The organism is Gaetbulibacter sp. M240 (assembly GCF_043876815.1).
Lineage (GTDB): Bacteria > Bacteroidota > Bacteroidia > Flavobacteriales > Flavobacteriaceae > Gaetbulibacter_A.
The window spans coordinates 57,672-115,342 of the sequence record NZ_JBAWKA010000003.1; the positions used below are offsets into that span (position 1 = coordinate 57,672).

Annotated in this window: 47 protein-coding genes and 1 tRNA gene (1 of these 48 only partly in view); 28 read left to right on the top strand and 20 right to left on the bottom strand. The window is 37.4% G+C overall.

What is annotated here, in order from left to right:
• Window positions 1–42: 42 nt before the first annotated feature.
• From V8G61_RS09465 to V8G61_RS09490, 6 genes are all read left to right on the top strand, one after another.
• Window positions 43–177 (top strand): hypothetical protein, encoded by a 135-nt coding sequence (locus tag V8G61_RS09465; protein WP_394875344.1) that lies wholly within the window; start codon window positions 43–45, stop codon window positions 175–177.
• A gap of 354 nt (window positions 178–531) precedes the next feature.
• The gene (locus V8G61_RS09470) at window positions 532–867 is read left to right on the top strand and encodes a TM2 domain-containing protein (RefSeq protein WP_394875345.1); all 336 of its coding nucleotides are present in this window, start codon (window positions 532–534) and stop codon (window positions 865–867) included.
• A gap of 86 nt (window positions 868–953) precedes the next feature.
• The gene (locus V8G61_RS09475; protein ID WP_394875346.1) at window positions 954–1,277 is read left to right on the top strand and encodes an ArsR/SmtB family transcription factor; all 324 of its coding nucleotides are present in this window, start codon (window positions 954–956) and stop codon (window positions 1,275–1,277) included.
• A 44-nt stretch (window positions 1,278–1,321) separates the two neighbouring features.
• Window positions 1,322–1,819 (top strand): DUF6428 family protein, encoded by a 498-nt coding sequence (locus V8G61_RS09480; protein ID WP_394875347.1) that lies wholly within the window; start codon window positions 1,322–1,324, stop codon window positions 1,817–1,819.
• Between the two features lie 15 nt (window positions 1,820–1,834).
• The gene (locus V8G61_RS09485; protein WP_394875348.1) at window positions 1,835–2,257 is read left to right on the top strand and encodes an arsenate reductase ArsC; all 423 of its coding nucleotides are present in this window, start codon (window positions 1,835–1,837) and stop codon (window positions 2,255–2,257) included.
• Window positions 2,258–2,512: 255 nt separating this feature from the next.
• Window positions 2,513–3,385 carry a hypothetical protein gene (locus V8G61_RS09490; RefSeq protein WP_394875350.1) on the top strand — a complete coding sequence of 291 codons (873 nt, stop codon included), beginning with the start codon at window positions 2,513–2,515 and terminating at the stop codon, window positions 3,383–3,385.
• A 76-nt stretch (window positions 3,386–3,461) separates the two neighbouring features.
• Here V8G61_RS09490 and V8G61_RS09495 read toward each other — a convergent pair whose 3' ends face one another.
• The 3 genes from V8G61_RS09495 to V8G61_RS09505 are packed head-to-tail and all read right to left on the bottom strand — an operon-like array spanning window position 3,462 to window position 7,056.
• Window positions 3,462–5,288: a GNAT family N-acyltransferase gene (locus V8G61_RS09495; protein WP_394875351.1), complete on the bottom strand. Its 1,827-nt coding sequence runs from the start codon at window positions 5,286–5,288 to the stop codon at window positions 3,462–3,464.
• Between the two features lie 23 nt (window positions 5,289–5,311).
• Complete coding sequence (locus V8G61_RS09500; protein ID WP_394875352.1) at window positions 5,312–6,577, bottom strand: aspartate kinase; 1,266 nt, start codon at window positions 6,575–6,577, stop codon at window positions 5,312–5,314.
• Entirely contained in the window at window positions 6,577–7,056 is a 480-nt protein-coding gene (locus V8G61_RS09505; RefSeq protein ID WP_394875353.1) for a GNAT family N-acetyltransferase, read from the bottom strand. Before V8G61_RS09505 ends, V8G61_RS09500 begins: the two co-directional genes overlap by 1 nt.
• Before the next feature lie 120 nt (window positions 7,057–7,176).
• On the opposite strand from V8G61_RS09505, the gene fbp reads away from it, so the two are divergent.
• Window positions 7,177–8,184: a class 1 fructose-bisphosphatase gene (gene fbp / locus V8G61_RS09510; RefSeq protein WP_394875354.1), complete on the top strand. Its 1,008-nt coding sequence runs from the start codon at window positions 7,177–7,179 to the stop codon at window positions 8,182–8,184.
• Window positions 8,185–8,234: 50 nt separating this feature from the next.
• Here fbp and V8G61_RS09515 read toward each other — a convergent pair whose 3' ends face one another.
• Together V8G61_RS09515 and gltB are read right to left on the bottom strand one after the other, a co-directional pair.
• Window positions 8,235–9,698, bottom strand: a complete 1,464-nt coding sequence (locus tag V8G61_RS09515) for a glutamate synthase subunit beta (protein ID WP_394875355.1) — start codon at window positions 9,696–9,698, stop codon at window positions 8,235–8,237.
• 4 nt (window positions 9,699–9,702) lie between these two features.
• Complete coding sequence (gene gltB / locus V8G61_RS09520; protein WP_394875356.1) at window positions 9,703–14,217, bottom strand: glutamate synthase large subunit; 4,515 nt, start codon at window positions 14,215–14,217, stop codon at window positions 9,703–9,705.
• Between the two features lie 462 nt (window positions 14,218–14,679).
• Here gltB and V8G61_RS09525 point away from each other — a divergent pair, with 462 nt between their 5' ends.
• The 4 genes from V8G61_RS09525 to V8G61_RS09540 all read left to right on the top strand — a co-directional run bounded on the left by V8G61_RS09525 (window position 14,680) and on the right by V8G61_RS09540 (window position 18,808).
• A complete protein-coding gene (locus V8G61_RS09525) occupies window positions 14,680–15,696 on the top strand; it encodes a porin (protein WP_394875357.1) in 1,017 nt (338 codons plus the stop codon).
• A gap of 84 nt (window positions 15,697–15,780) precedes the next feature.
• Window positions 15,781–17,079 (top strand): ammonium transporter, encoded by a 1,299-nt coding sequence (locus V8G61_RS09530; protein ID WP_394875358.1) that lies wholly within the window; start codon window positions 15,781–15,783, stop codon window positions 17,077–17,079.
• A gap of 147 nt (window positions 17,080–17,226) precedes the next feature.
• Window positions 17,227–17,565: a P-II family nitrogen regulator gene (locus tag V8G61_RS09535; protein ID WP_394875359.1), complete on the top strand. Its 339-nt coding sequence runs from the start codon at window positions 17,227–17,229 to the stop codon at window positions 17,563–17,565.
• Window positions 17,566–17,596: 31 nt separating this feature from the next.
• Window positions 17,597–18,808, top strand: a complete 1,212-nt coding sequence (locus tag V8G61_RS09540) for an ammonium transporter (protein ID WP_394875360.1) — start codon at window positions 17,597–17,599, stop codon at window positions 18,806–18,808.
• A gap of 70 nt (window positions 18,809–18,878) precedes the next feature.
• On the opposite strand, the gene V8G61_RS09545 is transcribed toward V8G61_RS09540, so the two are convergent.
• The 5 genes from V8G61_RS09545 to V8G61_RS09565 all read right to left on the bottom strand — a co-directional run bounded on the left by V8G61_RS09545 (window position 18,879) and on the right by V8G61_RS09565 (window position 28,125).
• Window positions 18,879–20,300, bottom strand: a complete 1,422-nt coding sequence (locus tag V8G61_RS09545) for an amidohydrolase family protein (protein WP_394875361.1) — start codon at window positions 20,298–20,300, stop codon at window positions 18,879–18,881.
• A 64-nt stretch (window positions 20,301–20,364) separates the two neighbouring features.
• Entirely contained in the window at window positions 20,365–22,950 is a 2,586-nt protein-coding gene (locus V8G61_RS09550) for a phosphoenolpyruvate carboxylase (protein WP_394875362.1), read from the bottom strand.
• A gap of 141 nt (window positions 22,951–23,091) precedes the next feature.
• Complete coding sequence (locus V8G61_RS09555; protein ID WP_394875363.1) at window positions 23,092–25,455, bottom strand: 7TM diverse intracellular signaling domain-containing protein; 2,364 nt, start codon at window positions 25,453–25,455, stop codon at window positions 23,092–23,094.
• A gap of 147 nt (window positions 25,456–25,602) precedes the next feature.
• Window positions 25,603–25,935 (bottom strand): single-stranded DNA-binding protein, encoded by a 333-nt coding sequence (locus V8G61_RS09560; RefSeq protein WP_394875364.1) that lies wholly within the window; start codon window positions 25,933–25,935, stop codon window positions 25,603–25,605.
• A gap of 1,254 nt (window positions 25,936–27,189) precedes the next feature.
• A complete protein-coding gene (locus V8G61_RS09565) occupies window positions 27,190–28,125 on the bottom strand; it encodes an IS1595 family transposase (RefSeq protein ID WP_394875365.1) in 936 nt (311 codons plus the stop codon).
• Window positions 28,126–28,229: 104 nt separating this feature from the next.
• On the opposite strand from V8G61_RS09565, the gene V8G61_RS09570 reads away from it, so the two are divergent.
• Window positions 28,230–28,436: a hypothetical protein gene (locus V8G61_RS09570; RefSeq protein ID WP_394875366.1), complete on the top strand. Its 207-nt coding sequence runs from the start codon at window positions 28,230–28,232 to the stop codon at window positions 28,434–28,436.
• 214 nt (window positions 28,437–28,650) lie between these two features.
• On the opposite strand, the gene V8G61_RS09575 is transcribed toward V8G61_RS09570, so the two are convergent.
• Window positions 28,651–29,160, bottom strand: coding sequence for a hypothetical protein (locus tag V8G61_RS09575; RefSeq protein ID WP_394875367.1), 510 nt, complete (start codon window positions 29,158–29,160; stop codon window positions 28,651–28,653).
• Window positions 29,161–29,194: 34 nt separating this feature from the next.
• A tRNA-Ser gene (locus V8G61_RS09580) sits at window positions 29,195–29,267 on the bottom strand.
• 479 nt (window positions 29,268–29,746) lie between these two features.
• Between V8G61_RS09580 and V8G61_RS09585 the strand changes: the two genes are divergently transcribed.
• The 8 genes from V8G61_RS09585 (at window position 29,747) to V8G61_RS09620 (ending at window position 41,397) form a co-directional block, all read left to right on the top strand.
• Window positions 29,747–29,881: a hypothetical protein gene (locus tag V8G61_RS09585; RefSeq protein WP_394875368.1), complete on the top strand. Its 135-nt coding sequence runs from the start codon at window positions 29,747–29,749 to the stop codon at window positions 29,879–29,881.
• 187 nt (window positions 29,882–30,068) lie between these two features.
• Complete coding sequence (locus V8G61_RS09590; RefSeq protein ID WP_394875369.1) at window positions 30,069–30,782, top strand: hypothetical protein; 714 nt, start codon at window positions 30,069–30,071, stop codon at window positions 30,780–30,782.
• Window positions 30,783–30,949: 167 nt separating this feature from the next.
• A complete protein-coding gene (locus V8G61_RS09595; RefSeq protein ID WP_394875370.1) occupies window positions 30,950–31,474 on the top strand; it encodes a DUF4269 domain-containing protein in 525 nt (174 codons plus the stop codon).
• Between the two features lie 323 nt (window positions 31,475–31,797).
• Window positions 31,798–34,275, top strand: coding sequence for a TonB-dependent receptor domain-containing protein (locus tag V8G61_RS09600; protein WP_394875371.1), 2,478 nt, complete (start codon window positions 31,798–31,800; stop codon window positions 34,273–34,275).
• Between the two features lie 301 nt (window positions 34,276–34,576).
• A complete protein-coding gene (locus V8G61_RS09605; RefSeq protein WP_394875372.1) occupies window positions 34,577–34,927 on the top strand; it encodes a DUF2116 family Zn-ribbon domain-containing protein in 351 nt (116 codons plus the stop codon).
• A gap of 306 nt (window positions 34,928–35,233) precedes the next feature.
• The gene (locus tag V8G61_RS09610) at window positions 35,234–37,300 is read left to right on the top strand and encodes a sialate O-acetylesterase (RefSeq protein WP_394875373.1); all 2,067 of its coding nucleotides are present in this window, start codon (window positions 35,234–35,236) and stop codon (window positions 37,298–37,300) included.
• Between the two features lie 73 nt (window positions 37,301–37,373).
• Window positions 37,374–40,736, top strand: coding sequence for a sialate O-acetylesterase (locus V8G61_RS09615; RefSeq protein ID WP_394875374.1), 3,363 nt, complete (start codon window positions 37,374–37,376; stop codon window positions 40,734–40,736).
• A gap of 40 nt (window positions 40,737–40,776) precedes the next feature.
• The gene (locus V8G61_RS09620; protein WP_394875375.1) at window positions 40,777–41,397 is read left to right on the top strand and encodes a hypothetical protein; all 621 of its coding nucleotides are present in this window, start codon (window positions 40,777–40,779) and stop codon (window positions 41,395–41,397) included.
• Window positions 41,398–41,429: 32 nt separating this feature from the next.
• Here V8G61_RS09620 and V8G61_RS09625 read toward each other — a convergent pair whose 3' ends face one another.
• The gene (locus tag V8G61_RS09625) at window positions 41,430–41,897 is read right to left on the bottom strand and encodes a CBS domain-containing protein (RefSeq protein ID WP_394875376.1); all 468 of its coding nucleotides are present in this window, start codon (window positions 41,895–41,897) and stop codon (window positions 41,430–41,432) included.
• A gap of 276 nt (window positions 41,898–42,173) precedes the next feature.
• On the opposite strand from V8G61_RS09625, the gene V8G61_RS09630 reads away from it, so the two are divergent.
• Window positions 42,174–42,896 carry a hypothetical protein gene (locus V8G61_RS09630; protein ID WP_394875378.1) on the top strand — a complete coding sequence of 241 codons (723 nt, stop codon included), beginning with the start codon at window positions 42,174–42,176 and terminating at the stop codon, window positions 42,894–42,896.
• Window positions 42,897–42,968: 72 nt separating this feature from the next.
• Here the strand turns inward: V8G61_RS09630 and V8G61_RS09635 are convergent, their stop codons facing one another.
• Window positions 42,969–43,499, bottom strand: coding sequence for a hypothetical protein (locus V8G61_RS09635; RefSeq protein ID WP_394875379.1), 531 nt, complete (start codon window positions 43,497–43,499; stop codon window positions 42,969–42,971).
• A gap of 168 nt (window positions 43,500–43,667) precedes the next feature.
• Between V8G61_RS09635 and V8G61_RS09640 the strand changes: the two genes are divergently transcribed.
• From V8G61_RS09640 to V8G61_RS09655, 4 genes are all read left to right on the top strand, one after another.
• On the top strand, window positions 43,668–44,630 hold the full coding sequence (locus V8G61_RS09640) for an NAD-dependent epimerase/dehydratase family protein (RefSeq protein ID WP_394875381.1): 963 nt from the start codon (window positions 43,668–43,670) through the stop codon (window positions 44,628–44,630).
• Between the two features lie 66 nt (window positions 44,631–44,696).
• Window positions 44,697–45,287, top strand: a complete 591-nt coding sequence (locus tag V8G61_RS09645) for a HupE/UreJ family protein (protein ID WP_394875382.1) — start codon at window positions 44,697–44,699, stop codon at window positions 45,285–45,287.
• Window positions 45,288–45,469: 182 nt separating this feature from the next.
• Window positions 45,470–45,901: a deoxycytidylate deaminase gene (locus V8G61_RS09650; RefSeq protein WP_394875384.1), complete on the top strand. Its 432-nt coding sequence runs from the start codon at window positions 45,470–45,472 to the stop codon at window positions 45,899–45,901.
• The gene (locus V8G61_RS09655) at window positions 45,901–47,517 is read left to right on the top strand and encodes a S41 family peptidase (protein ID WP_394875385.1); all 1,617 of its coding nucleotides are present in this window, start codon (window positions 45,901–45,903) and stop codon (window positions 47,515–47,517) included. The genes V8G61_RS09650 and V8G61_RS09655 overlap by 1 nt, the downstream gene beginning before the upstream one ends.
• On the opposite strand, the gene V8G61_RS09660 is transcribed toward V8G61_RS09655, so the two are convergent.
• The 3 genes from V8G61_RS09660 to V8G61_RS09670 are packed head-to-tail and all read right to left on the bottom strand — an operon-like array spanning window position 47,509 to window position 48,920.
• Entirely contained in the window at window positions 47,509–48,114 is a 606-nt protein-coding gene (locus tag V8G61_RS09660) for an FAD-dependent oxidoreductase (RefSeq protein ID WP_394875386.1), read from the bottom strand. The two genes, V8G61_RS09655 and V8G61_RS09660, sit on opposite strands and share 9 nt — an antisense overlap.
• A 2-nt stretch (window positions 48,115–48,116) precedes the next feature.
• On the bottom strand, window positions 48,117–48,320 hold the full coding sequence (locus V8G61_RS09665) for a hypothetical protein (protein ID WP_394875387.1): 204 nt from the start codon (window positions 48,318–48,320) through the stop codon (window positions 48,117–48,119).
• Window positions 48,321–48,332: 12 nt separating this feature from the next.
• The gene (locus tag V8G61_RS09670; RefSeq protein WP_394875388.1) at window positions 48,333–48,920 is read right to left on the bottom strand and encodes a MarC family protein; all 588 of its coding nucleotides are present in this window, start codon (window positions 48,918–48,920) and stop codon (window positions 48,333–48,335) included.
• A 133-nt stretch (window positions 48,921–49,053) separates the two neighbouring features.
• Between V8G61_RS09670 and V8G61_RS09675 the strand changes: the two genes are divergently transcribed.
• From V8G61_RS09675 to V8G61_RS09685, 3 genes are all read left to right on the top strand, one after another.
• Entirely contained in the window at window positions 49,054–49,629 is a 576-nt protein-coding gene (locus tag V8G61_RS09675; protein WP_394875389.1) for a DUF3109 family protein, read from the top strand.
• 271 nt (window positions 49,630–49,900) lie between these two features.
• Window positions 49,901–50,881 (top strand): ribonucleotide-diphosphate reductase subunit beta, encoded by a 981-nt coding sequence (locus tag V8G61_RS09680; protein ID WP_394875390.1) that lies wholly within the window; start codon window positions 49,901–49,903, stop codon window positions 50,879–50,881.
• A 224-nt stretch (window positions 50,882–51,105) separates the two neighbouring features.
• Complete coding sequence (locus V8G61_RS09685) at window positions 51,106–53,610, top strand: ribonucleoside-diphosphate reductase subunit alpha (protein WP_394875391.1); 2,505 nt, start codon at window positions 51,106–51,108, stop codon at window positions 53,608–53,610.
• Window positions 53,611–53,812: 202 nt separating this feature from the next.
• Here V8G61_RS09685 and V8G61_RS09690 read toward each other — a convergent pair whose 3' ends face one another.
• The 3 genes from V8G61_RS09690 to V8G61_RS09700 all read right to left on the bottom strand — a co-directional run.
• Complete coding sequence (locus tag V8G61_RS09690) at window positions 53,813–54,673, bottom strand: flagellar motor protein MotB (RefSeq protein WP_394875392.1); 861 nt, start codon at window positions 54,671–54,673, stop codon at window positions 53,813–53,815.
• A gap of 147 nt (window positions 54,674–54,820) precedes the next feature.
• Window positions 54,821–57,124 (bottom strand): inorganic phosphate transporter, encoded by a 2,304-nt coding sequence (locus V8G61_RS09695; RefSeq protein WP_394875393.1) that lies wholly within the window; start codon window positions 57,122–57,124, stop codon window positions 54,821–54,823.
• 71 nt (window positions 57,125–57,195) lie between these two features.
• Window positions 57,196–57,671, bottom strand: the 3' portion of a protein-coding gene (locus V8G61_RS09700; RefSeq protein ID WP_394875394.1) for a porin. The gene runs 715 nt beyond the window's last position; 476 of the gene's 1,191 nt are visible here — the last part of the coding sequence; its start codon lies off the right edge, out of view — the gene reads right to left on this strand; its stop codon occupies window positions 57,196–57,198.

Sequence of the window (57,671 nt, forward strand, 5' to 3'; positions counted from 1 at the left end):
TCTGTATTTCGTGTTTTGTGCTGTCATTCAGAGCGGCATGGAATGAAGCGAAGAATCCCTGAATATAATAAACTAGATTCTTCAGTCACTGCGTTCCTTCTAAAAGACAAAGGAATTCGTTATTTAGAGTATAGCAACCTGTTTCATGAGATTACCACGTCGCTGCCCTTCTCGTAATGACGTTCCATTCCGTCATTGCGAACAAAGCGAAGCAATCTGTATTTCGTTTTTTGGGTTGTCATTCAGAGCGGCATGAAATGAAGCGAAGAATCTCTAATTGTAGTTAATCAGATTCTTCAGTCACTGTGTTCCTTCTGAATGACAATGCAATTCGTTATTTAGAGTATAACAACCTGTTTCATGAGATTACCAAGTCACTGCGCTCCTCGTAATGACGTTCCAATTCGTCATTGCGAACAATTTGTCATTCCTGTGAAGGCAGGAATCTACTTTATATCTTAATACGATTTCAACTAGTTACAGATTAATTTTTTTTATTACTTTTAAACCTCAAATCACAAAACAATTAAAATGGCAGATAAGAGTAATTTAGAAGACGACCTAAATAAAATAGCTGAAGAGGCAAAAACTTCAGCCTCAGAATTTGCCCAAAATGCGAAACAAACTATGGGATCAAACGACAACAAAAAAGTATTAGCCGGTGTATTAGGAATCCTTTTTGGAGGCCTCGGAATTCATAAATTTGTATTAGGGTATAATAAGGAAGGGATTATCCTTTTGATCGCCACCGTATTAACCTGTGGATTCGCCTATATTATCGGATTTATTGAAGGAATTATTTACCTCACCAAATCTGATGAAGAGTTTTATAACACATATCAGGTAGGCAGGAAACCCTGGTTTTAATAATCTAAAAAAGTAAAAATTCAGGTTTTTACTTTTTTTATTTATTTTAATATCGTAATATTGCGATATATAAATAATAAAAAACTATGGGACTCACAAAATCTCAGATATTCACCGACGAACAAAATGATCTGGCCCAGTTTTTCAAAGTATTAGGGCATCCGGCTCGCATTGCTATTTTACAGCATATTAGTGCTCAGGACGCCTGTATTTGTAACGATCTGGTTGAAGAAATCGGGCTGGCGCAGGCTACCATCTCTCAACATTTGAAAGAACTTAAAAGCATCGGATTGCTTCAAGGTGATATTGAGGGGAAACGCATGTGCTATTGTATCAACGTGGAACGTTGGAATACCATTCAGGAGCAACTCAACAGTTTTTTTAATACGACAAAATCCAATTGTTGTTAGCCTTTATTATCTTCCGCGAAAGCATAAAAAAATTATTTTAAATCATGAAAACACACGAATTCTTAACCTTACTGGAGCAGCATAAAAACAAAACACTCCTTTTTGAGTACGCCCCCAATGCCTTTGTTGGGAATAATTATCACATTACCGAAGTAAAACATATTCAAGTCGATTCTGTCGATTGTGGAGCACAAACCGATGCTTGGAATGAAACCATAGTACAGCTTTGGGAAAGTCCGAATGATATTGGTAAAGATCAAGCTATGAGTGTCCTAAAAGCGCTTGGGATCCTTAATAAAGTGGGTCGTATAAAACCCTACAACCCGGTAGCTGAACTCAAGATCGAATATAGCAATGATGCGTTCCACACAGCTCAATTATTTATAAACGATTATGCTTTACAGAATAACAGTCTTATTCTTAAATTAGCCGTTCAAAAAACCGATTGCAAAGCAAAAGAGGCCTGCGGTATTAAAGAGGAGGCACAGCCGTTAGGTGAAGTTGCTGAACCTTGTTGTGAACCCGGAGGTAATTGTTGTTAATTTAAAATGCTGTAAATGAAGAATATTTTAGTTTTATGCACAGGGAATTCCTGTAGAAGTCAGATGGCACATGGCTATTTAATCCATTTTTTAAATGAAGATCAGGCCACTGTTTATAGTGCAGGAATTGAAACTCATGGTCTTAATCCGGGAGCTGTTTCGATCATGAAGGAAGATGGTATAGATATTTCAAAACACACCTCAAATCATGTCGATGAATATGCTTCAGTCGATTTCGATTATATTATTACGGTTTGTGATCATGCAAATGAAAATTGCCCTTATATTCCTAGTAAAAATGCGCAGCGATTGCATCATAATTTTTTTGACCCTTCTAAGGTTATTGGTACAGAAGAAGTAAAGCATGAGGCCTTTCTTAAAGCTCGGGAAGAAATTAAGGGATATTTCAAAAAATTCGTTGAAATGCACTTTAATTAGAAGGACATAGATTAAAAACTATATTACGCATGATATTTCAACTAATTTTTATGTTTTAAAAGACTAAATTTCTATATTTGAGTTTATTATTCCACCAATAAGGTAATCCGTAAGGATTATTCTAAAAATTCCACCAAATTGTTTTAGAACCCGTTTTATGGTTCATAAGCAGCGCCATAGTGATATGGTGTATTGGTCGGAATATGCCGAAAAAAGACCCTAAACAGGAGTAGGTATTACTAAAACTTTATTTCTATGAAAAGAATAGTTTTTTTACTAACGCTCCTTTTATGCGTTATTTTATTTCAGGCTTGTGACAAGGGTAACACCTTTTCCACATTAAATCTAAATATCACCGGATTGAGCGATGTCGGGGAAAATTATACCTATGAGGGCTGGATCATGGTGGATGGTAGCCCCAAGACAACAGGTGTTTTTAATGTAAATGCCTCAGGAGAATTATCGTCAACCTTTTTTAGTTTAGATGCTGATGACCTTAATTCAGCGACAGCCTTTATTTTAACCATTGAACCTTTTCCGGATCCTGACCCTAGCCCCAGTGATGTTCATGTTTTGGCTGGTGATTTTTCGACGAACTCAGCAACTTTGACGGTAAGTCATCCAGCGGCCTTAGGAACTGATTTTACGGATGCTACAGGAACATATATTTTGGCAACACCAACCGACGGTGCTGACACTAATGAGAATGCCGGTGTTTGGTGGATCGATCCTGTTGATGGCCCAAGTGCCGGACTGGATCTGCCTACCTTACCTGCTGGATGGAAGTATGAAGGTTGGGTAGTTATGGGAGGCGTACCTTTGTCTACCGGAACGTTTACAAGTGTTTCTGGTTCTGATGATGCAGCACCTTATAGTGGTGCTATGGCGGGTCCACCGTTTCCAGGTGAAGATTTTCTCATGAATGCACCAGATGGTATGACATTTCCGGCAAGTCTTATGGGAACAACCACTGTTATTTCCGTGGAACCGGATCCAGATAACAGCCCGATGCCTTATGCCTTAAAACCTTTAGTAGGAGCCGTGGCTAGTGATGCAGCGGTTCATACACCTTACATGATGATGAATAATGCAGCTGCATCCAATCCTACAGGGACGGCTGGTAGATAATTTTATATTGATTAGTAGTTAGTGAAGCAGTATGTTTTAACTTTTAAAGTTAAGATGTACTGCTTTTTTTAATGCATTAGTTTCCGTTCTTATCGGCAAATTTGCGTTCCAACTCAGCCTGAAATTCTTCCATAACAGGACGCACAGTACTTTCCGGTAAGTCAGCAATTTTTATATACATCAAACCGTCTACAGAGTTATTAAACAAAGGATCCACATTAAAAGCAACCAGTCGTGCATTCTGTTTAATGTATTTTTTCAGCAGTACGGGTAGGCGTAAAGCGCCCGGTTCGATCTCATCAATAAATTTATCAAATTTGTTCAGATCAGCTTCTGCTTCATCAAAAACAAAATCTTTATCAGCATCCTTGAGCTTTACTTTAAATTCTTTCTTGGGGCGCACGTATTGGGCAATATAAGGGTCGTAGTAATGCGATTTCATAAACTCGACCATCAATGATTTTGAAAAGTTGGTAAACTGATTACTGATGCTTACACCACCAATTAAATATTTATGTTCCGGAAACCTTAGCGTCGTATGCACGATACCCTTCCATAGTAAAAACAAAGGCATGGGCTTTTGTTGGTATTCTTTAATAATAAAGGCACGGCCCATTTCTATCGACTGGCTCATCATTTTATACAATTCCGGTTCAAATCTAAAGAGATCCTGAAGATAAAAACCATCGATACCGTAGCGTTCAAAAATCTTAGATCCCAAGCCCATACGATACGCTCCCGCAATCAGTTTACGTTCACTATCCCATAAGAACATATGATGGTAATAGGTATCAAAGGTATCCAGGTCGATCGCTTCATTGGTGCCTTCGCCAACTTCACGAAACGTGATTTCTCTAAGGCGTCCAATTTCCTGAAGTATGTTTGGTATACGATCAGCAGGAGCAAGGAATACTTCATAATTTTTACTTTGAAGCAATCTAAAATCCCCCTCATAAAGTGCTTCAACCTCCTTTTCCATAGCCTTCGAAGGAACAGGCGTAACGATTCGTTTCGGGCTTTTAGGGGCTTTTAAATTCGAGGTAATATTTTCAAATAATTTTTTATTATCAAAAGAATTTGAAAGCATGTACGTTTTTCGGCGTAAAAATTCCGAGAAACCATCTATATCCGAAAACTCTTTTTGGTCATCAATTGAAATTGGACGACCGATACGCACCTTGATCACGCGGTGTTTTTGGGTGAGGAGTTCTGAAGGTAATTTAGCCGTTCGGAAGATATCACTGATCTTGGAAAGCTTATAAAATAACCGACTGTTTTTAGCATGGAAATAAATGGGGACCACAGGAACTTCGGCCTTCTTAATAAGTTTAATGGCGGCCTCCTCCCAGGGACGATCTACAACCAGTTTGCCATCGCGGTAGGTTGAAACTTCACCTGCAGGGAAAATACCTAGCGGTCGCCCTTCACGTAAGTGCATAATTGCGCTTTTGAATCCAGAGATGCTGGACTTCACATCTTTCCGATCTTCAAAAGGATTTACCGGCATGATATACGGTACCAATGGCTCGATACGATGAAGTAAAAAATTGGCAATGATCTTAAAATCATTACGTTTTTCCAACATTAATTTCAACAATAAAATACCATCAATTCCTCCCAAAGGATGGTTTGAAATGGTTATGTAAGCACCGTCTTTCGGCAAACGTTTCAAATCCTCCTCCGGAATCTCAAAGCGAATTTCAAAATCGTCTAAAAGAGCATTTAAAAATTCTAGATCTTTCAGATGCTTGTTGCGATTATAAATTTTATTTAAAGTAGAAATCTTTAAAAGCTTCATGAGGAGCCACCCGATAAAAGTCCCTACAAAACCATACTTATCTAATTGTATGGCTTTAGCAACTTCTTTTGCACTAACCAGTCCGGTATCTTGTTGTTTGGTCATGGGTGTAAATGTACTAAAATGTTTTATTTTGTAACCAATTGCATGGTCTCTGGAGTTAATTGTTTTAACAATAAGGTTTTACCTTTTTCAATATCACGAATGGTTTTATCTGTGTAATGCCTAATGGTATACAAGGAAACGTCTTCATAACTGGTTACCTTGAATTTGGCTTTTAACTCTTGAAGAAGATTCTCGAGGTTGTTGTAAAGGTCCTCGATACATACGGAAAAGCTGATAGCCGAGTTCTGTATGGCATCGACCTTCATTTTATGTTTATGTAATAAATTGAAAATATGGCTTATATTTTCTTCTACGATATAGGAAAAATCTAAAGAGGACAACGATAGCAACACCTGGTTCCTTTTTACAATAAAACAGGGAGTTTGCGGACTTAATTTAGGGTCTTTGCTGATTTTGGTTCCCGGTAATTCGGGGTTTAAAAATGATTTTACAAACAAAGGGATTTCCTTGCGCTGCAAAGGTTGCAACGTTTTTGGATGAATTACTGTAGCACCGTAAAAAGCTAATTCGATGGCTTCCCGGTAGGAGATATGATTCAGTAACTGGGCATTTTCGAAATAGCGTGGATCGGCATTCAAAACCCCTTCAACATCTTTCCAGATCGTGACACTTTCCGCATTTAAAACATAGGCAAAAATAGCCGCTGTATAATCACTGCCCTCCCGGCCCAATGTTGTCGTAAAATTATTAGCATCACTACCTAAAAATCCTTGAGTAATGTTTAATATGTTTGGGTCTATTTCCTTTTTTATAGCCTTTTGAGTTTGATCCCAATCTACATGGGCACGCCTGTAATAACTGTCTGTTTTAATTAAAGGGCGCACATCCACCCAGGTATTTTTCAATCCCGTTTCGTTAAGATAAGCACTCACTATGGTGGTTGAAACCAATTCACCAAAGCCTACGACCTGATCGTAAACAAAATTATAATCGGGCGATTTATTACTTTTTAGGAAAGCGGCTAATTCATTGAATAAATCATTTGTTTTTTTAAAGATCGGGTGTGGTTCAAGGGTGGCAGTATCGGGGTCGAATAACTCCAACATAATAGTGTTGTGAAATTTCTTGACTTCCTGTAAACTACTTTGGAGTGCGGGTTTGTTTTGAAAGTAGTTGTTTACTACTTCTTCCATAGCATTGGTTGTTTTACCCATAGCAGAAACCACGATCAGGGTATTTTTAGAGTCGACCGTTTTTAAAACCCGAACTAAATTTATTACACCCTGGGCATCCTTAACAGAAGCACCACCAAATTTAAAGATCTGCATTATTTTTTCGACATATAGTTTTTAATTCCTTGTTCATCCAGATGCACCACGTTCCAATCTCTTTTAACATCGGCACCTTTATTTTCATAGAAATCGATGGCCGGAGTATTCCAATCGAGGACTTCCCAATTAATACGTTTAACCCCCAACTGATGGCCGTACTGAATAACGGTGTCCAGGAGCGCCGTGCCTAACCCATGACCACGAGCCTTTTCACTCACGATCAGATCCTCCAAGTGTAGTGTTTTACCCTTCCAGGTAGAATACCTAAAATATACGAGTGCAATGGCCTTTATAGATTGGTTTACTTCTGCAACAAAACATTTAAATTGTGGATTTGGGCCAAATCCATCCTTTTCAAGATCTTTAACGGTAACTTCAACAGCATCGGGTTCTTTTTCAAAAACGGCCAGTTCTTGAATTAGTGCCAATACAGCCGGCATATCTGATTTTTCCGCTTTTCTGATATGATAGGTCATGAAACTATTTTATGATTTCAAATATAGGTCAATCTAAAATCTTTTTAGCATCATTTATTAACGAAAACGTTGTCGTTAATTAAAAAATAATAGATATTTGCAGCACCAAACTACAATCTCATGACGCGTAAAAAGCAAACCCTGGGTGAATTTATTATAGAACATCAGGCCTCCTTCAAATATTCTTCGGGAGAATTATCAAGTTTAATAAATTCTATTCGATTAGCAGCCAAAGTGGTGAACCACGAGGTAAATAAGGCCGGTTTGGTAGATATTATAGGGCAATCCGGAGACACCAATATTCAAGGCGAGGACCAGCAGAAACTGGACGTTTACGCCAATACAAAGTTTATTCAAACGATGACCAATAGGAATATTGTTTGTGGTATTGCTAGTGAAGAAGAGGACGATTTCATTTCAATCAATAGTCAGGATGAAAATCATCAAAATAAATATGTGGTTCTAATTGATCCTTTAGATGGATCAACCAATATCGATGTAAATGTATCGGTAGGAACTATTTTTTCAATTTATCGACGGGTAACACCACAAGGAACTCCGGTAACCATTGAAGATTTTTTACAAAAAGGAAATCAGCAGGTCGCCGCAGGTTATATTGTTTACGGCACGTCGACCATGTTGGTATATACCACCGGTGATGGTGTGAACGGCTTTACTTTGAACCCGGCAATAGGGTCATTTTATCTCTCGCATCCTGATATGGAATTTCCAGAAGATGGCAATATTTATTCTGTTAATGAAGGAAATTATCTTGATTTCCCGCAGGGGATAAAAAAGTATATCAAATACTGCCAAATGGAAGAAGGAGACAGACCATATACCTCAAGATACATTGGTTCACTAGTGTCAGATTTTCATCGTAACATGATCAAAGGGGGCATTTATTTGTACCCAAAAAGCACGAAAAACCCAAACGGGAAATTACGTTTATTATATGAATGTAATCCTATCGCATTTTTAGCTGAACAAGCTAAAGGTAAAGCGAGTGATGGGTTTACGCGAATCATGGATATTCAACCAATGGAATTACACCAGCGTGTACCTTTTATTTGCGGTAGTAGAAATATGGTGGAAAAGGCCGAAGAATTTATGCGTGAAAATCAATAAAAAAAGCGGTCCTGAAAGAACCGCTTCGATATTGAAATTACATGTTATATTTACAGAGATACAAGATCACCTGTAATATCTTTGGACGGTAGATCTGATTTACCCATCAAAAAGATATCGACTTGTCTAGCAGCTTCGCGACCTTCAGAAATAGCCCAAACAATTAAAGATTGCCCGCGGCGCATATCTCCGGCTGTAAAAATATTCGGGATATTGGTTTGATATTTTCCATAGGCAGCTTTGTAGTTTGAACGGTCGTCAGTTGCGATACCAAGTTTGTCGGCTAAAGTATGCTCAGGACCTGTAAACCCTAAGGCTAATAAAGCCAATTCACAAGGCCAGATTTTTTCAGTACCCGAAATCTCAAGGAGCTGTGGACGGCCACCCGGAACTGTTTTCCATTCCACATTTACCGTTTTTAAGGCTGTTAATTTCCCTTTGTCGTCGGTAATAAATTCTTTGGTATTGATCAGCCAGTTACGTTCAACGCCTTCCTCATGCGAGGACGATGTTTTTAATTGTAATGGCCAGTACGGCCAAGGCGTTGCAGGAGAACGATGTCCGGGAGGCTTAGGCATGATTTCGAAATTCACTACTGATTTAGCACCTTGACGATTTGATGTTCCTATGCAATCCGAACCAGTATCACCACCACCAATAACGATAACATTTTTACCGGTAGCCTTAATCTGATTCTCAACCTTTTTACCAAATAGAACTTTGGTTTGCTGGGTAAGGAAATCCATAGCCTGAACCACACCATCGGCGTCAATACCGGGTGTTGGCAAACTACGACGTTCCGTAGCTCCACCACAAAGCACTATGGCATCAAAGCCCTTTAGTTTTTCAACATCATAATTAACACCAACATTCACGTTGGTCTTGAATTTGATGCCTTCAGCTTGAAGAATTTCAAGTCGGCGATCGATAATCTCTTTTTCCATTTTAAAATTAGGAATTCCGTATCGCAAAAGGCCACCGATCTCATCATCACGCTCGAAAACGGTTACATTATGTCCCGCTCGGTTAAGTTGTTGAGCAGCGGCTAATCCAGCTGGCCCGGATCCTACCACCGCAACAGTTTTATCGGTGCGCTCTTTTGGAGGTTGCGGTTTGATCCACCCTTCTTTAAAAGCACGTTCTACAATATTTTTTTCGATATTTTCTATAGAAACAGGATCTTCAATAATACCTAATACGCAAGATTGTTCACAAGGTGCCGGGCATAAACGTCCCGTAAATTCAGGGAAATTATTGGTTGAATGTAATATCCACGAGGCCTTTTGCCATTCACCTTGATGCACCATATGATTAAAATCTGGTATCAAATTTCCAAGCGGACAACCGCTATGGCAAAATGGAATACCGCAATCCATGCAGCGTGACCCCTGTTTTTTGATCTCTTCTTCCTTTAGCGGAACCGTAAACTCTTTATAATGCTTTACCCGATCTTCGACCGGAGTATAGTGCTCATCTTCTCTTTCAAATTCTTTAAAACCAGTTACTTTTCCCATTTTCTTATGCAGTTGTTAATTCTTCTACCATTGGTTCTTCATTCTCAATACGCTCTAATGCACGCTTGTATTCTGTAGGCATTACTTTCACAAAGTTTTTTAAACTCGTATCCCATTCCGATAATAAGCGGGTAGCTAAAGAACTGTTGGTAAATAATTTATGATTTTCAATAAGTGCTTTTAATTCGTTAGCATCTTCTGTAGTAATAGTTTCAAATTCGATGCTTTCCATATTGCACAATCCATTTACAAATTTATTATTAGGATCGTAAACATAGGCAATGCCACCACTCATACCGGCTGCAAAATTACGTCCGGTTTTACCCAGTACCACAATACGTCCTCCGGTCATATACTCGCAGCAGTGATCACCCACGCCTTCTACAACGGCGCGTGCTCCGGAATTTCGGACAGCGAAACGCTCTCCTGCAATACCATTAATATAAGCTTCGCCTTGTACAGCTCCGAACAAGCATACATTGCCAACAATAATATTTTCTTCGGCAATAAACGTAGCAGCTTCAGGTTTCTTCACGATAATCTTAGCACCGGATAAGCCTTTACCTAAATAATCATTGGTATTTCCTGAAAGTGTAAAACTTAAACCGTGTGCTCCAAAAGCTCCGAAACTCTGCCCTGCAGATCCTTTGAAATTCAAATTCAAGGTATCTTCAGGTAATCCTAAGTGTCCATAGATCTTGGAAATTTCGTTACTAACAATAGCTCCGACGGTACGATTCACATTCCGGATTGGATATTCCAATGTCATTTTTTCTTTTCGATAAAGTGCGCGGTGCGAATCTTTCAAAATGGTAAAATCTAAAACATTTTCAAGATTGTGCTCCTGTGCTTCAGTATTTCGAACCGTCATTTGATTGTAAGCTGCCGGGCGATGCAAAATTGCTGATAGGTCCAGACCTTTGGCCTTATAGTGTTTGATCGCTTTGTTAGCATTAATTTTATGAGTTTGCCCCACCATTTCAGCCAATGTTCTAAATCCAAGCTGAGCCATGATAGCACGCAATTCTTCTGCGATATAGTAGAAGAAATTAATGACGTGTTCCGGTGTTCCTTTGAAATTTTTACGTAACTCCTTATCCTGAGTTGCGATACCTACAGGACAGGTATTTAAATGGCATTTTCGCATCATGATACAGCCTGAGGCCACGAGCGGTGCGGTAGCAAAACCAAATTCTTCAGCTCCTAACAAGGCAGCAATTGCAACATCGCGTCCTGTTTTTAACTGACCATCACACTCTACTACAATACGGCTTCTCAAATTATTTAATACCAGCGTTTGCTGAGCTTCTGATAAACCGAGTTCCCAAGGGAGACCAGCGTGTTTCAATGAAGTTAATGGGGAGGCTCCCGTTCCACCGTCGTAACCAGAGATCAAAACCACATCGGCTTTGGCTTTGGCCACACCGGCAGCAATGGTTCCTACGCCAACTTCTGATACCAGTTTAACATTGATACGGGCATCCCTATTAGCATTCTTTAGGTCGAAAATAAGCTGCGCTAAATCTTCAATAGAATAAATGTCGTGATGCGGTGGTGGTGAAATCAGGCCAACGAAAGGCGTGGAATTTCTTGCCGCAGCGATCCAAGGCAGTACTTTTTCACCAGGTAACTGACCACCTTCACCGGGCTTGGCTCCTTGTGCCATTTTTATTTGTATCTCTCGCGCATTCGTTAGATAATGTGAGGTTACGCCAAAACGACCTGAAGCTACCTGCTTTATGGCAGAGTTTCGGCTGTCTCCATTCATATCAGGATGGAAGCGTTTACGATCCTCACCACCTTCTCCGGAATTCGATTTCCCTCCAATACGGTTCATGGCGATAGCCAGATTTTCATGGGCTTCGCGTGAAATGGAACCATAAGACATCGCACCCGTTTTAAAACGTTTAACAATGTCAGTCCAGGGTTCTACCTGTTCGATCGGAATTGGATCCAAATTATCAAATTCGAAAAGACCACGAATGGTCATTAAGTTTTCAGACTGTTCATTGATAGCTTTCGAATACACATCATAGCTTGCCTGATCGCTAAGACGAACAGCTTGCTGTAATTTAGCTATCGTTGTAGGGTTGAACATATGGCGTTCGCCATTACGTCTCCAACGGTAATCACCGCCAATATTCAAGCCTAAACGCTTGTCAATATTATGATCAGGATACGCGTATTTGTAGCGTTCGGTGATCTCTTTTTCAATTTCATATAATCCAATACCTTCAATACGTGAGGCCGTATAAGGGAAGTACTTTTCAACAAATTGCGAGTTAAAACCAACGATCTCAAAGATCTGAGAACCACGATACGAGTGTAATGTAGAGATCCCGATCTTATTCATGATTTTAAGGAGTCCTTTTCCAATAGCTTTATTGAAGTTATCGACAGCCTGTTGCTCGTCCATATCTTTAATAAACCCTTCCTTCACTTGCATTCTTATAATTTCGTTTACCATATAAGGGTTGATGGCGCTGGCACCATAACCAAATAGAGTGGCAAAATGATGTGGTTCACGAGGTTCTGCCGATTCGATAATAATATCAAAATAGGAACGCTTGCGCAATCGGTTCATTTGATGGTTAACGTACGAACAAGCCAATAGCGCCGGAATAGGAGCAAACTCCTTATTAACGCCACGGTCTGATAAAATAATGATGTTCGTTTTTCGAGCTAAGGCATTTTCAACTTGCCTTATAATATCTTCAAGAGCATCTTCCAGACCATTTAATCCATTAGCTTTTTTGTACAGAATTTCTATGGTTTCAGCTTTAAAAGCATCTATATCAATGGTTCTGATTTTTTCCAGATCGGCATTGGATATTACGGGATTCTGGATCCGTAATTTTCGACATTGCCTGTCGGTAATACTGAATATATTGCGGTCCTTACCTAGATTTAAGCTAATATCAGTTACAATTTCTTCTCGTATTCCGTCCAATGGTGGATTAGTAACCTGAGCGAAAAGTTGTTTAAAATAATTGGATATGATCTGTGGTTTATCCGATAATACAGCTAAAGGTGTATCGGTACCCATCGACCCTAATGCCTCTTTGCCTTTTACAGCCATAGGCGTAATCACTTCTTGAATATCTTCAAAAGTATAATTGAATAGCCGCTGACGTGTTTTAATGTCAATGGTTTCAATAGGGCAGGTGGTATTGGTATAAGGTACTTCTTTTAAATGCAAACGCGTATTATCCAACCATTTTTTATAAGGTCGTTCAGAAACGATCTTTTCCTTAATCTCTTCGTCTTCAATGATGCGTCCTTCATTCATGTCTACAAGGAACATTTTACCAGGTTCCAATCGGCCATGTTTTTCAATATCCTCGGGCTTTAGATCAACGACACCAATCTCGGAAGACATAATAATCTTTCCACTTTTCGTTACAGTGTATCGTGATGGTCTTAACCCGTTTCTATCCAGTAGTGCACCTATGTAATCGCCATCAGTAAACGGTATGGACGCCGGGCCATCCCAAGGCTCCATAATACAGGCGTTATATTCGTAAAAAGCCTTTCGCTCTTCCGACATTGTTTGATGTTTTTCCCAGGCTTCCGGAATCATCATCATCATGATCTCAGGCAATGAACGTCCGGTGTGTAATAATAATTCAACCACCATATCCATAGAAGCAGAATCTGATTTCCCAGGTAAAATAATAGGGAATAATTTTTCGATCTGTGGACCGAAAACATCACTTTTCATGATCTCTTCTCGCACGCGCATTCGACTCACGTTCCCACGTAGTGTATTGATCTCACCATTTTGGCACATGTAGCGAAATGGTTGTGCCAGTTCCCAGGTTGGCATCGTATTGGTAGAAAAACGTTGATGCACTAAGGCCAAACGTGTTACCAGGTCTATTTCTTGTAAATCGGTATAATATGGACCAATATCTTCCGGCATAATAATACCCTTATATATTAAGGTCGTAGTTGATAAGGATGGTACATAAAAATAACCACTCTCTGAAATTTTAGAATTTCGAATGGTATGTTCAGTTATTTTTCGAGCTGCGTAGAGTTTTGCTTTAAACGTGGCTTCATCCAGATCATCAGATTTCCCTATAAAAAGTTGCTCAATAGTTGGCTCACTGGCTAAAGCGATCTCTCCCAACTGAGATGAATCCACAGGGACTTTTCGCCACCCTAAAACGGTGAGGCCTTGCACAACCACTTCTTTTTCAAAAACGGTTTTACAAAAGCTATATTGATTGGGGGTTTTAGGTAAAAAAACCATACCCACAGCATACTCTCTAGGAGCGGGTAAATTAAAGTCACATACACGTACAAAATAGTCGTGTGGAATATCAATCAATAAACCTGCGCCATCACCTGTTTTTCCATCGGCACTTACGCCTCCGCGGTGTTCTAGTTTTACCAGTATTTCTAGGGCATCATGAATGATTTGATTCGATTTTTCTCCCTTGAGGTTACAAATAAAACCTGCGCCACAATTTTCATGTTCAAATTCAGGTAAATACAGTCCTTGTTTCTTCAGCATAATCCGCAAATTATTGGGTTAAAATTTGAGTTGAAGGATAAAGATAGAACCTTGTTTTTTAATTACAATGGGGGTAAATTCATTATTTCGATTTTTTAAACGAAGTGAAGATTAAAATGGTTTTATAATAATATATAGGCAATTTATTATTAAATATTCAATAGGATATTTTCAACAGGAAATTAAGAAATCTGAATTTAAAGTGTGAATTCATCAAATTCTTAATAAGAATAGCAGTAAAAAATCTCAAAAATTGACAATAATTCAATTTTTGAGTTTATCGAAATAACAAAAAATCAAAATATTTTATTAATACCTCTAAAAAAATAGGGATAAAATTGAAATATCAATAAAAGTAAACCATTAACCCCCAAAAATTATGGGGGTTAAATGATTTTGATATAGATTTACGGCGTTCGAATTGAAAAACTAACAAATAATTAATAACTTAAATTGAACATTATGAAAAAAATTTTAACACTCTCAATGTTATTTATGGTAACGGCCTTGTTTGCACAGGAAGATACCCCTTCATTTACAGTAAGCGGTAGTATAGATGCTTACTACAGAGCAAATATTGATGGCCCGAATGACTTGGATAACTGGACTGCTCCTGGTTCTTCTTTTGCTAATTTACCTGGTTTTTCCCTTGGTATGGCAAATGTAATTCTAGGGTATGAAGGTGAAAAAGTTGGTTTTGTAGCCGACTTAGTATTTGGTCCAAGAGGAACAGATGCTGTTTTTGCTTCTCCAATGTATTCTGCAACCGGTAATATAATTAATCAATTATATGCCTATTGGAACGTAAGTGAGTCTGTAACGTTAACAATGGGTAATTTCAACACCTTTTTAGGATATGAAGTTATTTCTCCAACTGCTAACTTTAACTACAGTACCTCATATTTATTCTCTTATGGTCCATTTAGCCACACAGGGTTAAAAGCTGATATTGCATTAAGTGATGACTTTAGCCTTATGTTAGCCGTTATGAATGATACTGATCTTACAGAATTCAATCCAACTGGTGATTATGCCTTTGGTGCCCAATTAGGATACGCAGGTCAATATTTGAACCTTTTAGTTGATCCTTCCTTCACAGAGATCGATTTCACAGGTGGTTTTGATCTTACTGAGTCACTTTACTTAGGGATCAACGCTGCTCATTTAATTCTTGAGGATGATGCAGGTGGATTTACTGGTGTAGCTTTATACCCTCAATTAGCAACTTCTGACAGCTTTACAATTGGTTTAAGAGGTGAGTATTTTGTTGAAGATGGTGCTTTTGGAGCTATTGGAACAGGTGTAGCTGATTCAGATGTATTAGCTGTAACCTTAACAGGAAGCTTCGCGATTGACAACTTAACTATCAAGCCTGAATTAAGATTGGATTCTGCTTCTGATGATGCATTTTTGGATAACGATTTAGTACCTTCAAAAAGCTTAAGCTCATTCGTATTAGCTGCGATCTACTCTTTCTAAGTTTTAGAATCGTTTAAAAAAACTAAGGAGAATAAAGCTCTATGAGCTTTATTCTCTTAATACTAACCCTAAAAATTATATAATATGTCATTATTAAATATGTCACTTTTTATTCAGGACACTGCCGCCATTGAAGGCGATATGGGGATGATGTGGATGCTGATTTCCGGTATCTTAGTTTTCTTCATGCAAGCAGGTTTCTTCTTAGTGGAGTCTGGTATGACAGACTCGAAAAACGCGGTGAATATCGCGATGAAGAATTTCTTAGACATCGCCGTAGGTTCTATTGCCTTCTGGTTCATAGGATATTCTTTAATGTATGGAACAGATGTTGCTTCAGGAGTTTTTCACTGGGGTGGCCTTATATTTTCTCAAGGTGCTGCTGATCTATTTTTCCAAACAGTTTTCGCTGCAACTGCTGCGACTATCGTTTCTGGAGCGATCGCCGGAAGAACAAAATATACAACCTATGCGATCTTTAGTATCGTACTTACCGCTTTCATCTACCCAATAGCTGGTGGCTGGGAATGGAATGGTGGTTGGTTAAATAATACAACTACTGGAATTATGCCTGCAGAATTTATCGATTTTGCCGGATCTTCAATTGTACACTCTGTTGGAGGTTGGGCTGCACTTGTTGCTGCCTGGATGGTAGGACCACGTCTTGGAAAATTCCTTGATGGTAAGCCTGTAGAAATGCACGGACACAACCAAATGTATGCCACGCTTGGTGTATTTATTCTTTGGTTAGGATGGTTCGGATTCAATGGTGGTTCTCAATTAGCATGGGGTGGTGATGATGCCACTGCAGCTTCTCAAGTTGTTCTAGTAACCAATTTAGCTGCCGCTGCCGGAGCTTTAGGTGGATTACTATTTACCTGGATTAAAAATGGCAAACCAAATTTAGGAATGACCTTAAACGGCGCTTTAGCTGGTTTAGTAAGTATCACTGCTGGTTGTGGTAACATGACTGAAGTTGGTGCTGTTATAGCTGGATTATTAGGTGGTATTCTTGTAGTTCTATCTATTGGTTTTGTTGAAAAAACATTAAAAGTTGATGATGCTATCGGTGCTGTTTCTGTACACGGTGTAGCTGGTGCCTGGGGAACTTTGGTTATCGGTCTATGGGGTGTTGATGGTGATACCGGTATTGGTTTATTCAACGGTGGTGGTGCTGCTCAATTAGGAGCTCAGGCTATCGGTGTTCTTGCCTATGCCGTATGGGCCTTATTACTTTCTTTCATTTTCTTATACATCATTAAAGTTGTATTTGGTGGCCTAAGAGTTACTGAAGAAGAAGAAATTGCAGGATTAGATATTTCTGAGCACGGAACTATCGCCTATCCTGGTGTTCGTCAAAGAGAATTAGATAACGACGATTAGATCTTAATTATATTGACATAAAAGATGCCTTGTTTTTTTATAAGGCATCTTTTTTTTTACTTTTAAGAGAATCTGTAAAGAATCGCTCTTAAGAGTTTAAATTATTTAGTATTATTGAATCAACTAAACCAATAAGTATATTTTATTATGAAGAAAATTGAAGCAATTATTCGAAAATCAAAGTATCGTGAGGTTAAAGAGGCCTTACATGAGGTGGGTGTAAACTTTTTTTCCTACTGGGATGTTACTGGAGTCGGTAATGAAAAGGAAGGGCATGTTTACCGCGGTATTTCTTATAGCACCACAGATATCCAACGCCGTTATCTTTCTATTGTAGTGAATGATGATTTTGAAGAGACTACAATCAAAGCTATCATAAAGGCAGCAGCCACTGGTGAGGTGGGCGACGGTAAGATCTTTGTGTCAGATGTGAATGAGTGTTATCGTATAAGAACCGGAGAAAAAGGTGGTAACACCCTCAAATAACAACTAAACCAATAAATCAATAATAATTATTATGGAATTATTTACAGTAAATAATGTATGGATGATGATCTGTACAGCACTCGTATTTTTTATGCACGCCGGTTTTGCGTTTTTAGAAATCGGACTTACACGTCAAAAAAATACCATAAACATTTTATTCAAAAACATTTTTATAATCACGATGGGCCTTTTATTGTACTATTTAATAGGCTTCAACTTGATGTATCCGGGAGAAGAGTTTAATGGTTATCTTGGTTCTATTGTGCCAGGAATTACTCCTCCTGAAAACGGTATGACGCCGGAGTATGCCGATGGTTATACCTGGTGGACCGACTTTTTATTTCAGGGTATGTTTGCGGCTACTGCTGCAACTATAGTGTCCGGTGCCGTTGCAGAACGAATTAAAATAGGGCCTTTTATGCTCTTTACTGTTTTATATGTTGGACTTATTTATCCGATTGCCGGTTCCTGGAAATGGGGCGGAGGCTTTTTAGATGACATGGGCTTTTATGATTTTGCAGGGTCTACATTGGTTCATTCTGTTGGGGGCTGGGCAGCTTTGGTAGCTGTTTGGTTATTAGGTCCACGTATCGGGAAATTTAAGGATGGGAAACCTCAAGCGATTCCCGGCCATAATATACCATTGGCTACAGCCGGAGTTTTAATTCTGTGGTTGGGCTGGTTTGGTTTTAACGGAGGATCTGTATTGTCAGCCAATCCGGAATTAACGTCCTTAACACTTGTTACTACATGTCTGGCCGCCGCCGCAGGTGGTGTTGTTGCCATGATTACTTCCACTATACTATACAAGAACCTGGATTTAACCATGTTTTTAAATGGTATTTTAGGTGGTCTTGTGGGGATCACTGCAGGAGCTGATATAATGACGCCGGAAAGTGCTATTATTATTGGAAGTGTCGCGGGGATTCTTATTGTCTTTGCAGTGAGCTTTATTGATAAAATCCGATTGGATGATCCTGTAGGAGCCATTGCAGTACATCTGGTATGTGGAATCTGGGGAACTTTAGCTGTAGGAATTTTTTCTGCTGAACATTCTTTTGTGACACAACTTATAGGTGTTCTTTGCTATGCTGTGATATGTGTGGCGTCTGCTTTACTTATCTTTTTTGTTATGAAGAAGACCATTGGTATTCGTGTTTCAGAAAAAGAAGAACTGGAAGGTCTGGATGTTCACGAACATGGTATGGATGCGTATCCTGACTTTAGATTGAACGAGCGTTAATCGCTGTAATGCAATAATAAAAAAGGGTGTTTCCAACGGAAACACCCTTTTTTATTTAATTTTTTTAAGACTATCGAACACCTACTTTTCCATCGGCTGCTCTGAATAATTTTTCGGAGCTGTATCCGATGCCATTTCTAAAGGTTGTTTCAATATTTCGGATCGCTTTTATGTCCTTACTGATATCGCCATTAAGGATGAGTAGGTCTGCAATTTTAGTCGGTGCAATACTACCAATACTGTCGGCTTGTTCTAAATAAGTCGCGCCGTTCATGGTGCATATTTTAATAGCTTCGGGAATGCTAAAACCCATTTCAACAAAGATCTCCAGAAGGCGCATGTTAGCGTATCCTGCCACAATACGTCCATCGTAGGTAGGATCGGTACCGGCAACTAGTAAACCCCCGGCGTCGTGAAATGCTTTTTCCCAAACCTTGGATTTATTGAAAAGTACATAATCCAAAGAATCCCGATTTTGTTTGCTGGCCCAACGACGGTATACTTTATCCCGGGCATCCTGATAGAGTGCCTTTAATCCGCCACCAGGAACAACTTCGCGCCCTGTATAGGGTTCAAACACATTAATGGTTGAGGTAACTGCAACGTTCTTCTTTACTAAATGTTCAATAAGGGCTTCCATCTTCGGGGAATCAACCGGTAAATCCAATAGAGATTTATGTTGCTTGAATGGTTCACATTCATCAGGCGTTTTATTATCAATAAAATCACTACTGGCCATAAAGCCATGTTCCAGATTATCAATGCCCAGATCAGCAGCCTCTCTATGGGTTATGGAACATAAGTGTCCGGTTACCTTAAAGCCGCGGCTATGGGCCGTTTCTGTGATCGCTTTTAAGTCGGCTCTGGTAATATAGTTATATACTTTAAATGAGGTTGACCCCATATCGGCATAAAACTTTACAGCTTCAATGGCTTGCTTGGTTGATTTTAGCGAATAGGTTTCTAAAATTCCTAAACCATCACGGTCTAAAAACGGGCTAGTGGCATCAATTTTAGGTCCTGGCACCTTTCCTTCTAAAATAAAATTTTTCAAATTGATATCCGCTTGCGGCATAATACTACCTGCTGTTCGCATGGTGGTTACCCCACCGGCCAAATATAATTTTGGGAAAGAATAGCTCATCTGACTGACACCAAAAGTACCTCCGGGGGTAGCCTTTGGGTAAAAAAGATGCTCGTGTAGCATCACCATACCGGGCATAATACTTTTTCCCGTCATGTCGAGAATCGTAGCGCCTTCAGGAACTTTTAGGTTTTCACCAATGGCCTCGATAATTTCACCATTAATAATGATGTCCTGATCGGTTTGTGCTGCTACACCCGTACCATCAACAATAGTGGCGTTTTGTAAAACATAAAGGCCACGTGGATGTGTGACATAGGATTGAGTTTCTTTGGATAATTGGGTTTGAGCACATACTGCAACGGACAAAAAAGATCCCAGCAGCAAAGTAAATAGCTGTTTTATCATAATTGGTTGGCTTGATTCATGCAATCAAGGTAAACAATTATTACGAAAAAATGCACTAAAACTTTTAAGCCGAGTTTCTACTGGCGTTAATATTACCAAATAAGGATCGGGTTACGATCTTTTCGAAAATTGCCAATTCCTCTTTATCAAAATCATCACTTCGTGTGAGATCCTGTACCCGTTTTAGGGCGTATTGCTGAATGGTTAACAGCGGTAATACAATGGATTCTCGAACGTCGATCGATGCTTTTCCGGCGGGCTCATTTTCCATTAAGGTTTTATATCCCGTAACCTTGAGAAGCAAACGTTTTGTGATTTGATATTCTTCAAAAATAATTTTCCAAAAATCACCAAATTCCGCATCTTCAGCCATATATTTTGTAAGGTCGAAGAAGGATTTGGTAAGTGACATCATACTATTTTCTAAAAGAGTTTTAAAGAATTTTGAATTTTTATACAGTTGCTCAACCTTATGAAGTTCGTTGTTGTCCTCATATTTTTTGAGCGCTGTTCCAACGCCGAAGAATCCGGGAACATTTTGTTTTAACTGGCTCCAGGAACCCACAAAAGGAATTGCTCTAAGATCAGAGAATACGAGCTTATCGGATTTCGAACGTTTTGATGGGCGACTACCGATATTGGTTTTTGCATAATATTTTAAAGTACTCATGCGCTCCAAATACGGGATAAACATGGGGTGACTTTTAAAATCCTTATAGGTTTGATAACTTGTTTCCGCCAGATCGTTCATGACCTCTCGGTCTTCGTCGGACATTGGAATTCTGTTTTTTCCAAAGCGGTTATAGAGTCCGGAACTTATTAATTGTTCCAGATTATAGCGCGACGAGTCCAGTGTACCAAAATTCGAACTAATGGTTTGTCCCTGAATGGTGATCTGTACCTCTTTATCCTCAATGGTTGGTCCTAAAGAAGAGTAGAACTGGTGTGTTTTTCCACCGCCACGTGCTGGTGGGCCACCACGGCCATCGAAGAAAATAGCGGTAATATCATATTTTCGCGACATGGCTGTAAGCAATTGTTTGGCCTTATAAATCCCCCAATTTGCCATAAGGTAACCACCATCTTTGGTGCCATCAGAGAAACCTAGCATAATGGTTTGCTTGTTACCCCTTTTTGCCAAATGCGCTTTATATTCCGGGTTGGTATACAACTGCTCCATGACGGCAGGTGCATTTTCAAGATCGGTAATGGTTTCAAATAATGGTACGACATCCATAGTAAGATCGTCTTTAAATCCAACAATTTTCAGCATCGCAAACAACTGCATCATATTTAATGCTGTTTGATTGTTGCTGATTATATAACGGTTGGCACCACGTTCACCATTTGATTTTTGGATCCCCTTGATACATTTAATGGTTTTAAGGGTGTTGACCACCATTTCATCTTCAAATACACTAAGATCCTGAATGTCGTCATCAGCTTTTGATAGAATCTCGATCTGTTCAGCCTCTGATAAATCGTGATAATTATCTGGAAATGAAGAGTTCCCTGTGCTTATTAAGTGATCGATCACCGTAGTGAATACCGAATGGTGTATTCGGCTATCCTGACGGATATCGAGCGTTGCAAAGTGATAACCAAAGAGATGAATTCTGTTAATAACCATATTGATCTCTGATACGTAAAGGGACTGATGTTCTTTGATAATATGATCACGAATACTCAACAGTTCTTTAAGGAGGTCGCGCACACTAATCAAGTCGGCATCCGGATCCAAACTGTAATTGTACATCACTGTTTCCAACTCGATAATACGATCTTCAACGCCTCTAAAGGTAAGTTTACGACGCAAATCCTTAAGATCTTGGTAGTATTTTTTAAGGATGGATTGTTTTAGCTTTCGTGCTACTTTAATAGTGGTATCCGGCTTTACAAAGGGATTACCATCACGGTCGCCACCAGGCCAGAAACCAATATTAATAATTTCATTATGACGTTTGCGATCATCATAAATATTCTGCTGAATGTAATTGTAGATCTCGCTGAAAGATTTATAAAATACGTTCTCCAAATACCATATCAGACTGATCGCTTCATCATAAGGCGTTGGTTTTTCACGCTTGAAAAAAGGTGTTTTCCCAAGTTGTCCAAACAGATTATTTATGTCGATAAGATTATTTTCTTTGATAGCTGCCGATAGATCGGTAATGATCCCAAGAACAGATCCCGGGTAGAATTGTGTAGGGTGAGCGGTAAGAACAATACGCACTTTGAACTCATCCAAATAGTCTTTTAACTCTGAAAGGCGATTGTCTGAATTGGCAGTTTCTTTTAGGTTCCTCAAGGTACCAATACCTTCCATGTTGTTAACGATCGGGAAAGCAGCATCTTCAATGGCATCAAAAAGTACCACCTGTCGCTCGATATATTGAATAAAGCGGAATAATAGATTAATTTGACTTTCTTTACTGCGACGTGCCTGGTATTTTTTGAAAAATGTATCGACAATGGTCGTGGGGTCATCACCATTTTTAAAGCCTTTTTCGCAAGTTTCATGAAATAAAGGGAGTAATACCCCAGTTTTTGTAATAGTATCAAAAGGTAAGGTCATAAATATACTGTTGTATATTTGATATTTTGACAATACGTTTTGTTTAAATCTGGTCAATTTTGGTTCTACGGACATAGTATATTTCAATGAAATGAAGCATAAAAATACTAAAGCAAAATTGAAGCAAAGAAGAACCTCCCAAGTTTTATTGATTTTAAGCGATAACTCTTGGTTTATTATGAATAATTAAAAAAAAGTCGAGTAAAAATATATATTTTAAGCAGTCTCCGAGAGTTTGTCGCGGGTGGAATAGCCAATTATTTTTTGCAGCAGCAATTCTTTTTCCACAGGTTTGGTCATATAATCGATCATACCCATATTAAGAACGCGTTCTTTGGTTTCCTGAGTTGCATCGGCTGTAACGGCAACAATCGGTAGTGCTTTTACAGCTGGGCCTAATGCACCGCTTTTTATTATTTCGGTAGCTTCATAACCATCCATGACAGGCATTTGTAGATCCATCAGAATAATATTAAAAGCCTCAACTTTTAACAGATCCACAGCCTCCTGACCATTATTGGCAATACTAAATGAAATTTCAGGTTTGGTTTTTAAAATCCGGGATAAAACCATTTGATTCATTTTATTGTCTTCGACCATTAATACCTTTAAAGGGTTATTTGAAATCGGTTCCTGATTTTTTTCAACGCTTAATTTTGAAAGCTTTTGTTCTTTCAAACTAAAATCGACAAATACGTTGGTGCCTTTGCCTAATGTGCTATCAATTTTTATTTTACCATCACATAAGGATAAAATGTGATTCACTATGGTTAAGCCTAAACCAATACCACCAAACTTGCGTTTATTGTCCAGACGCATTTGGTTAAAACTATCAAAGGCCATGTCTTTATATTTTACGTCCATGCCAACTCCGGTATCGGAAACCTGTATCGAAAAGCGATGCATATTATTGGGCTGTGGAGTACAAACCAATTTAAAATGCACACGTCCTTTTTCAGTAAATTTCACGGCATTCGACAGTAAGTTATTAATGACCTGAATCAAACGTTTGTCGTCGCCAATAACCCGTTTTGGGATGTTCTCATCAATTTCAGAAACAAAGTTCAGTCCTTTTTTATCGGCTTCCATTTTCCAGTTGGCACAGATCTGACGCATCGTTTCCACAGGATCAAACGGTTGATTGTTCAGTTTTAATTCATTCTTTTCGATCTTTTCAAAATCCAGAATATCGTTCACGTTACTCAATAAACTTACTGAAGCATTTTTAATAATATCCAGAGCATTTTTAACTTCTGGATTTGGATTTTTTGCCAATTCATCATCTGCAACACCCATGATGGCGTTAATAGGCGTACGTAATTCATGACTCATATTCGACATGAAATAGGTTTTTAAACCACTGATCTCTTCAGATTTTTTGAGAGCTTCTTCCTGAGACATTTCTTTTTCAATACGCAACTTTCTTATCAAATTAGTCATCGATAAGGAGAGGAAGATCACCTCAAACCCTGATCCGAACTTTGCACTATTCAAAGTGTAAAAATTATTTGGAAGTACACTCAGGTTATTCATAACGAAACCTAAAAGTCCGATGACTAAAAAGAAGATACCAAAGGAGAAATACGGGTCGATTTTTATGCGTCTAAAGCGCATGGTAAAGGTGGTTGCCAAAATAAGGACGAGACTAAACAGTCCGTTTAAATTACTTAAAGGATAAGCAAGCTCTAGTGTTTTATCACTAAGAAAAACCAGTGCAAATAAAACACCAATGATACCGTAAATGATGTGATAAACTTTTTTAAACCCTTTCAATTTCGTGTTAACCCTTAAGAAGTGCTCGCAGTATTTTAGTAAATACAGGTTGGATAACAAGGCTGTAATCAAAACGAGTCGGCTGTTCCAATACCCTCCTAATGTGAACAAGTATTCGTGTAAAAAACCGTCTAATGCCAATTGCATAAGGGCTATGGAAAGCACATAAATGCCATAATATAAGAAGGCTTTTTCAGTAAGACTAGAATAGAAAAACAAATAAATGATACTTGCTAAAAATAAAATACCGTAAAAGATTCCTAAAAATAATTGCTGGTGGTAATTGCTTAACCAAAACTCTGAGGCCGTGTATAATTTTAGAGGCAGATTTATGGTTTCCCCATCACTTTTGTAATGAATAAAGATCTGCTGTGCTTTTTGTGGCGGTAATTCCAGTTTGAAAACTGTAGAGCGATGTTGCACCTGTTTTTCTTTGAACGGTATATCATCGCCATTTTTAAAATGTTCAATTTTTGTCCCGTCAATTTGAAAAAGGTTCACCACATCGGTTATTGGTCTGGCCGTTTCCAAATAATAGGTTTTTGAGGTCTCACTGTCGTTTTTAATTTTGAATTTTAACCAATAATTATCAGATGTAAAACCTACACTGTGATTTTCAGATTCTAAAGGAAGATACTTTAAAAAGGAATTATTTTGGACGTCGGAGATCTCTAGGTCAAGATTTCCAGCATTGGTGTATTGAGCGTATTCGTAAAGTTGACCTTTACTGTTTTGAATATTATAGACCGGCTGCTGCGCGAACAGACTTATGCAGCCTAAGTAGGTAATGAGCAATAAATGTTTCATGTTTGGGGCATTTAACAGCCTCAAACTTATAGTATAGCTCATAATTTTTCCTATTTTATCTGATAAAACCAAAAATATTTTCGTTAAAACGTTTATCAGACATACGAAAAAAAGTAGAGGGCGGTTTTATACGCCCTCTTTTGTGAGTTATTTCCCAAGCAAAAGCAGCTCGTTACAGACTACTTCCGTAACGTAACGTTTCTGCCCGTCTTTATCCTCATAATTTCTGGTCGTAAGTTTGCCTTCTACAGCAACTTCTTTTCCTTTTTTAACATATTTTTCAATGATTTCAGCCGTTTTTCCCCAGGCCACCACATTATGCCATTGGGTGTCAGTTATTTTTTCACCTTTGTTATTGGTGTAGCTGTCGTTGGTTGCGATGTTGAATTTCGCCACCACTTTTCCGGAATCCAAATGGATTACTTCCGGGTCGTTTCCTAAGTTTCCAATCAACTGTACTCTGTTTCTAAGCGTGTTCATAATAAATAATTTAAAGGTTAAACAGTTCATTCTATCGCTATTCGATTTAGCGACAGGACAAAGATGCGACGACACGTTTTTGTTAGTCGGTAGTTAACTATTTAAAATCGTTTGTAAACGTTTGTAGTCGTTTGTAAACGAATATATTGCCCCTTATAAGGCATCTATATACAAAAGGGGACAAGAAAATATGATATTTTAATCAAGCGAGGAGAACGCTGTTTTTTAGGAGAAGTCAGACTTTTAGTCCATGTTTAAAGTTCCACCAATTCGGAACCCAGAGCATGAGCATCTTGCCGAATAGAATCAAACTAAAAGTAATTTATTCAAATAACGTGTCGCAATACCCGATAAATAATATTCCCAGATCACGGCCAAAACCGATGCTATTCCTTTTTTTTAGGCTTAGGAACAGAAGCCTTGAGCACATCGTCTAAGGATGTGTTTATTTTTAGTCGGCCTTTATGGACTTTGACACCTTTAGGGTTTTTGTTTTTATTGTTCATTATTCTACAACCTTTATTGACTTAATATAGGATTTGTTTAATTTAATCCTAAACTCAATGTAATGAGAGCCTTCAAATGGAGTTATTTCTAAATCAGTAACTATTCTTGGCTCAAGCTTAATCCACCTAATAAATTTTTTTAAAAGTGAAAACTTCCGACTGTCGTCTAATTTAAAGTCAAAAAATAAAGTACATTTCTTCTCCGTTAGATAATCAAAGATGATACTACAAACCGCACTCCTTAACTCTTTACAATATCTTGAATCAGATTTACCAAGTAAATTTACAAGGGATACTTCTGTATGTTTTAAACTCACAGAATCATCAAATACTAATTGATAAGGCGTCCGGACGGAGTTAATGAATCGGAACACATCCAACCCATAGATGTTTTCTCGGGTAACTACAATCATTTAATCCCTCTTACCTGTTTATAGGCGTTAACAGCTAAATCCATTAACTCTCGCTTTCTGGCAAGTGCATTTTGGATCCTATTAACCTTAGCAGGAGAAGGATTATTGTCTACTTTGTAAGCGATATCATTGCTCTCAAGATAGTCCGTAAGAAATTTAGTAGTCATAGTAGGAATTATAAAATTAACCGTAATTAGCTGTTAATTAAGTTGCTTTTACACTGCAAAGGTACAAAACTTGTGCCAATTTATTTACAATAATACACTTATTTTTGACAATTATAAAAAATATTCACATTTAATCGAAAATAATTTTTTAATTAAATATGAATATATCTAATTGTTAATCAGCGTTTTGTAGCTTAAAATGCTTTCACTATCCACCAAAAACTTTTCAAATCGCTCTTGACTAGATAATCTACGAGTATTGAATCGGGCGCTATATTCGTCCAGATAACGCTCTAAATGTTTTTCGCTTACTTGGTGGTAAATACCATACAAACCACGCTTTAGAACACTCCAAAAGTTTTCAATGGTATTGGTATGTACCGATCCTTCAACATATATAATTAAGGCGTGTTTCACACTATCATGTGTATAATTTCGCTTTAAATGAGTGTAAACCGGGGCTTCATCCGAATATATTGTGGAACCGTGTGCAACGTGTTTAGAGATAAATGCTCCCATATTAGTCAATTCAGCATTAGGGACGTGTTTTAAAACAACTTTTCCGTTTCGCTCAATGATACCAACTACTGTTTTCTTTGGTGTAAATGGTTTACCCTCGTTGGTGAGGTTACGATCTTGCAATGAACGTCTTTTATTGATATGCTTGTTTTTCTCCTTACCACCGATATACGCTTCGTCAACTTCTACCATTTTATTTTCGCCTAACATTTGTGGTGCTTTATCCTTTAGCATTTCTCTAATTCTATGCAGCACAAACCATGCTGTTTTTTGAGTTATACCTAAGTCTAGGGCTAATTGCACGGAACTAATCCCTTTTTTGTGGCTTGTCGCCAAATAAATAGCTGCAAACCAAATTCTTAAAGAGATTTTAGAGTTGTGGAAAATAGTGCCAACGGTTACAGTAAACTTTTTGTAACATTCGTTATTCGCGCATTTAAAACCTCTGTTGGTTCTGTAAACACGCTCACTACCACAATGAGGGCACACAGGGTTACCATTCCAACGGATCTGCTCGTAATACTCAATACAAGTCTTTTCCTCTTTGAAATAGTCTAAAAGCTGCGGTAGTGATTTAAAATTCATGGTTTCTATTATTTATATATACAAATATAACCGAATATATTGATATAAAAAAGAATTTATACAAAAATATTCGGGAATATTGATAATTTAACTATCTTTGATGCATGACTACATACAAAGAGCGCATAAAAAATCTGCATTATTTCGTCTTGTTAAAGGACTGTGAAGTTTTAGCTACGTTTGGTAGCTTAAAAAAGATTACTGACTTCGTAAATGATGATAATTTCCCGAGTTACTGGACTTTAGTAAGAAAGAATAGTTACCCTATTGAATTTGAAAATTATAAGATATTCAAAGTAAAACATCATTAGAGATACAATTAATATCGGTTATTATTGTATATTTGTAAATGAAAAAAGGGAGCGACGGTCAAATCAACTCCCCTTTCAGACGGTAATTCAGTGTAGAGTACTCGAATGAAAAGCCTTTCTATCTGAAAGTATATATACTGGTACTGTCCCGTCTGATACTTCCTAATGAGGAAGCCTTATACAATATTTGAGCGCCTTTCTGGGCGCTTTTGTCTTAGAAGCTGTCAAACAAATCTTTGCCTGATGCGTTTTTTTTGTAAACATATTTCTCGTCGTATTCATGGCCCTTTATAATTTCACCTTGATCATCCAACCAATTTGGCCGACCCCAAAATGAATTTTTGTTGTTCTTATCGAATTGATATTTAACAATTACTCCTTCTGATTTTAAATTTTGGGTTCCAGAAGAAAGTTTTGAAGCCAATTCAGTATCTTCAAGGCCTGTATTTTCTATTTGGTTTATCATTTCTGCCGCTTCTCTAAAATGTAAAAATCTATTGTGTACTTTCAAAAGAAAAACAAATTTTTTAGATAGCGACCAAGACTTGTCATAGCCCCTGTAATTATCTTTTGAAGGAATTTCAACAGCATCAACTTTTATATTGCTGTCTATATTATAACCTTCAGACTGTAAAGCGTCATTAACTTGTTCGAGTTCTTCGATTAATCTCTCTTTTTTTTCCAAAAGAGCCTGAATTACAATATTTTGAACTTGTTTTGTCATGATAAATTAATTTTATATATTTGCTCTATAATTAAGTCGGCGATGGGATTCGAACCCACAACACGCTCCGTTCAAAAGAGTAGCCTAACCAATACGGCTTCACCGACCTAATTATACATTTCAAAAATTAAAAATAGGATGTTTTTAAGTTGACAGCTTGACATCCTTTTTTTATGTCTTTTTATTTTTCAAATATACTAAAATTTTTTGAACATTATAAAAAAAATAAACACCATAGAGACTTGTTAGAGATAACAAATAACTATGAAAAACCTCGATTATCCTGTGTTATTAAAGGGTAAGAGAGTTTTATAAAAGAAACTATAAGAAAGACTATTAGATGAAATGCAAATATATTCGTTTAAATGAAATAAACTTTTTAAATCGCTTTATTTTAATTCAAAATATTCGTCATGACATCTATTATCAATAATTATTATCTTTTATATAGGTTTTTATAGATACAGATTGTACAATACCTTTCAAAAGAACCATTAGTCTTCTATTAATTACTATTACATCATCTTTAATACAATTTGGTATTTGTATGTTTTAAATAGATTTGTAAAACTGAAAAGTCTTCAAAATGAAAAACCAAAAAAAAGAAACACCACCACTTACCCCGGCAATGAGATCGTTTTTAGCCCTTAAAATTTTGCGCCACATGAAAGTAAACCCGGAGTTTGCAAAGAAAGTCCGGGCAATGAAAAAAGAAGATTGAATTTATTTTTTTTGGGTTTGTCCCTTATTGTATATAGATGCCCCTTATAAAGGCATCCGAGGTAAAAGGACGCTTCATGTATTATTTGAAAATTTTTATCTTTATTGGCATGAAACCATTGGGTAAGAACGCTAAGGTGTTCGACTATTTGTTGGGTTTTTTTAACTAAAGGATTAAAACAATTAGAATGAAAAAAATAAAATTCACCTTTTTCTTCTCTTGGAGCATCGCTTTTTTACTTATCACTATTATCGGCTTTATACCTACGTTCTTAATGCGTCCACTATTCAGAGAATCATCTCTTCCAATATATTTGATTGTACATGGTATATTGATGCTTATATGGTTTTCAGGCTATTTTATACAAAATCTTTTAGTTGCAAAAGGGAAGTTATTAGATCACAGGAATTTTGGTATTTTTTGGTTTCTTTTAGCCATTTTAATGGCTTTGGGAAATCTTAATGTGGTTTTGAATATTGCGAATGAAGTGGCGACTGGTGAACCAACCTATTTTGGAAAAGTAAGAACCTATGAGAATTCAGGCGGATTGGTTATTGGTAATCTGTATATAACTGTCTTTAGTTCCATGTTTATTTTGTTAGCTTATTTAAAAAGACTCAAACCCAAGGCACATAAAAGAGCTATTTTTGGAGCAAGTTTTTTACTTTTAACCCCCGCTTTCGATAGATTTATTCGGCCATTTGGACTCCCCGAAATTTTTCAATATGTTGGGTCCTTTATTATTCCAATATCATTAGTTGTATATGAAATCCTTCGAAACAGAAAAATACATCCTATGACCGTTTTGGTATTAGCAGTTACGGCTTTAATGATCCCAGTCCTAATGTCAATAATGAATAATGATTTATACATTAAAAACATAATTGAATTTTTAGGTTAATAATGAGTAACTATACTATAAAAAAGGATGGTTTCCTGAATTAATAATTATTTTCTTTGCCAAAAAGTATTTATTACAGTGGGAAAATAATATAAAGACCTCCCTTATAGATTACTGAATACTGAAATACTAGGAAGAGTTACTCCTGTTATAAATGCCCTTAGCACATGAAAGATTTCACAACAATAGATTATCTAAAATCCGGGAATCAACGACAACAGCAAGCCTACAAGGAAATCAAGACCTTGAAAATCTTTGAGTATCTAACACCATATGATCCTATCCTAACAGGAACAATTCCAATCGACATTGATCTGCCTGAAAGCGACCTAGATATTATTTGTCACTGTAAAGACCACGAGGATTTTTCCAAAAGAATTTATGAACCATTTGCTGATAAAACGGCTTTTGAAATGAGCACAAAGCAGTGGAATGGTTTGATCTGTACGATCGTGAAATTTAAAACGGATAATTTTGAAATAGAGATCTTTGGTCAGGATGTTCCAACAAAAGAACAAAACGCTTTTCGCCATATGGTCATTGAAGATTGCATATTACAATCAAAAGGAAATGAATTTAGGTCGGCGATCAGAAGACTAAAATCAAGTGGTTTAAAAACAGAAGAAGCCTTTGCGCAACTATTGGGCTTGAAGGGAGATCCTTATGAGGCCTTGTTGCAATTGGAATTGTAATAAGAACACTGTATAATGTAAAGAGATCCTTATTTACCCAGATAAATTACATGAATCTAGCCCAATCCTGATAGTCCAAATCATAATTTATTCTCCGGAAACCTTTATACTTAAAAACTATTTTCGAACCTCAAAGCCCAATTTTTAAACCATCCTAAATAATATGAGTCTTACCTTTGGTGAAAATATAGGTTTTGAAATGAATTTATCCTAAGAAAAACAATTTAAAAAAACCATGTATAAAATGTGTTCATTATTTTTAAAATTAACCAAACAGTGAGCTACTAAGATTGTAAATTTGCACATTTGAATTTATTTAGACTATGAGATACCATTTGAAACCTACTTTACTACTTTTTACAGTATTAATAAACTTAAACTTTGTTTTTGCACAAATAACAGGTAAGATTGTAGATGAATCCAATACGCCTTTGGAATATGCTACCGCAGCACTTTACGACCAAAGCAACAATAATCTGGTAACAGGTGTTATTACTGATATTAATGGGGGATTTATTTTTGAGAACTTAAAAAAAGGTATCTATTACATTGAAGCTTCATTTATTGGTTACGAAGCTAAGACCGTAAAAAATATATCTGTTGAAAGCTCCAAAACCAATATAAATCTGGGCATCCTAAACCTCACCCTTGGCAACAGTTTAAATAAAGTTGTTATAGAGGCGGAGCGAGCTACGGTTGTTAATAAAATTGACCGTCAGGTTTTTAATGTAGAAAATTTTAAAAGTGCGCAAGGAGGTTCTGGGGTTGATGTGATACGGAATTTACCATCGGTAAGCATTGACGGTCAGGGTGAAATTATGGTGAGAGGAAGTTCGGGCTTTGTGGTGTTGCTAAATGGTAAACCTTTACAAGGAAATGCGAGTACATTAATAGCGCAATTACCTGCAAATGCGATAGAACGGGTTGAGGTGATAACCGCACCATCAGCAAAATACGACCCTGAGGGAAAAGCGGGGATTCTTAATATTATTACTAAAAATGGGGCGGTGAATGGCGCCTTTGGTCAGATTAATATAAAAGGAGGTTTGCCCTCTATTGAAACTTATGGTAACGCTAAGGCACACCAGAGGTATGGTATTGATGCTACCTATAATGTAAGAAATGATAAATGGAATATATCGGTTGGGGCTAATTACCAACGTAATGATATAGGGGGACGAAGAGAAGGTGATGTATACACCATTATTAACGACATTAAAACACAATTTCCATCAACGGGCGAACGCAGTTTTGATGAAACAAATTATAGTGGACGATTTACAGTCGATTTTACGCCAGATACCACAAATGTATTCTCTTTAGGGTTTTTCGCAGGAAAACGAAATAAGGTACGTTTGGCAGATATCGTGTATTACGATAACCATGCTATCGATTTGAATAATCCCAATAACAGATTATACACTTTTCAGTATTTCAATCATAATGTAAGAGAGCGTAAAAGTGATTTTGCATTAGGTAGCTTCGATTATGAGCACCTCTTTAAAAATACTTCAAAACTATCTACTTCTTTATTATATGAATATACCCTTTTGGGTGGTCCAACTGTAAACCAGAATTTGGGCTTTCCGGATAACGATATTTTGTATCAAGATGAATATAATACGAATGATAATCCCTTGCATGGTGTTCGTTTTCAAATCGATTATCGTTTTAAACCTTTTAAAGCCGGCATTTTAGAAACCGGATATCAGTATAGAAGTTTAGACCACACAGGGGATTTTGTTTATGAACGAAGAACAGATTTTAATGATGATTTTCAATTGGTTCCGGAATTTTCCAGTGAAGTGAATTTGAAACGAAATATACATTCCATGTATGGGCAATTTACCGGAAAGCAAAATAAATGGGATTATGCATTGGGTCTTCGAGTTGAAGTTATGGATAGAACATTGAAACTTAAAGACAAAGCCAATACCATTGATGATACCTATAATTACGATTTTATAAAACCCTTCCCTTCAGCGTCTGTTCAGTACGAAATAAATAGTAAAACCAATATTAAAGCGGCTTACAGTAAACGTATTGAACGTACAACGACATTTAAGATGAACCCTTTTCCTGAACGGGAACATTCGGAAACCTTGGAGCAAGGTGATCCTAATTTAAGACCGGAGTTAATCGATTTGTTCGAATTAGGTATTACCAAAAAGATTAAAGGAGGAAACTCCATTTTTGCCACAGGATATTACAGAGATGTGAAAAATTTGGTAAACAGGGTGAATACAGTTTATAACGATACCATCTTGAACAGAATTTACTCTAATGTGGGCAATGGAAAGGCTGTAGGTCTTGAAGTTGGTGCACAGTTAAAACCAACTAAAGATTGGTCAAATTTTATTGGTTTTAATATCTATGATTACAAAATTAATGGGGAATTTGATAACAGGCCAATCGATTCAAAAGCAACCGTTTATTCCCTCAATTTAAATTCAACCTACGACTTTTCAAATGATGCCACGTTGCAATTTACCTTTAATTATTTATCGGATAGGGTTACCGCTCAAGGTACAGATTCTCGGTTTTTTTCATCAAATTTAACCTTTCAAAAATCGTTTTTTGACAAAAGATTGACAGCTACCTTACAATGGCAAAATATAGATATGGGACTATTTGATGCTAATGAACAGAGTATTACAACCTTCAGACCTAATGATTTTTTTACCACCACAAAATATGTTTATGAAGTAGACATGATTATTCTTAATTTATCGTATACCTTTAAAAACGGCAGTAACAAATCAAAATTTATTGATAGCGAATTTGGAGAACGTGAGTTTTAATGATTCCAAAAATTCTGAAAACAGAAATTTAGAACCCGGCTTTTTGTTCTTTTAATGCGAAACTAATCCATTCGAAAGATTATAAGATCTTTATTGAGATCAATGGACTCCATCCTTTTGCGAAAAAATCTACTGTAATCTACCGCTCTGAATAAATATTTAAAAAGCGGGTTTTAGGGCATTATCGCTACTTACTTTCCTATGGTTCGTTAACTTTTACTAAATTAGATACTTGAAAAACCAATTTTCAAAATAATACCACCAGATTCGCTTTTGAGAATGAAATAAATACTTTTAAATTATGTCAAAACATTGTTTGGAATGTGGTGAAAAAATTGTCGGTAGAATCGATAAGAAATTTTGCAGTGATGCCTGCAGGAATGCCTACAACAACCGGGTGAATAAGGATAGGAAGAATCTCATCCGAAACACCAACAACCGGTTGCGCAAAAATTACCGGATCCTGGAAGAACTCAACCCAGATCAAAAAACAAAGACCTCAAGAGCAAAGCTCGTTGAGGCCGGTTTCGACTTTAATTATTTTACAAGTATCTATACCACAAAGGCTGGTACCGTATATTATTTTGTGTATGATCAGGGCTATTTGCCACTTGAAAACGACTATTATGCCCTCGTAAAACGCGAGTCTTAAAAAATATTTTTCAGGATTTATTCCTTGGTATGACTCTCCATGGTCATAATTAATTTGGCTCAAAGGTCTGGAAGCCAAATAAGTAAGATAAATTTTACAACACCAGAATGCCTTAAATCGATGAATTAGTAGAAAATCTACCGTTTGTCGATACTCTAATTGGTATTTTATTTCATTTTGTAGTTTAAAGTATGCTTTGTCCAATTTTATTCATAAAAAAAATCTAGATTAGAGAGAATTCATAAATGAATTCCGAAAGAAAAAAATAAAAATCCCTCATTATTCTCACCCCCTAAATCTCTCAAAATGACCTTAATTAATCCAATTAAGTTAGTTAAATCTAACTTTCAGAAAAACTCTCATGTAGGCCGCTTTTTTAATTTGCCTATGCGGATTAGCATGTTTATTATAATATTTTCTTCACTAATTTATAAAGCAGATGCTCAAATAGTTAATGCACAAAGATCAGGTTTTGCTTTGATTACCACAGAACACGTTGTAGATATTAATTTCGGATCTGGTTCTACTTTTTATAGTGCGGTTTGGCCTATATTCAAAAAATATCTAGGCGCATCTAATTTTCAAACCGGCCTTGGAGTCACCTGGCCTACCTCACAACGACAACCAACAGACCCTGAAGCTATCGCAGAACCACCTGCGGAATTTGAAATTGGTTATGCTCCTATTGTTAAGCTAAAAGAAAGAACACTAACAAAAGTGCGTGTATTTATTTTGGCAGGACAATCCAATATGCAAGGCCAGGGTACGATCATTGATCCTGAAGGTGATCCCGGAGATTTGATAGATATCATTGAAAATGATACGAATGGTGATTGGGCGGAAGTGGGACAGCCAAATAACTGGACCACCTTAGATAATGTGTATTTATATTATGAAGCAGATGGAGGAACTATAAAAGAAAAAGTTACAGTGGGTCACGGAGCTAATTCTAATTCTATAGGCCCGGAACTCATGTTTGCACATCAAATGGATGCATTTTATGAAGATCCTGTTTTGATTATAAAGACAGCTTGGGGTGGAAAATCTCTGGGTGAAGATTTTAGGCCTCCATCAGCAGAAGGAACAACAGGGCCTTACTACAATCAAATGATTCAAATTATACAAAACGTCACTCAGAATCTATCCACAGAATTTCCAGATATCGGAACCTCACAATTTGAATTAACAGGTTTTGCCTGGTTTCAAGGTTGGAATGATGGGGACCCCAATAAGGATTTTGGAGATGAATATGAGAGTAATCTCTATCATTTAGTTAATGATGTTAGAAATGATCTTGGAGTAGTTCAGTTACCCTTTGTAGTAACAAGTTCCGGACATGGTGGCAATACCCAAACTCCAGATACTTGGGTTCAGAGAATTCAAAATATTATATCGGTGGCTCAAGAGAACGTGGCTTGTGATGATGAAACTTATGGAGGCTATGTTGGTTTCGTGGATACTAAACCTTTCTATTTAGAGAGATCAGTTTCACCTTTTAAAGGAATACATCATTTTCATAATAATGCCCTGACGTTCTTAAATATTGGAAAATCAATGGGGAATGAAATGATTCGAGCGATTAATGAAACGGCCTTTTGTGCTGATCCTTGTATGGATGAACCAAGTGCTCCAGAAGTTGTTTCCATTGGTAATAGGGTTTGGAATGATTTGAACAGAGATGGCATTAATGACCCTGATGAACCCGGTATTCCCGGAGTTTCGGTTTTGGCTTGGGGGGATTCAGATGGTGATGGTGTTCCAGATGGCGGAGCCGGTGGCGGCATAAAAATAACCGATGAAGAGGGTTATTATCGTTTTGAAGGATTAAGCCCCGGAAATTATCTTGTATTTGTTTGGAGTGTGAATAACTGGAATGAAGGCGAGCCATTACATGGCTTTGTATCAACGAATGCTTTTGTTGCCAATGCAAATAATGATGTAGATAATGATAACAATGGCTCTGGAAATCCCTTTACCGATATCAATTCTGGGATTATCACCTTAACAGTTGACGGAGAACCGTTAGATGGCTTTGATCCTTACGATTGCAATTTTAATTTTGATGCCGCTGGCAATAATACCATTGATTTTGGTTTTTATGATCCAAATGCAGCATTAAGTGTTGAAAATTTTAATGAAAATAACATTCTTATTTTTCCAAATCCGGTTCAAAATGAGATTACCATAAAAAACAATTTTAATCTTTATCAGGTTAAAATAATTGATGCTGTGGGGCGACTTTATAAAACCATTAGCCCAACCCAAGAAACAGACACAATAAATACTTCTTCATTGCCGCAAGGGGTTTATCTTTTAGTTTTTATGGATGATACGAATAATGCATTGAAGTATAATAAAATAATAAAACTATAAAATTTGAAATCGAAAAAGTTACATTTTTAAAAGTAAAAACCCCTCATTATTCTCACACCCTAAATCTCTCAAAATGACCTTAATTAATCCAATTAAGTTAGTTAAACCTAACTTTCAGAAAAACTCCAATGTAGGCTGCTTTTTTAATTTGCCTATGCGGATTAGCATGTTTATTATAATATTTTCTTTACTAATTTATAAAGCAGATGCCCAAATAGTTAATGCCCAAAGATCAGGTTTTGCTTGGATCAGTAAAGAAAATGTCACCGATAATAGTTTCGGGTCAGGTTATAGCTTTTACAGTGCAGTATGGCCAATTTTTAATGAATACCCTGGCGCATCCAATTTTCAAACGGGGCTTGCAGGTTCATGGCTTACCACTCAAAGAACACAAACAGAACCTGAAGATTTCTACACCACCATTGAGGGCGGCTTAGGTTGGTGGGGTGATACCCGATTTGGTAAGGAAACTCCAAAATTTATTATGGGTGGTGTGGCCTACAACTTTTCTTCCTGGGCGAATGGAACAGGAGCAGGAGCAAGTGCAACCTTAGCAAATGGACAGCGAGACTGGAGTATTCCCGGTGGGAAATATGGTGTGGCGCACTTGTCAAACCGTCTACTCTGGGCCCCTGACGGTTTAAATATAGCTCAAGGATTAAAAGGTGAGTTATTGGGTTATGGGTACACGCCCTTACCATTAACAGATCCAATGACTCAGACCGCTGGTGTTAATGTAGCAACAGGAAATCAATGTTGGACATTATTCTTGAATACCACAAATTTTAAAGGACCTGTTAATTTTTTCTTACCTACTTTTTGGACAGAGCCTTCCTTAACTAATCCAGCTTTAGAAGGCCTCTTTTTAGACTCAAGACCAGCTAATCCTAATATCACTATGGGTGTTGAGCAAGCTGATCTTCCGGCACTCATCTCCTCAGATAACAATGGTACTTATTTTGCAAAAATTAAAAGATTACAATTTCCTGAAAATGATACTAATGGTGCTATTGCGGTACACCAGGTAAGGACGTATTCTAAAGATGCCCTTTGGAATAATATGAATACCTGGTTTAGTGGCGGACCAGCAGTACAACCCGGATTTAATCAAAGCGGTATATTAAATATTAATTTTGCGGGTAATGGTGGCGCCATGGCAGGTGAGATTTCTCAATTTGGAATGGGTGGTGTAGATCATGAGATTGATTTGACCTATGTTCAAAATAAACAGCAGTCTAACAATATAATGGGCTTTGAGTTTGATTTTAATATAGTTGAAAGAAAAGATGGCATTATTACACTACCAGAATATTTTAAACTGGATTCAGACGACAAATGGCGTCCTGTAAATGCAAACACTGTACCTGCCTCTACCAATTTATTAACCACTGATGTACCCAGCACGCCAAGAAGTGAAATTCCTTATGTAACTCCAAAAGAAGCCGATTGTCAATTTCAGGATCTTAACGGTCCCTGGAATAATCCCGGACCATCTGCCGGGCCTTTTAGTGCTGATTTAGGTGATGGATCAACCGTGACTTACTATTGGTATAAATTTAGAGATCAACCCGCTATTGTTCATGCGAATCTTCCGGAGGCTATGCTTACTGCGATGCAGACAAGAGTTGAATTGATCCATTCCAATTGGAGTCATACCGATGAGTATTTAGCGCCACCCTCCATAGGAAATTTGGCAACCATTGATCCTAAAGCTATCGTTGAACCACCGGCGGGATTTGAAATTGGTTATGTACCTATAGTTACCCGTCAAGCAAAAACACAGGCTAAAGTGCGTGTATTTATTTTGGCAGGACAATCAAATATGCAAGGTCAGGGTGTTATTGAAGACCCAGAAGGTGATCAGGGAGATTTGATGGATATCATTGCAAATAATACAAATGGTGATTGGTCGGAAGTAGGACAGCCGAATAACTGGACCACCTTAGATAATGTGTATTTATATTATGAAGGAGATGAAGGAACAATAAAAGAAAAATTGACGGTGGGTCAAGGAGCTAATCCCAATTCTATAGGTCCGGAACTTATGTTCGCACATCAATTGGATAAATTTTATGATGATCCTGTTTTGATTATTAAGACTGCCTGGGGTGGTAAATCTCTAGCTGAAGATTTTAGACCCCCTTCTGCAGGAGGAACCACGGGACCTTATTATAATCAAATGATTCAAATTGTAAAAAACGTTGCTCAGAACCTATCCACAGAGTTTCCAACTATCGGAGCCTCTCCATTTGAATTCACAGGATTTGCCTGGTTTCAAGGGTGGAATGATGGGGCTAGCGAAGATTTTTTAAATGAATATGAAAGTAATCTCTATGATTTAGTGAATGATGTAAGAAATGACCTTGGTGTTCCTGAATTACCTTTTGTTGTGGCAAGTTCCGGCCAAGGTGGCATTACTGCAAGCACAGATTCCTGGACACAGGATATTCAAAATATTGTGGCGGTTGCTCAGGAAACTGTGGGTTGTGATGACAAAACTTTTGGAGGTTATGTTGGTTTCGTAGATACTAAACCCTTTTATCTGGATCTCTCGGTTTCACCTTATGATGGTTTACATCATTATAATAACAACGCCCTTTCTTTCTTGAATATTGGAAAATCAATGGGTGATGAAATGATTCGCGCTATCAATGAAACAGCCTTTTGCACTCAGAATTGTAAAGAAAATCCAATTACTCCGGGAGTGGTATCCATAGGAAATCGGGTTTGGAACGATTTAGATAAAGATGGTATTCAAGATCCTGAAGAACCGGGTATTCCTGGGGTATCTGTTATTCTTTCACGTGATTCTGACGATGATGGTGTTCCCGATTCCTTTGGAGGTGTAGAAGTAACGGATGCTGAGGGTTATTATAGTTTTAAAGGTTTGAGCCCCGGTAATTATCGAGTAGTTGTTTGGAGTGTTTATAATTGGGAGGAAGGAGAGCCGCTGCATGATTTTGTAGCAACGAATGGGTTTGTTGGTAATGCCGATAATGATGTGGATTTTGATAATAATGGCTTTGGTGGTGCCTTTTCTGATATCCAGTCTGGGATTATCACCTTAACAGAAGATGGAGAACCTTTGGACGATGGAGATTCCTACGATTGTAATTTTAATTATGATGCTGCAGGAAATAATACGGTTGATTTTGGTTTTTATGATCCAAATGCAGCATTAAGTGTTGAAAATTTTAATGAAAATAACATTCTTATTTTTCCAAACCCGGTTCAAAATAAGATTACTTTAAAAAACAATTTAAATCTACATCGGATTAAAATATTTGATGTCTTAGGGCGACTTTATAAAACCATCAACCCAACCCAAGAAACAGAAACAATAAATATTTCAACCTTGCCCCAAGGGATTTATCTTTTAACTTTAATGGATGATAAGAATAATGCATTGAAGTATCATAAAATAATAAAACTTTAAAATTTGAAATCGTATAATTAAGATTTTTAAAAATTTAAGCATGCAGAAAATTATTTTGACTTTTGGATTTGCATTCGTCGCTTCACTGGCTTCTGCAAAAGAAATTCAGGCTACTGTTATCTTTGAAAACCTTTCAAATAAGGAGTTTACTTCCGGAACTTTGACTATCCTTGAATTAAACAAAAAAATTAAAGTTAAACAACAGGAAGAATTCACAATTACTTTACCTGAAAAAGGTAAGTATCGATTTGTTTTTATTGCTGAAGGTTTTAATATCAAAACCTCATATCCATCCCGAATGACGCAAAGAAATAATACGATAATCATTCACTTAATGGAAAAACCTGAAACTAATATTGAGGAGTTTTTTTCTTTATCGATTGCTTCAAGCATGAATTTAACAGATGAGCAGATTGAGGAGCGAATTCATAGAGGTACTCTAAATTTCATAATACCCGGATTTGATAATACTATCCCAGAAGAATATGTGGAATTAAAAGAAAAATATGGTGTTGGACTTTTTAAAGAGAATTGCGCGATCGATCCATTTTTATACAAAAAGGTTATTGAGAACAACCAAATGATTTCCAATTATTTGAATAAAAAATATGGAACTCAATGGTTGTCTGAATTAAAATCAAAACCGCTTGGTATTAAATAAAAATCAAGTAAAACTTATTTCTTGGAATTTGATTATTTCCAGGTGTGACCTTTCATGGCCATAGCTGCTTTTAAGATATCTTTCTGACTTATTTGACCTACCAATTTGCCTTTTTCTACGATAGGGAATCGACGGCGTTTAGCGTTTAAGAATTTGTTCGCGGCGTCAAATATATTCATTTCTCCATCAATCGTTTCCACGTTACGTACCATGTATTTCTCAATGGTCATATCCTGCATCGGCATATTGTAATAACGACTTTCACTAATTTGTTTGATACAATCGCCCTCAGAAATAATGCCTACGAGTTCGTTATTGTCGTTCACCACAGGGCCTCCGGAAATTCGGTATTTAATTATCGCTTCCATTACACTTTCAATGGTTTGGTCTGGTGTGAACTTAATTAAATTCGTGGTCATATAATCGCTGACCTTGAAGGGTGTATTATCGGCAACATTGCCTTGCTGTCGTCTCGACCCTTGAAAACTTTTTATGCCCATAATTTTTTATGTTTAGATGTTGGTAACTTGAAATATAGCTAAATTAATCCAAATTTCCTAAAAATTTTTGAGTATCACAGGGGATAATCCGGGCATATAATTCATAAAGTAAGCGGTGTATAAAAGGCTAATTTATATTGTTTCGCCTTTGGGCGGAAGAAATTTCCTAACTTTTCATGATTTAAAATAATTAGCATTCTTTTGAGACTTTGAAAACTATTTTTTTATAGTTTTAGCCCTTCAAATTGAAACGTGATATAATTTAAATAAAAACCAATGAAACAGTTCATCATTGCCCTGCTTTTGCTGGGGAGTATGCAAAACTTTGCTCAGGACAATTCAGCTATGCTGAAGCATTATGAAGCCTATTACAAACAAATGAAAACCCAGGGAGATACTCAGGGAATCATAAACGCGATCACCCATTTGAATATTCTTGCTCCTTCGGAAGCCCGAAAAGATACACTGGCTTATATTTACATGTCAGAAGGAAACTACATGCAGGCTTTAAATACGATCGGTTATGAAAAGAAAACTACCGATTCGGATATTGCGGTACAGGTTAAGGCGATCTCATTAAAGGCCTTAAATCAACCTAAACTTGCTGTAGGTCAGTTTGAAGAAATGTACAAGCGCAATCCTGAACCATCTATTGCCTATGAGTTGGCCGAATTGAATATCCAAACTCAAAATCTGGAGGAAGCAAAAAAATATATTACTTCAGGAGCGGCTAATGTAAAGCCTGAAATGAAGCATGCGTATTATGAAACCCAACAACCCTATCAGGTGTCTTTAAAAGCGGCTTTTATGTATTTAGATGCGTTATACACCTACAATAAAGACAAAAAAGGGAATCTTGATGCCGCTATTGATATTTTAGATTCTGCTTTGAAAACAGCACCAAATTTCAATATGGTTCAGATTACTAAGCAAGAAATGCTCAGACAAAAACAGGCGCTTCAGGCTCAGGACGCGCAAGGTGCTCCTGCTGGAAACTAAACGGAACATATACCATAAACAAAAATGGTTTGATGTTACATCAAACCATTTTTGTTTGGTCGATTTTATTTTTTATGGTTTCTCGATGTTGATATTATCGGCTTCGACCTTAGAGTTCATCTGAAAATTCAAATTGTAAAAGGCTTCCAAGAGGTCTTTGATGCTATCCAGTAATTCCGGTTTTTTGGTGGTACTCAAATTTGACAGGCTCTTTAATTTTAAAAGTTGCGTCTCAACGGCCAAAATCCGTGCTAGTGTGGCATCACTTTGGATACTTTTTGGCATAGCACCCTTTAAATCCTTGATCATGGTTTGCATATCGTCGTCCGTATTCAAAAAGTAGTTCAGGTCGGCTTGTTTGATGTTGTCGATTAGTTCCTCCAGTTTGGAATAGGCCTGCCAATCGACGATCTGTTGTTTTGTTTTTGGATCTAAAGCAAATGCAACAAGCTTTAAATTATTAATATCCTGTGGACTCAGTTCGTTACTTATTATGTCTTCGGTGACGTCTTTTGATACCGGTTCCATGCTTTTGTCTTCCGATTTTTTGCAGGATACCAATACTGTGAATAGAAGGCCAAAGGCGAGCCAATAAAATTTCATATTGTATTAATTTTGAAACAAAGATAAGCGATTACTTTGTTCTGTTGTAATACGTTTAAAAACGGCTCTTAAATTAATTTATTTCTGATTTAAAATTTTAAGATGAAATTGAAACATTATCATTTAATTGTTATTATTTTTGAATTTTTCTTATAAACTTCAGTTTGAATGAGCGAAAAAATATTGATTATTGGGGCCTGTGGTCAGATTGGTTCGGAGTTAACCTTTAAATTACGAGAAGAATACGGTGCTAAGAACGTCGTAGCAAGCGACATCAGTTATAGTAATCTTGAGGTGGCTAATTCTGGAAATTTCGAAATTGTGGATGCTCAGGATTACGCAAGTATGAAAACCTGTGTGGAGAAACACCAGATTGATACGGTTTACATGATGGCGGCTATGCTGAGTGCGACAGGTGAAAAGTACCCAATGAAGGCTTGGGATCTTAATATGTCGTCTTTATTCAATGTTTTGAATCTGGCACGAGCTAAATTTATAAAAAAAGTGTTTTGGCCGTCCAGCATTGCCGTTTTTGGAAAGACCACGCCGGTAGATTATACGCCACAATACACCATCATGGAACCCTCAACCGTATACGGAATTACCAAACAGGTCGGGGAGCGCTGGTGCGAATATTACTTTAATAAATACGGTGTGGATGTAAGGAGCGTGCGTTATCCAGGGATTATCAGCTGGAAAACCTTACCCGGGGGTGGCACCACCGATTATGCTGTTGATATTTATCATAAAGCAATTACCGAGGGTGCTTTTGAGTGCTTTTTAAAGCCTGATACCAAATTACCCATGATGTTTATGGATGACGCTATAAAAGCCACCATCGACCTGATGCAGGCGCCTCCTGAAGCTGTTAAGATCCGTTCGTCCTATAATTTAGCAGCCATAAGTGTTACTCCTGAAGAGATGGTAAAAAGTATTAAAAAGCTAAGACCCGATTTTAAGATTAGCTACAAACCGGATTACCGTCAAGAAATTGCGGATACATGGCCCAACAGCATTAACGATTCGTATGCTCGGCAAGATTGGAAATGGAAACACGAATTTTCTCTGGAAGCCATAACCAAAGAGATGCTTAAACAATTAGAAAAAAAATATAAGAATGAAAAGGCCTAACGGGTTTCATTTTTTTATGATAATTGTTTAATTTGGACACCTACTAACCCCTAGAACTGATTTACTATGCTTCAAGACTTTTGGTTTAATGTGGAGTACGGCATGAATCACGTGCTCGATATTAATGCTTACGATCATGTATTGTTCCTGATCTGCTTAACTGTTCCCTATTTGTTTCGCGACTGGCGCCGGGTATTGCTGCTGGTAACTCTTTTTACTTTGGGGCATACGCTATCTTTAGTGTTAGCAGCCTACGATGTGGTTTACGTGAATTCCGATATTGTTGAATTTTTAATTCCAATCACCATTTTAATCATGGCCATCTATAATGTATTTACAGCCAATCGAGGCGGAAATAAAGAAAAGATAGGTCTATTGTCGATCTCTGCCGTATTTTTTGGCCTAATACATGGCTTGGGTTTTGCCGGCGAATTTAAAATGTTGGCCGCAGGAGCTTCGAACAAGCTGGTTTTGCTTATAGAATTTGCTTTAGGTATTGAATTGGCTCAGTTGATCGTTGTGTTTGTGGTGTTGTTTTTGAGCTATATTATTCAGACGATCTTCCGCTTTTCACGCCGCGATTGGATCATGGTGATCTCGTCGATCGTGATAGGACTCGTGATCCCGATGATCTTGAATAGTGCGTTCTTGTCATAAAATATTCATAAATTTTAGTGTTTAGGGGTTGTAATTAAAATACGAACCCATTATATTCGTTTACCTTTGTGTGTGGGTTGCATGAGGCCTGCGTTAGGGATTGAGGCATTGTTGGAGCGCCTTGCAAAGCGCGACTGCCGAAAGCCCGACCCATAGGGTAACGCCCAAATAAAAAAATTGAAATGCCGAAAAAAAAACAATTGAAATATGATAGGGCTTATTTGCGTATTGCGCGTGAATGGGGAAAATTATCGTATTGTAAACGCCGGCAGGTGGGTGCGATTATTGTGAAGGACCGGATGATTATTTCGGATGGGTACAATGGTACACCCTCGGGGTTTGAAAATTATTGTGAGGATGATGAGGGATACACGAAATGGTATGTGCTACATGCCGAGGCGAATGCGATCCTGAAGGTGGCTTCGTCGACGCAATCGTGTCGCGGTGCGACGCTTTACATTACGATGTCGCCGTGCAAGGAATGTAGTAAATTAGTGCATCAGGCCGGTGTGGTTAGGGTGGTGTACAGTCAGGCTTATAAAGATGATTCGGGCCTGCAGTTTTTGAAAAAAGCCGGTATTGAACTGGCACAAATTGAAGATCTGGAAGACTAATGTTTTATAAAAAGAAATACTTACCATTATTAATAGGAGCGGCTATTGCGGCCGGGATTTTTATTGGCGGAAAACTAAACTTTTCGGATGCTCCGGACCGTTTGTTCTCTACTAATAGTAAAAAGGATAAATTGAATCGCCTGATTGATTACATTGATTACGATTATGTAGATGATGTGAATACCGATAGTATTGTGGATGTTACGGTAAACGGCATTTTGGAAAATCTGGATCCGCATTCTGTGTACATCCCCAAGGAAGATATGCAGCGGGTTACGGAAGAGATGCGTGGTGATTTTGTGGGGATTGGTGTGAGCTTTTATCCGTACAAAGACTCGGTAGCGGTGATTCGACCGGTAACGGGTGGCCCCAGTGATGTGGCAGGAATTAGGGGTGGTGATCGGATTGTGATAGCCAACAAGGATACGCTTTTTGGCGAGGACCTTTCGGATAAAGAGATCGTAAACAAACTAAAAGGACCGATCAACTCGGATGTGTATTTAAAAGTATACCGTCGGGGGATACCGGATCTATTGAATATTAAAGTTAAGCGGAGTCATATTCCTATTAAAAGTGTTGATGCCGCCTATATGCTTACGGATCGCTTGGGATATGTAAAGATCAATAAGTTTGCAGAATCTACCTATAAAGAATTTAAGGCAGCTTTGGATGGTTTAATAGAAGAAGGTGCTACAGAGCTTGCACTGGACCTTCGTGATAACCCGGGAGGCTTTCTTAATATCGCTGAAGATATTACCGATGAGTTTTTACAAGATGGTAAACTTATTGTTTTCACTAAAAATAAACGTGGTAATATTGATAAAAGCTTTGCTACCGATAAAGGGGAGTTTGAAAATGGGAAAGTTTATGTTTTGATTAATGAGAACTCGGCTTCCGCCAGTGAGATTATTGCTGGGGCTATTCAGGACAACGATCGCGGGACCATTATAGGTCGTCGTTCATATGGGAAAGGCTTAGTGCAGCGGGAAATGGAACTGGGTGACGGTAGCGCTGTACGCTTAACAGTTTCCAGATATTTTACACCAACCGGGAGATCCATACAACGCCCATATGGAAAAGATAATACAGATTATTATGATGATTATTACGAGCGTTTGAAGCGTGGTGAATTGGTGGATCCGGAAAAAATTGAAATTGCCGATTCCCTGAAGTTTACCACACCAGGCGGAAAGGTGGTTTATGGAGGTGGCGGTATTATTCCTGATATTTTTGTTCCGATAGATACCAGCATGGAAAATGAAACACTTAACTTTTTGCGAAGACGCGGATTTATAAACTTTTTTATTTTTGAACATTTGGATAAAGACAGAAATGCTTATGCAGACCTTTCTAGAGAAGAATTCATTAAGGATTATGAAGTAGGCGATTCATTGGTATTTGCATTTCAGGATTATTTAAATGTGCGTACAGATTCTAAAATCACCTTTGTGGCTTATCATGAAGAAGTAAAGCAGTTCCTGAAAGCGGCGCTTGCTGACCAGTTATTTGGTGAAGGTGCTTACGATGAGGTTTTCAACCAGAACGACCTGATGATCGATGAGGTTAAAAGGTTGAGTTTGGGTATAACTTCGAATACGGAAGAGGAACTAGACTAATTTATCGTGGATCTTGGTGTGGTTACCGTTATTCCAAAAGGTTAGAATGTCTGTAGCAACTTGTGCGCCACTCCCTGAAGCAATCGCAAACTGACTACGCCAACCTGCTAAGGTCCCTGCGACATACAAATTAGGAGCTACTTTATGATCGGTATTTTTTAACCAAATACGATCTTTTTCAACTGCTGCTCTTGGGTGCGGTGCCATATAATTTTCCAAGCCTGTTATACGTAATAAGCTAGTATACCCAACAGCGATAACGACAAGTTTACTCTGATAGGTATTCTTGTTGGTTCGAACGTCAAAGCCAAGATTGGTTTTGTTAAGCTCCAGAACCTTTTCATTTTCTATTTGTTCAACATGCGGATATAAGGTAGCAAGTTGCTCTTTGCCTGAGTAAAGTATAGAAGCACCTGTAGTTCCGGGTTTTAATCCCAATACATTATTGAACAAGGCGGTTTGTAAATGCGAATTCTTTTGATGCATGATGATGCCAATGCGCTTATTATTTGCGAAGGCCTTGTGTTGTGTTGAACCCAAAACCAAGGCACAGGACATTCCCGCAGCACCGCCACCGATAATTAAGGCGTCGTACATCTTTATTTATTTTCTTTTACTTTTTTCTCGATCCGTTTTGAAATGTATAAAATAGCCATCATCATCATAACACATAAACTGGCAAGAATGGTTATAACGGCCACTTTATTATTACCATCAAAAGGAGCATCAAAATCAATGATGGTGAGATTAAAAATGATGAGACCAAATGCAATAATACCGAGAACGATAGTTAAGGTTTTCATGACGTTTTATTTTTAAGCCAGGTCAAACAAGGCTTTTATGTTATGGGCAAATAATTTTACAGCGATTGCCAACAAAACAACACCGAAAATCTTTCGGATAATATTAATTCCATTGACACCTAATATGCGCTCTATTTTTCCCGAGGTTTTTAGCACTATAAAAATAATAATAACATTTAAAACCACCGCAACAATAATGTTTTCCGTGCGGAATTCGGCTCGTAAAGACAATAAAGTAGTTAAGCTACCGGGGCCTGCAATAAGCGGGAATGCCAGCGGGAACACAGATGCAGTAATAGGATCGTGGTCTTCCTGTTTATATAAGGTAATCCCAAGGATCATTTCCAAGGCGATAAAAAATAAAATAAAAGCACCAGCTACAGCAAAAGAATTTACATCGATACCAATAAGATTCAGAATGCTTTTCCCTAAAAAGAGAAATACCACCAAAATAACACCAGCAATAATGGATGCTTTTTCACTTTGGATATGGCCAACTTTTTTACGAAGATCAATCACTATTGGAATGTTGCCTACAATATCTATAACGGCAAAGAGAACCATAAAAGCGGTAAATATTTCTTTAAAATTAAACTGCATTTTAGTATGAATTTTTTTGGTTTATGTGCACCAACGCAACAGTGCTAAATTTTCGGCAAAAGTACTATATTATCTTTATTAAAAAGACCTAAAGTTTAACTATTTTTGCACCTCACTTGATACTTATTTTATTATGTTCCAATTAGGGAAAACCATTGTTTCTGAGGAGGTTATCAAAAATGATTTTGTTTGTAATCTGAACGCCTGTAAGGGCGCTTGTTGCATTGATGGAGAGGCTGGGGCTCCTTTGGATCCTGAGGAAACACATATTCTGGAAAAAATCTACCCTAAAGTGAAACCATTTTTGCGCCCTGAAGGGATTGCTGCTATTAAAGCTCAAGGCACTTCAGTGAAAACTGAGGATGGTGAATTGGAAACGCCATTAATTGATGGAGCCGATTGTGCCTATGTTATTTTTGATGAGCATAAAACGGCGCTATGCGGTATTGAAGAAGCTTACAACCAAGGAGAGATCGATTGGAAAAAACCGGTTTCCTGCCATTTATATCCGGTTCGTGTTCAGGATTACACGGAATTTTCAGCGGTGAATTATCATCGTTGGCAAATTTGTGACGATGCTTGTTCCTTAGGTGAGGAATTAGGTGTTCCGGTTTACAAATTCGTAAAAGAAGCCTTAATTAGGAAATTTGGACCCGATTGGTATACAGAGTTGGAGACCGTTGCAAAAAACCTAAAAAATAAGCCGTAATCCACTTCAAAACGTGCCTGAAACAGGGCTTTTTAGGGTGAAATTTTGGCTGAAATCTACTCTAAAAAAGTCCATTTTAAATTACTGATAATCAGATAATTAAAATCAGTTTTATATACAAAAATATTTTTTAGGACTATTTTTTCATTGTTAAAAACTTGTTAACAATGTTTACAAATATACCTTTCATTTTTGGCATCTATTTTCAATATTTGTTATTCCCAAATTATTAAAAATAATCGTCAAACTTTATAAAAACACTCAAAAAAAAATGTCGCAAGCAGTAGAGCCCATTCTTCAGGAAAACAAAGACCGATTCGTAATTTTTCCAATCCAACATCATGATATTTGGGAATGGTATAAAAAATCGGAAGCAAGTTTCTGGACAGCTGAGGAAATTGATTTGCACCAAGATTTGTCAGATTGGTCCTCAAAACTGAATGATGATGAGCGTTATTTTATAAAACACATTTTAGCTTTTTTTGCAGCTAGTGATGGTATTGTTAATGAGAATTTAGCTGAGAACTTCGTGAACGAAGTACAGTATAGCGAAGCAAAATTCTTTTACGGGTTTCAAATTATGATGGAGAACATCCATAGTGAAACCTATTCCCTTCTTATTGACACCTACGTAAAGGACGAAAAAGAAAAAGATATTTTATTCAACGCTCTTGAAAACTTTCCAGCGATCAAGAAAAAAGCCGACTGGGCCTTAAAATGGATTGAATCTCCAAGCTTTGCTGAGCGCTTAATTGCCTTTGCCGCTGTAGAAGGTATCTTCTTTTCGGGTGCATTTTGCTCGATTTTCTGGTTGAAGAAACGTGGCCTAATGCCAGGTTTAACCTTTTCTAACGAGCTTATCTCTAGAGATGAGGGTGTACACTGTGATTTTGCAGTCCACCTTCACGAAAACCATTTGAAAAATAAAGTGCCAAAATCACGAATTAAAGAGATTTTGATTGACGCTTTAGATATAGAACGTGAATTTATCACAGAATCACTTCCTGTGAGTTTAATAGGTATGAATGCGAATCTTATGTCGCAATACCTTGAGTTTGTAACCGATCGCTTATTATTTGAGTTGGGTTGCGACAAGGTATATAATACTGCGAATCCTTTTGATTTTATGGACATGATTTCTTTACAAGGAAAAACCAACTTCTTTGAAAAACGTGTTTCTGAATATCAAAAAGCAGGCGTAATGAACAAAGAGGAAGAAAAAGATAAATTTAGTTTTGATGCCGACTTTTAATGAACGAACCCTGCTGTTAAAGGTTTAACCAATTTACATTGGTTAAACAGTAAGATCCGAATTAAATTGTGTGTTCCACAATGTGGAATTGCTAGAAATAACCATTTTTTAAAAATTAATTAACCATTTTATTTTGAATAGCTTAAATGCTAGTTCAAGATGAAGCCAACCAATTTAACCCCTTTTTCTGAAGGCGTTCAGAAAAATAAAAACCCTAATAAGCAATGTATGTATTAAAAAGAGACGGAAGAAAGGAGCAGGTGATGTTCGATAAAATCACCGCCCGAGTAAAAAAATTATGCTACGGACTAAATGAGCTCGTAGATCCTTTAAAAGTAACTATGCGCGTTATCGAAGGCCTTTACGATGGTGTAACCACCAGTGAACTTGATAACCTGGCTGCTGAAATAGCGGCAACAATGACCACAGCGCACCCGGATTATGCCCGGTTAGCAGCACGTATTTCGGTGTCAAACTTGCACAAGAATACCAAAAAGACATTTAGTGAGGTGATGCACGATCTTTACACCTATGTAAACCCAAGAACCGGTAAAGATGCACCATTACTTTCTGATGAGGTGTATAATGTAATTATGGAGAACAAAGACCGTCTCGACTCCACAATTATTTACAATCGTGATTTTGGGTACGATTATTTTGGGTTTAAAACATTAGAACGCTCTTATTTATTGAAATTGAATGGACAAATCGCCGAGCGTCCGCAGCATATGCTTATGCGTGTATCGGTTGGGATCCATTTAAATGATCTTGAGTCAGCTATCGAAACCTACGAGCTGATGTCAAAAAAATATTTTACGCACGCCACTCCAACCTTGTTTAACGCAGGAACACCAAAACCACAGATGTCATCTTGTTTCTTATTAACCATGAAGGAAGACAGTATCGATGGTATATATGATACCCTGAAACAAACGGCTAAGATCTCACAATCTGCTGGAGGTATTGGTTTAGCAATGCACAACATCCGAGCTACGGGCAGTTATATTTCAGGAACTAATGGTACCAGTAACGGGATCGTTCCTATGTTACGCGTATTTAACGATACCGCCCGTTATGTAGATCAGGGTGGAGGTAAACGAAAAGGTAGTTTTGCTATTTATTTAGAAACCTGGCATGCCGATATTTTTGATTTCTTAGAGTTGAAGAAAAACCACGGGAAAGAAGAAATGCGTGCGCGAGACCTGTTCTACGCCATGTGGATCTCTGACCTCTTCATGAAACGTGTTGAGGAAAATGGAGAATGGACCTTGATGTGCCCAAATGAATGTCCAGGACTACCTGAAGCCCATAGTGAAGAATTCGAAAAATTATACACCAAATATGAAAAAGAGGGTAAAGGTCGTAAAACTATAAAAGCCCGTGAACTTTGGGAGAAAATTACTGAATCTCAGATCGAAACCGGAACGCCATACATGTTGTATAAAGATGCGGCAAACCGTAAATCGAATCAAAAAAATCTGGGAACGATCCGGTCTTCAAACTTATGTACCGAGATTATGGAATATACATCTCCTGATGAAGTAGCTGTATGTAACTTAGCCTCGATCGCATTACCAATGTTCATCAAAAACGGCGAGTTCGATCACAAAGAATTATACCGTATTACCAAGCGAGTAACTAAAAACCTGAATCGTGTTATCGACAGAAACTACTATCCGGTACCGGAAGCTAAGAACTCCAACATGCGTCACAGACCTATTGGGCTTGGCGTACAAGGATTAGCAGATACCTTTATCCAGTTGCGCTTGCCATTTACCAGTGATGAGGCAAAACAGTTGAACCAGGATATTTTTGAGACCCTGTATTATGCGGCAGTTTCAGCTAGTATGGAAGAAGCGAAGGCTGATGGCCCTTACGAAACCTATGAAGGATCTCCGATCAGTCAGGGACAGTTTCAGCATAACTTATGGAACGTAAAAGACGAAGAATTAAGTGGTCGATGGGATTGGGATAAATTGCGCGAAAAAGTAATGAAACACGGTGTAAGAAACTCCTTGTTAGTAGCACCTATGCCAACGGCTTCAACGTCTCAGATCCTTGGGAATAACGAATGTTTTGAACCATATACTTCTAATATTTATACCCGTCGCGTATTATCGGGGGAGTTTATTGTGGTGAACAAACATTTATTGGAAGACCTAGTAGAACTTGGGCTTTGGAATGAGACTCTGAAACAGGATGTCATGAGAGCCAATGGTTCTATTCAAAATATCGAAGGGATCCCACAGGAGATTAAAGAGCTTTACAAGACCGTTTGGGAATTGAGTATGAAAGACATTATTGATATGTCGCGTCAGCGAGGTTACTTTATAGATCAGTCACAATCCTTGAACTTATTTATGGAGGGTGCAACAATGGCGAAACTTACTTCCATGCATTTTTACGCTTGGAAAAGCGGCTTGAAAACAGGGATGTATTATCTGCGTACAAAGAGTGCGGTAGATGCTATTAAGTTTACGCTTAAAACGACTAAAAAAGGAGAACCAATTGCTGAAATAGCTGAAGTTGTTCAAGTAGACCCTGTAGTTCGGGAGCAAACCGAAATGAAGAAAAAGAAACTGGCAGCGCAAAACGCAGCGAAATTTGCCAAAGAAAAAAACCCACAACCTGAAGAGGAGATAAAACCAATGACTCCGGAAGAAATGAAAGCTTTAATAGCACAGGCTAAAGAAAGTGAAGGAGATGATTGTTTAATGTGTGGTTCTTAAGTTTATTAAGTTATTTATACCTTTTGAATGTCAAAGTATCATATAAGAGGTATTTATTAAGTGTTACTAAAAAAAACACCTCCAAGCGGAGGTGTTTTTTTATATACTAAAGTCTTTATTTTTTAAACATTAATCCATAAAAAAGCACCTCCGAAGAGGTGCTTTCCATTTGAAACGCTACATCAATGTTAGCACACTCATGTTAGTTATTACCGTTATTCAACGCAACATCGCCCTCTTGTGCCATCATCGCAAAGAATTTGTCGATGTTTGGGAGTAAAATGATTCGGGTGAATCTGTTTTTCGCCATATTTTCTTTAGTATCATTTTTAGCGACAGGTTGATATAAACTTCTACCTGAAGCAATCATTTTTGCAGGATCAACTTCATATTTTTCTTGAAGACGACGCACTACAGAGGTTGCTCTTAATACACTGAGGTCCCAATTGTCCTTAATATGTTCTGTGGTAATGGTTCTGGAATCTGTGTGTCCCTCAACCATCACATCTAAACTAGGCTCAGAGTTAATCACATCAGCTAATTTCTTTAATACGGTATCAGCCTTTGAACTTAAATTATAACTGGCCGTATTGAATAACATGTTATCAGCAATCGAGATCATCACTACCGTTTCATTGATGTCAACGGCAAAATCCTCATCCTCACTCATGTTGCTTTCGTTAATGGTTTTTTGAAGGTTATAAGCCACGGCTAGATTCATAGAATCTTTAAGGGTTTTCGCCTGACTTAATTTGGCAGGGTCAACATGCGTTAAAGTTTCACGCATATTTACTTTGGTGTCGTTCGTAATCACAGCAACGTCGCCGACGGTTTCTAACTTTGAGTCATTTTCTTCTTTTAAAGAAGCAATTTTAGAGTTGTATTCCTCAACACGAGCTTCAATTTTAGCAAATTTAGCTTCGAGATCTTCTTTAGCAACTTGTGTTTTTTGTAATTCACTTCTTATTTCACCATTTTCCTGTTGTAGAGCTACGTATTTCTTTTTTGAAACACATGAAAAGGTGAAAATACTTACGAGTAATAAAAGGGATAATTTCTTCATAATAATAGTTATATTCTTTAGGTTCTATTATTATATACGCACAAGGCTTTGTTCTAGATGTTGAAATGTTGTTTTTTTTTGGATAAAAAGTAAAAAAGCACCGGATTCCGGTGCTTTTTTTATTTAATGAATGTATTCACAAGAAATTTAATTTTCTTCAGGATTATTTATTTTCGCCGGCTTCACTGACGCATCATGGGCGTTGTGATACTCCTCAAGAAGATTCATAGTAGCGGTAAGCAAATCTTTGGTCTCAAGTAATACACTAAAATAAAGGGTCGTATTTTTTGGACTTGATTCTTCAGTTCTAGTACGGTTTACTTGCTTCTGAATCTTTTCTGAAACTAAACTAAACACCTCTTGTTCTTTATTTAAAAGATGGCCTATTTGTTCAAAAGATCTGGAAATAAAAGCCTCTCTGGTCGTATTGAATAACTTCTCGAGATATTCATCAACTTCTTTTAATTCTTTTATCTGATTGAATTTTAATTTCTTATGATTATTGTTTACGTGTTTGTGACTCACTTTTGATATATATTCCAAAGACTGGGTCATGTCCTGTAAATAACCTAAAATGTTGATATAAAAATTACTAGCACCAACACTTGATTCGTCAAGGTTTTTAATAAAATAAAAGATATTGTTTCTTAGTTCTTCAACTTCGTCTGATAATTTATTAACCTGTTTTTTATTCTTTTTTAATAAGGATAAATCTTGTTTTGCTAAACCGTTAATAGCATTCGTGTAAATTTTATTTCCGCGCTTCACTACGTTAGCAATATTTCCGGCACTTTCATGAATAACACCTTGAACTGAGCTACTTTCAGCTTTTTTCAAAGAATCTTCCGCCTTAACTTCTTTAGACTTTTTGTTATGCACTATGGAACTTCTAATAAGTAAAGCAAAGGCTATTACTAAAAGTATTGGGAACATCACACTTAAATTCAAATTTAAGAGATACGCCACTAATGCAGAAGCCGTAAATGCACTAAAAGCAGTAAAGAACCATCCACCAATTACATTCAAAACTCCGGCTACGCGATAAACAGCACTTTCTGCTCCCCAGGCACGATCAGCAAGCGAAGATCCCATAGCTACCATGAAGGTTACATAGGTTGTGGATAACGGTAATTTATATGATGTTGCTATAGATATTAAAACGGCAGCAACCATAAGGTTAACGGCGGCTCTTACTAAATCGAATGCTGGTAATTCGAGAGTTTTATTTTTAGCCAAATTAATTACGGGTGCTTCAAATTGTTTTTCAATTTTATTTTGCCAGGATTTTGGTAACATTAAGGAAGACATTTGAGACATTAAAACCGCAAACCGAACAAAACCTCTGGATAAGAAATTGGGTTGAAAACGCTCCTTGGTTTCACCTTGGCTTGATAAGTCTACAGATGTTTTAACAACTGTTTTCGCTTTACTCGAAAACCATAAGGTTAATACCATTACAATACCAGCCCCTACGAGAAGCAAATTGTTGGTAGGAACTTTTTCTGCCAAGACGTCCATAGGAAAATCAATAGCAGCAACTCCTGATGCAGACCAAGCTAAAAATGCATTGTAGGCTGCTACCGGAACACCTATAAAGTTTACCAGGTCATTACCGGCAAATGCTAATGCTAAGGCAAAAGTTCCAACTACAATAATAAGCTTGTAAATATTTGTTTTTACAAACTTAATCAGGGCATATGAAAATAATGACCAAAACACAAAACTACTAAGGACGATAGGGATTACTTGATTTTCCAAAAAGGTATTAAAGGTTCTACCATTAAGAATTTCAAAGGATTCTTTGGCATAAGAGGTGCCCTTTAAACCTTTCATAAAGATAAAATAGGTTAGGGCTGTTAATGCAACGCCCCCAAATAAGGCACCTACCCAGGCTGCCTTTTTTTCAAAATTATAAGATAAAAGGAGTCTTGAAAACCATTGCACTAAGGCACCTATGGAAAAGGCGACCAGAACTGAGAGTAAAATACCAAAAATAATTTGCGAGGCTTTCGAAGTGTTTATATAGCTAATAACATCCTCAAAATTGCCACCTTCATGTCCTATTTTAATTAAGGCAATAGCAACGGCAGCCCCCAATAATTCGAATACTATAGAAACAGTTGTAGACGTTGGCATTCCTACGGAGTTGAAAAAATCAAGTAATAGGATGTCTGTAATCATAACGGCCATGAAAATGATCATGATCTCGTCGAACATAAATTCGCCAGGATTAAAAATCCCTTTTCTCGCAACCTCCATCATACCACTTGAAAACACGGCACCTACGGTAACACCGAGACTCGCTACAATCATGATGGTTCTGAAGGAAATAGCTTTTGAACCAATCGCAGAATTTAAAAAGTTAACCGCGTCGTTACTTACACCAACAACCAAATCGGCGATGGCTAGAATGCCCAGGGCAATAATCATGTATAAGTAAATGTTATCCATAGGGTTTAGTTGTAAAATGTTTGCAAATATCATGACTATTTATGAATAATGTGTTACGTAAATGTTATTTTTTAAAAGTGAATTTCGCATTGTAAACGATACATCACCTGATTATTTCCTCCAAAACGATCCAAATAACTTATATCGGTTTGAACCTTTAAACTGTGGCCAACAACATATTTTGATAGACCGAGTGTATATTGTGTTTCCGGATCTCTTCCGGTTATATTCTGATCTAATTTAATATGTGTGTATCGACCTGATAATTCCCAGTTATTAGGAAACAAAATTCCTGATTGTAAATTAATACCACTTCCAACTTGAACTTCATCTCCGGTTGGTGTGCCATCGGAATTTTTAGCTATAGGATCCTCAGCCGTTCTATCTGAATATTCAGCCATAAAGGAGAATCCTTTGTACTTGAACATAGCGTCAATAAAGAGGGTGTTAATATTAGTTTCGAAAAACCCGGTATCGGTTAGCATGTATGAGCCTTGATTACTTCTGGTTTTTACTGCATTATTATTAATATCGTAACTAGCTGCTA

Coding starts and splice junctions, on each gene's coding strand:
- V8G61_RS09600 (WP_394875371.1), top strand. CDS start 31,798: ATGAGATACCATTTGAAACCTACTTTACTACTTTTTACAGTATTAATA.
- V8G61_RS09680 (WP_394875390.1), top strand. CDS start 49,901: ATGTCGCAAGCAGTAGAGCCCATTCTTCAGGAAAACAAAGACCGATTC.
- V8G61_RS09685 (WP_394875391.1), top strand. CDS start 51,106: ATGTATGTATTAAAAAGAGACGGAAGAAAGGAGCAGGTGATGTTCGAT.
- V8G61_RS09515 (WP_394875355.1), bottom strand. CDS start 9,698: ATGGGAAAAGTAACTGGTTTTAAAGAATTTGAAAGAGAAGATGAGCAC.
- V8G61_RS09555 (WP_394875363.1), bottom strand. CDS start 25,455: ATGAAACATTTATTGCTCATTACCTACTTAGGCTGCATAAGTCTGTTC.
- V8G61_RS09470 (WP_394875345.1), top strand. CDS start 532: ATGGCAGATAAGAGTAATTTAGAAGACGACCTAAATAAAATAGCTGAA.
- V8G61_RS09655 (WP_394875385.1), top strand. CDS start 45,901: ATGTTTTATAAAAAGAAATACTTACCATTATTAATAGGAGCGGCTATT.
- V8G61_RS09540 (WP_394875360.1), top strand. CDS start 17,597: ATGGAATTATTTACAGTAAATAATGTATGGATGATGATCTGTACAGCA.
- V8G61_RS09570 (WP_394875366.1), top strand. CDS start 28,230: ATGACTACATACAAAGAGCGCATAAAAAATCTGCATTATTTCGTCTTG.
- V8G61_RS09505 (WP_394875353.1), bottom strand. CDS start 7,056: ATGACCTATCATATCAGAAAAGCGGAAAAATCAGATATGCCGGCTGTA.
- V8G61_RS09535 (WP_394875359.1), top strand. CDS start 17,227: ATGAAGAAAATTGAAGCAATTATTCGAAAATCAAAGTATCGTGAGGTT.
- V8G61_RS09550 (WP_394875362.1), bottom strand. CDS start 22,950: ATGTCCGTAGAACCAAAATTGACCAGATTTAAACAAAACGTATTGTCA.
- V8G61_RS09545 (WP_394875361.1), bottom strand. CDS start 20,300: ATGATAAAACAGCTATTTACTTTGCTGCTGGGATCTTTTTTGTCCGTT.
- V8G61_RS09475 (WP_394875346.1), top strand. CDS start 954: ATGGGACTCACAAAATCTCAGATATTCACCGACGAACAAAATGATCTG.
- V8G61_RS09480 (WP_394875347.1), top strand. CDS start 1,322: ATGAAAACACACGAATTCTTAACCTTACTGGAGCAGCATAAAAACAAA.
- V8G61_RS09585 (WP_394875368.1), top strand. CDS start 29,747: ATGAAAAACCAAAAAAAAGAAACACCACCACTTACCCCGGCAATGAGA.
- gltB (WP_394875356.1), bottom strand. CDS start 14,217: ATGCTGAAGAAACAAGGACTGTATTTACCTGAATTTGAACATGAAAAT.
- V8G61_RS09660 (WP_394875386.1), bottom strand. CDS start 48,114: ATGTACGACGCCTTAATTATCGGTGGCGGTGCTGCGGGAATGTCCTGT.
- V8G61_RS09560 (WP_394875364.1), bottom strand. CDS start 25,935: ATGAACACGCTTAGAAACAGAGTACAGTTGATTGGAAACTTAGGAAAC.
- V8G61_RS09640 (WP_394875381.1), top strand. CDS start 43,668: ATGAGCGAAAAAATATTGATTATTGGGGCCTGTGGTCAGATTGGTTCG.
- V8G61_RS09565 (WP_394875365.1), bottom strand. CDS start 28,125: ATGAATTTTAAATCACTACCGCAGCTTTTAGACTATTTCAAAGAGGAA.
- V8G61_RS09485 (WP_394875348.1), top strand. CDS start 1,835: ATGAAGAATATTTTAGTTTTATGCACAGGGAATTCCTGTAGAAGTCAG.
- V8G61_RS09620 (WP_394875375.1), top strand. CDS start 40,777: ATGCAGAAAATTATTTTGACTTTTGGATTTGCATTCGTCGCTTCACTG.
- V8G61_RS09595 (WP_394875370.1), top strand. CDS start 30,950: ATGAAAGATTTCACAACAATAGATTATCTAAAATCCGGGAATCAACGA.
- V8G61_RS09575 (WP_394875367.1), bottom strand. CDS start 29,160: ATGACAAAACAAGTTCAAAATATTGTAATTCAGGCTCTTTTGGAAAAA.
- V8G61_RS09615 (WP_394875374.1), top strand. CDS start 37,374: ATGACCTTAATTAATCCAATTAAGTTAGTTAAACCTAACTTTCAGAAA.
- V8G61_RS09695 (WP_394875393.1), bottom strand. CDS start 57,124: ATGGATAACATTTACTTATACATGATTATTGCCCTGGGCATTCTAGCC.
- V8G61_RS09525 (WP_394875357.1), top strand. CDS start 14,680: ATGAAAAAAATTTTAACACTCTCAATGTTATTTATGGTAACGGCCTTG.
- V8G61_RS09500 (WP_394875352.1), bottom strand. CDS start 6,577: ATGCAGATCTTTAAATTTGGTGGTGCTTCTGTTAAGGATGCCCAGGGT.
- V8G61_RS09635 (WP_394875379.1), bottom strand. CDS start 43,499: ATGAAATTTTATTGGCTCGCCTTTGGCCTTCTATTCACAGTATTGGTA.
- V8G61_RS09590 (WP_394875369.1), top strand. CDS start 30,069: ATGAAAAAAATAAAATTCACCTTTTTCTTCTCTTGGAGCATCGCTTTT.
- V8G61_RS09690 (WP_394875392.1), bottom strand. CDS start 54,673: ATGAAGAAATTATCCCTTTTATTACTCGTAAGTATTTTCACCTTTTCA.
- V8G61_RS09625 (WP_394875376.1), bottom strand. CDS start 41,897: ATGGGCATAAAAAGTTTTCAAGGGTCGAGACGACAGCAAGGCAATGTT.
- fbp (WP_394875354.1), top strand. CDS start 7,177: ATGACGCGTAAAAAGCAAACCCTGGGTGAATTTATTATAGAACATCAG.
- V8G61_RS09610 (WP_394875373.1), top strand. CDS start 35,234: ATGACCTTAATTAATCCAATTAAGTTAGTTAAATCTAACTTTCAGAAA.
- V8G61_RS09670 (WP_394875388.1), bottom strand. CDS start 48,920: ATGCAGTTTAATTTTAAAGAAATATTTACCGCTTTTATGGTTCTCTTT.
- V8G61_RS09675 (WP_394875389.1), top strand. CDS start 49,054: ATGTTCCAATTAGGGAAAACCATTGTTTCTGAGGAGGTTATCAAAAAT.
- V8G61_RS09490 (WP_394875350.1), top strand. CDS start 2,513: ATGAAAAGAATAGTTTTTTTACTAACGCTCCTTTTATGCGTTATTTTA.
- V8G61_RS09495 (WP_394875351.1), bottom strand. CDS start 5,288: ATGACCAAACAACAAGATACCGGACTGGTTAGTGCAAAAGAAGTTGCT.
- V8G61_RS09530 (WP_394875358.1), top strand. CDS start 15,781: ATGTCATTATTAAATATGTCACTTTTTATTCAGGACACTGCCGCCATT.
- V8G61_RS09650 (WP_394875384.1), top strand. CDS start 45,470: ATGCCGAAAAAAAAACAATTGAAATATGATAGGGCTTATTTGCGTATT.
- V8G61_RS09645 (WP_394875382.1), top strand. CDS start 44,697: ATGCTTCAAGACTTTTGGTTTAATGTGGAGTACGGCATGAATCACGTG.
- V8G61_RS09630 (WP_394875378.1), top strand. CDS start 42,174: ATGAAACAGTTCATCATTGCCCTGCTTTTGCTGGGGAGTATGCAAAAC.
- V8G61_RS09665 (WP_394875387.1), bottom strand. CDS start 48,320: ATGAAAACCTTAACTATCGTTCTCGGTATTATTGCATTTGGTCTCATC.
- V8G61_RS09465 (WP_394875344.1), top strand. CDS start 43: ATGAAGCGAAGAATCCCTGAATATAATAAACTAGATTCTTCAGTCACT.
- V8G61_RS09605 (WP_394875372.1), top strand. CDS start 34,577: ATGTCAAAACATTGTTTGGAATGTGGTGAAAAAATTGTCGGTAGAATC.